General features: G+C 70.6%; 42 protein-coding genes, 2 tRNA genes and 3 pseudogenes (2 of these 47 only partly in view). 29 read left to right on the top strand and 18 right to left on the bottom strand.

Translation table 11 applies throughout. The features are described 5' to 3' along the window. On the bottom strand, window positions 1–377 hold the 5' portion of the coding sequence (locus D7318_RS11490) for a hypothetical protein (RefSeq protein WP_147437664.1). The gene continues 331 nt to the left of window position 1, outside the view; 377 of the gene's 708 nt are visible here — the first part of the coding sequence; it begins with the start codon at window positions 375–377; its stop codon lies off the left edge, out of view. Between the two features lie 174 nt (window positions 378–551). Between D7318_RS11490 and D7318_RS11485 the strand changes: the two genes are divergently transcribed. The 8 genes from D7318_RS11485 to D7318_RS32780 all read left to right on the top strand — a co-directional run bounded on the left by D7318_RS11485 (window position 552) and on the right by D7318_RS32780 (window position 9,999). Next, window positions 552–1,772 carry a DNA polymerase III subunit delta' gene (locus D7318_RS11485; protein WP_120696820.1) on the top strand — a complete coding sequence of 407 codons (1,221 nt, stop codon included), beginning with the start codon at window positions 552–554 and terminating at the stop codon, window positions 1,770–1,772. 116 nt (window positions 1,773–1,888) lie between these two features. Further along, complete coding sequence (locus D7318_RS11480; RefSeq protein ID WP_120696819.1) at window positions 1,889–3,499, top strand: alpha/beta hydrolase; 1,611 nt, start codon at window positions 1,889–1,891, stop codon at window positions 3,497–3,499. Window positions 3,500–3,535: 36 nt separating this feature from the next. Next, the gene (locus tag D7318_RS11475) at window positions 3,536–3,742 is read left to right on the top strand and encodes a zf-HC2 domain-containing protein (protein ID WP_113685496.1); all 207 of its coding nucleotides are present in this window, start codon (window positions 3,536–3,538) and stop codon (window positions 3,740–3,742) included. A gap of 39 nt (window positions 3,743–3,781) precedes the next feature. After that, window positions 3,782–3,855, top strand: a tRNA-Thr gene (locus D7318_RS11470). 318 nt (window positions 3,856–4,173) lie between these two features. Next, complete coding sequence (locus D7318_RS11465; RefSeq protein WP_120696818.1) at window positions 4,174–5,463, top strand: AAA family ATPase; 1,290 nt, start codon at window positions 4,174–4,176, stop codon at window positions 5,461–5,463. Then, a complete protein-coding gene (locus tag D7318_RS11460; RefSeq protein ID WP_120696817.1) occupies window positions 5,463–6,137 on the top strand; it encodes an RloB family protein in 675 nt (224 codons plus the stop codon). The genes D7318_RS11465 and D7318_RS11460 overlap by 1 nt, the downstream gene beginning before the upstream one ends. A gap of 78 nt (window positions 6,138–6,215) precedes the next feature. Beyond that, entirely contained in the window at window positions 6,216–8,801 is a 2,586-nt protein-coding gene (locus D7318_RS11455) for a type I restriction-modification system subunit M (protein ID WP_120696816.1), read from the top strand. Between the two features lie 478 nt (window positions 8,802–9,279). Then, entirely contained in the window at window positions 9,280–9,999 is a 720-nt protein-coding gene (locus D7318_RS32780) for a restriction endonuclease subunit S (RefSeq protein ID WP_183091370.1), read from the top strand. Between the two features lie 38 nt (window positions 10,000–10,037). On the opposite strand, the pseudogene D7318_RS11445 reads toward D7318_RS32780, so the two are convergent. Further along, a pseudogene (locus D7318_RS11445) lies at window positions 10,038–10,491 on the bottom strand (Scr1 family TA system antitoxin-like transcriptional regulator); the annotation flags it as partial. A 335-nt stretch (window positions 10,492–10,826) separates the two neighbouring features. Here D7318_RS11445 and D7318_RS11440 point away from each other — a divergent pair. The 3 genes and pseudogenes from D7318_RS11440 (at window position 10,827) to D7318_RS11425 (ending at window position 16,381) form a co-directional block, all read left to right on the top strand. Then, a pseudogene (locus D7318_RS11440) lies at window positions 10,827–11,636 on the top strand (transposase family protein). Between the two features lie 402 nt (window positions 11,637–12,038). Beyond that, window positions 12,039–15,602: a type I restriction endonuclease subunit R gene (locus D7318_RS11430; RefSeq protein ID WP_120696814.1), complete on the top strand. Its 3,564-nt coding sequence runs from the start codon at window positions 12,039–12,041 to the stop codon at window positions 15,600–15,602. 5 nt (window positions 15,603–15,607) lie between these two features. After that, the gene (locus D7318_RS11425) at window positions 15,608–16,381 is read left to right on the top strand and encodes a M48 family metallopeptidase (RefSeq protein WP_230423645.1); all 774 of its coding nucleotides are present in this window, start codon (window positions 15,608–15,610) and stop codon (window positions 16,379–16,381) included. Window positions 16,382–16,514: 133 nt separating this feature from the next. Here D7318_RS11425 and D7318_RS11420 read toward each other — a convergent pair whose 3' ends face one another. The 3 genes from D7318_RS11420 to D7318_RS11405 form a co-directional block, all read right to left on the bottom strand. Next, window positions 16,515–17,267 (bottom strand): transposase family protein, encoded by a 753-nt coding sequence (locus D7318_RS11420; RefSeq protein ID WP_120696928.1) that lies wholly within the window; start codon window positions 17,265–17,267, stop codon window positions 16,515–16,517. Between the two features lie 746 nt (window positions 17,268–18,013). After that, on the bottom strand, window positions 18,014–18,565 hold the full coding sequence (locus tag D7318_RS11410) for a class IV adenylate cyclase (RefSeq protein WP_120696811.1): 552 nt from the start codon (window positions 18,563–18,565) through the stop codon (window positions 18,014–18,016). Between the two features lie 24 nt (window positions 18,566–18,589). After that, a complete protein-coding gene (locus D7318_RS11405; protein WP_120696810.1) occupies window positions 18,590–19,699 on the bottom strand; it encodes a radical SAM protein in 1,110 nt (369 codons plus the stop codon). 757 nt (window positions 19,700–20,456) lie between these two features. Between D7318_RS11405 and D7318_RS11400 the strand changes: the two genes are divergently transcribed. The 5 genes and pseudogenes from D7318_RS11400 to D7318_RS11380 all read left to right on the top strand — a co-directional run bounded on the left by D7318_RS11400 (window position 20,457) and on the right by D7318_RS11380 (window position 25,844). Continuing rightward, window positions 20,457–21,671: a helix-turn-helix domain-containing protein gene (locus D7318_RS11400; protein ID WP_120696809.1), complete on the top strand. Its 1,215-nt coding sequence runs from the start codon at window positions 20,457–20,459 to the stop codon at window positions 21,669–21,671. A gap of 19 nt (window positions 21,672–21,690) precedes the next feature. Continuing rightward, the gene (locus D7318_RS11395; protein WP_120696927.1) at window positions 21,691–22,188 is read left to right on the top strand and encodes an NUDIX domain-containing protein; all 498 of its coding nucleotides are present in this window, start codon (window positions 21,691–21,693) and stop codon (window positions 22,186–22,188) included. Beyond that, window positions 22,184–22,641: pseudogene (locus tag D7318_RS11390) on the top strand (NUDIX hydrolase). The gene D7318_RS11395 and the pseudogene D7318_RS11390 overlap by 5 nt, the downstream one beginning before the upstream one ends. Before the next feature lie 246 nt (window positions 22,642–22,887). Then, window positions 22,888–22,961: transfer RNA gene (locus tag D7318_RS11385), tRNA-Thr, on the top strand. A gap of 699 nt (window positions 22,962–23,660) precedes the next feature. Beyond that, window positions 23,661–25,844, top strand: coding sequence for an AIPR family protein (locus D7318_RS11380; protein ID WP_120696808.1), 2,184 nt, complete (start codon window positions 23,661–23,663; stop codon window positions 25,842–25,844). A 166-nt stretch (window positions 25,845–26,010) separates the two neighbouring features. Here the strand turns inward: D7318_RS11380 and D7318_RS11375 are convergent, their stop codons facing one another. The 4 genes from D7318_RS11375 to D7318_RS11360 all read right to left on the bottom strand — a co-directional run bounded on the left by D7318_RS11375 (window position 26,011) and on the right by D7318_RS11360 (window position 34,438). Further along, window positions 26,011–27,528, bottom strand: coding sequence for an HsdM family class I SAM-dependent methyltransferase (locus D7318_RS11375; RefSeq protein ID WP_120696807.1), 1,518 nt, complete (start codon window positions 27,526–27,528; stop codon window positions 26,011–26,013). A 132-nt stretch (window positions 27,529–27,660) separates the two neighbouring features. Next, complete coding sequence (locus tag D7318_RS11370) at window positions 27,661–29,262, bottom strand: class I SAM-dependent DNA methyltransferase (RefSeq protein ID WP_230423644.1); 1,602 nt, start codon at window positions 29,260–29,262, stop codon at window positions 27,661–27,663. Further along, window positions 29,259–30,761: a restriction endonuclease subunit S gene (locus D7318_RS11365; RefSeq protein WP_120696806.1), complete on the bottom strand. Its 1,503-nt coding sequence runs from the start codon at window positions 30,759–30,761 to the stop codon at window positions 29,259–29,261. Before D7318_RS11365 ends, D7318_RS11370 begins: the two co-directional genes overlap by 4 nt. Further along, window positions 30,758–34,438: a type I restriction endonuclease subunit R gene (locus D7318_RS11360; protein ID WP_230423642.1), complete on the bottom strand. Its 3,681-nt coding sequence runs from the start codon at window positions 34,436–34,438 to the stop codon at window positions 30,758–30,760. The genes D7318_RS11365 and D7318_RS11360 overlap by 4 nt, the downstream gene beginning before the upstream one ends. A gap of 181 nt (window positions 34,439–34,619) precedes the next feature. On the opposite strand from D7318_RS11360, the gene D7318_RS11355 reads away from it, so the two are divergent. Then, window positions 34,620–34,853 (top strand): hypothetical protein, encoded by a 234-nt coding sequence (locus tag D7318_RS11355; protein ID WP_147437663.1) that lies wholly within the window; start codon window positions 34,620–34,622, stop codon window positions 34,851–34,853. 76 nt (window positions 34,854–34,929) lie between these two features. Here the strand turns inward: D7318_RS11355 and D7318_RS11350 are convergent, their stop codons facing one another. Then, window positions 34,930–35,913: a M56 family metallopeptidase gene (locus D7318_RS11350; protein WP_120696804.1), complete on the bottom strand. Its 984-nt coding sequence runs from the start codon at window positions 35,911–35,913 to the stop codon at window positions 34,930–34,932. A 1-nt stretch (window position 35,914) separates the two neighbouring features. Further along, window positions 35,915–36,295, bottom strand: coding sequence for a BlaI/MecI/CopY family transcriptional regulator (locus tag D7318_RS11345; protein ID WP_120696803.1), 381 nt, complete (start codon window positions 36,293–36,295; stop codon window positions 35,915–35,917). Between the two features lie 276 nt (window positions 36,296–36,571). Between D7318_RS11345 and D7318_RS11340 the strand changes: the two genes are divergently transcribed. Then, window positions 36,572–37,219: a GNAT family N-acetyltransferase gene (locus D7318_RS11340; protein ID WP_120696802.1), complete on the top strand. Its 648-nt coding sequence runs from the start codon at window positions 36,572–36,574 to the stop codon at window positions 37,217–37,219. Further along, entirely contained in the window at window positions 37,216–38,001 is a 786-nt protein-coding gene (locus D7318_RS11335; RefSeq protein WP_120696801.1) for a M15 family metallopeptidase, read from the top strand. Before D7318_RS11340 ends, D7318_RS11335 begins: the two co-directional genes overlap by 4 nt. A gap of 48 nt (window positions 38,002–38,049) precedes the next feature. Here D7318_RS11335 and D7318_RS11330 read toward each other — a convergent pair whose 3' ends face one another. Then, a complete protein-coding gene (locus tag D7318_RS11330) occupies window positions 38,050–38,775 on the bottom strand; it encodes a DUF1775 domain-containing protein (protein WP_120696800.1) in 726 nt (241 codons plus the stop codon). Between the two features lie 85 nt (window positions 38,776–38,860). Further along, window positions 38,861–39,511 (bottom strand): hypothetical protein, encoded by a 651-nt coding sequence (locus D7318_RS11325; RefSeq protein ID WP_230423640.1) that lies wholly within the window; start codon window positions 39,509–39,511, stop codon window positions 38,861–38,863. 109 nt (window positions 39,512–39,620) lie between these two features. On the opposite strand from D7318_RS11325, the gene D7318_RS11320 reads away from it, so the two are divergent. The 3 genes from D7318_RS11320 to D7318_RS11310 all read left to right on the top strand — a co-directional run bounded on the left by D7318_RS11320 (window position 39,621) and on the right by D7318_RS11310 (window position 43,881). Continuing rightward, window positions 39,621–40,784: a sensor histidine kinase gene (locus tag D7318_RS11320; RefSeq protein ID WP_230423639.1), complete on the top strand. Its 1,164-nt coding sequence runs from the start codon at window positions 39,621–39,623 to the stop codon at window positions 40,782–40,784. Beyond that, on the top strand, window positions 40,781–41,449 hold the full coding sequence (locus tag D7318_RS11315; protein ID WP_120696797.1) for a response regulator: 669 nt from the start codon (window positions 40,781–40,783) through the stop codon (window positions 41,447–41,449). Before D7318_RS11320 ends, D7318_RS11315 begins: the two co-directional genes overlap by 4 nt. Window positions 41,450–41,697: 248 nt before the next feature. Beyond that, entirely contained in the window at window positions 41,698–43,881 is a 2,184-nt protein-coding gene (locus D7318_RS11310; RefSeq protein ID WP_120696924.1) for an MMPL family transporter, read from the top strand. A 44-nt stretch (window positions 43,882–43,925) separates the two neighbouring features. Here D7318_RS11310 and D7318_RS11305 read toward each other — a convergent pair whose 3' ends face one another. Both D7318_RS11305 and D7318_RS11300 read right to left on the bottom strand, forming a co-directional pair. Further along, on the bottom strand, window positions 43,926–44,540 hold the full coding sequence (locus D7318_RS11305; RefSeq protein WP_120696796.1) for a TVP38/TMEM64 family protein: 615 nt from the start codon (window positions 44,538–44,540) through the stop codon (window positions 43,926–43,928). A gap of 34 nt (window positions 44,541–44,574) precedes the next feature. Continuing rightward, entirely contained in the window at window positions 44,575–46,206 is a 1,632-nt protein-coding gene (locus tag D7318_RS11300; protein WP_183091369.1) for a sialidase family protein, read from the bottom strand. A 177-nt stretch (window positions 46,207–46,383) separates the two neighbouring features. On the opposite strand from D7318_RS11300, the gene D7318_RS11295 reads away from it, so the two are divergent. Genes D7318_RS11295 through D7318_RS11275 form a run of 5 tightly spaced genes read left to right on the top strand, consistent with a single transcriptional unit; the run spans window position 46,384 to window position 50,529 of the window. Next, window positions 46,384–47,427: a serine/threonine protein phosphatase gene (locus D7318_RS11295; RefSeq protein ID WP_120696794.1), complete on the top strand. Its 1,044-nt coding sequence runs from the start codon at window positions 46,384–46,386 to the stop codon at window positions 47,425–47,427. Further along, window positions 47,424–48,566 (top strand): protein kinase domain-containing protein, encoded by a 1,143-nt coding sequence (locus tag D7318_RS11290; RefSeq protein ID WP_120696793.1) that lies wholly within the window; start codon window positions 47,424–47,426, stop codon window positions 48,564–48,566. The genes D7318_RS11295 and D7318_RS11290 overlap by 4 nt, the downstream gene beginning before the upstream one ends. Beyond that, window positions 48,550–49,260: a vWA domain-containing protein gene (locus D7318_RS11285; protein ID WP_120696792.1), complete on the top strand. Its 711-nt coding sequence runs from the start codon at window positions 48,550–48,552 to the stop codon at window positions 49,258–49,260. The genes D7318_RS11290 and D7318_RS11285 overlap by 17 nt, the downstream gene beginning before the upstream one ends. Then, window positions 49,257–49,661 carry a hypothetical protein gene (locus tag D7318_RS11280; protein ID WP_120696791.1) on the top strand — a complete coding sequence of 135 codons (405 nt, stop codon included), beginning with the start codon at window positions 49,257–49,259 and terminating at the stop codon, window positions 49,659–49,661. The genes D7318_RS11285 and D7318_RS11280 overlap by 4 nt, the downstream gene beginning before the upstream one ends. A 7-nt stretch (window positions 49,662–49,668) precedes the next feature. Continuing rightward, complete coding sequence (locus D7318_RS11275) at window positions 49,669–50,529, top strand: zinc finger protein (RefSeq protein WP_120696790.1); 861 nt, start codon at window positions 49,669–49,671, stop codon at window positions 50,527–50,529. Window positions 50,530–50,535: 6 nt separating this feature from the next. Here the strand turns inward: D7318_RS11275 and nrfD are convergent, their stop codons facing one another. From nrfD to fdh, 3 genes are read right to left on the bottom strand one after another with little or no spacing between them, the layout of a single operon-like run. Further along, window positions 50,536–51,579: an NrfD/PsrC family molybdoenzyme membrane anchor subunit gene (nrfD, locus tag D7318_RS11270; protein ID WP_120696923.1), complete on the bottom strand. Its 1,044-nt coding sequence runs from the start codon at window positions 51,577–51,579 to the stop codon at window positions 50,536–50,538. Window positions 51,580–51,590: 11 nt separating this feature from the next. Further along, the gene (locus tag D7318_RS11265) at window positions 51,591–52,547 is read right to left on the bottom strand and encodes a 4Fe-4S dicluster domain-containing protein (RefSeq protein WP_120696789.1); all 957 of its coding nucleotides are present in this window, start codon (window positions 52,545–52,547) and stop codon (window positions 51,591–51,593) included. Between the two features lie 3 nt (window positions 52,548–52,550). After that, entirely contained in the window at window positions 52,551–55,808 is a 3,258-nt protein-coding gene (fdh, locus tag D7318_RS11260) for a formate dehydrogenase (protein WP_120696788.1), read from the bottom strand. Between the two features lie 212 nt (window positions 55,809–56,020). Between fdh and D7318_RS11255 the strand changes: the two genes are divergently transcribed. Both D7318_RS11255 and D7318_RS11250 read left to right on the top strand, forming a co-directional pair. Continuing rightward, entirely contained in the window at window positions 56,021–57,091 is a 1,071-nt protein-coding gene (locus tag D7318_RS11255) for a LacI family DNA-binding transcriptional regulator (RefSeq protein ID WP_220729614.1), read from the top strand. A 131-nt stretch (window positions 57,092–57,222) separates the two neighbouring features. Beyond that, a protein-coding gene (locus D7318_RS11250; RefSeq protein WP_120696787.1) for a VOC family protein crosses the window boundary here: on the top strand, window positions 57,223–57,671 show its 5' portion. It continues 343 nt past the right edge of the window; only the first 449 of its 792 coding nucleotides appear in the window; its start codon is at window positions 57,223–57,225; its stop codon lies beyond the right edge, outside the window.

The following is a 57,671-nucleotide window of genomic DNA, read 5'->3' as shown; positions in this document are numbered from 1 at the left end:
AGGTCGAGCGCGGCGTCGCCCACCCCGGCGCGCGCCCGCACCCGGCCCGTCGCCGCGTCGCCCGAGGCGGACGCGGTGACGTCATGGGCGCTGCCCGCCTCGCCGAAGGCGACCGTGGCGAGCGACACCCGCCGTGGCCCCGCCGGATAGGTGGCCTGGCCCTCCGCGAGGGCGAGGGCGCCCGGCTCGTCGGGCCGCTGGCCGAGGCGGGCGAACGCGCCGAGGCCACCGCTCGAGCCCGGATCCGCCGGATCCGCCGCGCCCGCCCACGCCGGTGCCGCGCCCGTGACGGCGGCCAGGAGCGCGGTCGCGCACAGCGCCCCTCGGCGGGCGCCGCGCGCGCCGCGCCACCGGGCGCCGGAGAGAATGCTGATCATGCGGTCAACGTGCCACGGCCCCGCCCCGCCGCCCGCCCCGTCCGCGCCGTGGCACGGGTCCACCGCCGCAGGTTCCGCCGAACGGCCCCGGCTGTCAGTGGGGTGCCGCAGAATGAACGCGGCGGTCCCGAGGACGGGCCGACCGCGGGCCCGCGTGGGGAAGGAGGGAAGGCGTTGACCGTCTGGGACGACCTCGTCGGCCAGGACCGGGTGACCGCGCAGCTCACCGCGGCGGCGCGCGACGCGCACGCGCTGGTGGCCGCGGGGGGCGACAGGGGTGGGGAGCCGGAGCCCGGCGGCCCGGATCCCGGTGGCTCGGCGATGACACACGCCTGGCTGTTCACAGGGCCGCCTGGCTCGGGCCGGGCCACGGCGGCGCGCGCGTTCGCCGCCGCGCTCCAGTGCGTCAGCCCCGACCTCACGCTCGGCGGCGCCCCCGGCTGCGGCTTCTGCGACGGCTGCCACACGACCCTCGTCGGCACCCACGCCGACGTCGAGATCATCCGCACCGACCTGCTGACCATCGGCGTCAAGGAGACCCGCGACCTGGTGCGCCGCGCCCAGCTCTCCCCGGCGGGCGGCCGCTGGCAGGTGATCGTGGTCGAGGACGCCGACCGCCTCACCGAGGGCGCAGGGAACGTCCTGTTGAAGGCCGTCGAGGAGCCCGCCCCCCGCACCGTCTGGCTGCTGTGCGCCCCCTCGACCGAGGACGCGCTGCCCACCATCAGGTCCCGCTGCCGCCATCTCGCCCTGCGCACCCCGCCGGTCGACGCCGTCGCCGACGTGCTGATGCGGCGCGACGGGATCGAGCCCGACATCGCGCGCGCCGCGGCCCGAGCCACCCAGGGCCACTTCGAGCGCGCCCGGCGCCTGGCCACCGACGAGCGCGCCCGCGCGCGCCGGGCCGCCGTTCTCGCGATCCCCGAGCGCCTCACCGACGTCGGCGCCTGCCTGCGCGCCGCCCAGGAGCTGGTCGACGCCGCGGGCGCGGACGCCAAGCAGCTCGCCGAGGAGCGCGACGAGAAGGAGACCGAGGAGCTGCGCGCCGCGCTCGGCGGCGGCGAGGGGAAGCGGATGCCGCGCGGCACGGCGGGCGCCATGAAGGAGCTCGAGGACCGCCAGAAGCGGCGCGCCACCCGCACCCAGCGGGACGCCCTCGACCTGGCGCTCACCGACCTCACGGGGTTCTACCGGGACGTCCTGGCACGGCAGTTGGGCTCATCGGTCGCCCTCGCGGGGGGCGAGAGCGCCGCGTCCGTCGAGCGGATCGCCGCCGCGTCGAGCGCCGAGCGGACGCTGCGCCGGATGGAGGCGGTGCTCGACTGCCGCACCGCCCTCGACCGGAATGTCGCCCCCCTGCTGGCCGTCGAGGCGATGACCATGGCCCTGCGCTGAGCGGTTACGCTCACGGGACGACCAGGCACCACCCGCACCACCCGCACCACGAGACACCACAAGGCACCACCAAGCGCCACCAGGCAGAGACCGGCACCACTCAGCACGGGGGACCCATGCGCACCGCACGCCGTTTCACCGTCGCCCTCGCGGCCCTGACCACCTCGGCCCTCGTCCTGAGCGGCTGTTCCTCGGACGACCGCCCCGACGAGCGCTCGCCGAACGCCTCGGGCGACTCGGGCAGCGAGTCACCGCCCCCGCCGCCCGACGCGCCGGACGCGCCCGCGCTCGAGCCGTTGCCCGAGGAGATCCCGGCCGCGCTCCAGCCGTACTACCAACAAGAGCTGAACTGGACCTCGTGCGGCGCCTCCGGCTTCCAGTGCGCGGCTCTGACCGTTCCGCTGGACTACGACAACGCCGGGACCTCCCCCGACATCCAGCTCACCGTCACCCGCTCCCGCGCCACCGACCCCGACGAGCGCATCGGCGCCCTGCTGATGAACCCGGGGGGCCCCGGCGCCTCCGCCGTCGACTTCGCCCAGAGCTCGTCGTCGTTCCTCTTCCCGCAGGACGTCCGCGCCCGGTACGACATGGTCGGCCTCGACCCCCGCGGCACGGGCAGCAGCGAGCCCGTCGAGTGCCTCGGCGGCGAGGAGATGGACGCGTACACCCTGACCGACCGCACGCCCGACTCCGACGCGGAGATCGAGGAGTTGCTCGCGGCCATGGACGAGTTCGCGCAGGGCTGCGAGGAGCGTTCCGGCGAGCTGCTGAGCCACATCTCCACCATCGAGTCCGCGCGCGACATGGACGTCCTGCGCGCCGTCCTCGGCGACGAGCGGCTGCACTACGTCGGCTTCTCGTACGGCACCAAGCTCGGCGCGGTCTACGCGGGCCTGTTCCCGCAGCGCACCGGGCGGTTGGTGCTCGACGCCGCGATGGACCCGAGGCTCCCCACGCTCAACACCGACCGCGAGCAGGCGGGCGGCTTCGAGACGGCGTTCAGGTCGTTCGCCGAGGACTGCGCGTCGAACGACGACTGCCCGCTCGGCAGCGGCGACGCGGACTCCGCCTCGGCCGCGTTGCTCGACTTCTTCGGCGCGGTCGACGCCGAGCCTCTGCCCTCGGGCGACCCCGACCGCCCGCTCACCGAGTCCCTCGCCACCACCGGCGTCTCGTACGCGCTCTACGCCGAGGACCTCTGGCCCTCGCTGCGCGACGCCCTGACCGCGGCGATCGACGAAGGCGACGGCGCCCCGCTGCTCGACCTCGCCGACTCCTACAACGAACGTGACCCCGGCGGCACTTACGGCACCACGATGTTCGCCTTCCCGGCGATCAGCTGCCTGGACAGCCCCGCGGGCAACGCCGACCCCGACGCCGTCCGCGCCGCGCTCGCCTCGTACGAGGAGGCGTCGCCGACGTTCGGCCGCGACTTCGCCTGGGCCACCCTGCTGTGCGCCGCCTGGCCCGTCGAGCCGACCGGTCACCCGGTGAGCATCCCGGCCACCGGCGCGACGGACATCCTGGTCATCGGCACCCTTCGCGACCCGGCCACCCCGTACGCGTGGGCGCAGGGCCTGGCCGACCAGTTGGAGACGGGCATCCTGCTCACCTACGACGGCGACGGCCACGGCGCGTACGGCGGCGCGAGCGATTGCGTCGACTCCGCGGTGAACGACTACCTCCTGGACAACGTCAGCCCCGAGCAGAACACCACCTGCTGATGGCCCAACCCGCTGGTGGCCTGCGATGATAACCGCATGCCATGCATCCGCTACCGCACCGCCATATCGGCCCAGACCGAAGGCGACCCACTCCCGGCGGGAGTGACCGAGCAGGAGCTCAGCACCCACCTGACCACGTGCCTCGACTGCCATCGCTGGTCGAAACGCCTGCGCGCCCTCCGCGCGGCGACGGACGACCTGCTCCGCATAAGGCATTCGGGGGCACCCACCAAACCTGTGTAGACTGACGAGCGCTGCGGCCCCCAAGGACCGCAAGCGCCCGCCGCCTTAGCTCAGTCGGCCAGAGCGACGCACTCGTAATGCGTAGGTCAAGGGTTCGATTCCCTTAGGCGGCTCTGTAATGCCCAGGTCATCTACCCTATGACCTGGGTCTTTGCTTGCCCATGTCCTTTAGCGGCTCGCAGCTGCGACGGTACTGAACCTTGTGCGTGAGCGATGCGTGAGCGGTGGAGATGGCGCCAAGGCATAGCGGGTATCGCAGTCCGTGAGGAGCACACCAGCAGTCGGTATGCGGCCGTCCATGAGCTGTTCGACCAAGGCGTTCGCCATGTCGGCGGGCCTGTGTCTCGGGATGATGACAGCGGTGATCGCGTTGAGGGGCCCCAGCTAGGCCGGGCGGCTAGGCTGGCCCTAGTGAACGAAAGGGGGACAGTGTGCTGCTCCGCTTCCGCACCGCGAACGTGCGGTCACTGCGCGACGAGCAAGAGCTGTCCTTCGTCGCCGCCGAGGATGAGCCGGGGACCGCACAGCGTGACGTGCTGCTCGCGGGTGACCGCGCGCTGGCGGTCTTCCCACTCATCGGCATCTTCGGGGCCAACGCCTCCGGCAAGTCGAACGTGCTGGCCGCCCTCGTTGACATGCGCCGGGCCGTCCTGAACTCCTACGCCCGCTGGGCTTCGTACGAGGGCATTCCACGACGCCCCTTCGCACTGGACGCCAAGGAGCAGGCCGAGCCCAGCTTCTTCGAGGCGGACCTCGTCATCGAGGGCGTCCGATGGACCTACGGCTTCGAGCTGGGCCCGGAGCGGGTGATGGCCGAGTGGCTACATGGCTATCCGAAGGGCCGCCGCCAAGTCTGGTTCGACCGCGACGCGACCCGGGGCGAGGAGTACGAATGGCCGGGCACCCGCGTCAAGGACCGCGCCCAGATGGCCCGCCGAACCAGGCCCAACGCGCTGCTGCTGTCCACCGCCGGCACGGACAACCACCCCCAGCTCTCCCCGCTCTTCCACTGGTTCCGGCGCAACTTCTGGCTGATTAACCCCGAGCACGAGCGGGAGCAACGCGAGCAGTTCACCACACGCGAGCTCTCCGGCGGTCGAGCCCACCGCATCAACGAGATGCTGCGCGTGGCGGACTTGGGTATCACCGGCGCCGAAGTCGTCCAAGAGGCCAACGGCAGGTCCACCGTCAGGCTCAGCCACCGGTCGCCCACCGGGGAGGTGTCCTTCGACTGGCGAGACGAGTCCTTCGGCACCCGCTCCTGGTACGCCCTGCTCGGCCCGCTGGCGCTGGCGCTGGACCGGGGCGCGGTGCTGCTCGTCGACGAACTGGACGCCAGCCTGCACCCCCGCTTCGCCGCCGAGGTGATCCGGCTTTTCCACGACTCCGTCGCGAACCCCAGGGGTGCCCAGCTCGCCTTCACCTCGCACGACCCGTCGCTGCTGACAACGCCGAGCGGCGAGCGCCTGCTCGCGCCCGGCCAGGTGTGGCTGACGGAGAAGGACAAGGACGGGGCTACCGAGTTGTATCCGCTGACGGCCGCCGAGCCGGGCGACGACGAGGATCTGATGCGGTCGTACCTGGCCGGGGCCTTCGGCGCCGTTCCCTCGCTGTTGGAGGGACAGATCGCCCGTCGGCTGGGGGCTGTCGGGGACGTTGACCTTGACGAGGACGTGGCTGAGGACGAGGACGACGACGAATTCGAGAGCGAGCTGAGTTGATGGCGCGCACCAAGGGGAGGGAGTCGCCGGGCCGGGCGAAGCCAAAGCGCGACCAGCGTCGTCGGGTGGTCTACGTGTTCACCGAAGGTGAGGTCACCGAACCGGGCTACATCGAAGTCATCCGCGAGAGGGCGGTCTACGCCGACCCGGCAGTCAGGGTCGACGTGCATATCGCGAACGCGTCGGCGCCCACCTCGCAGCGCAAGCCGCTGACCCTGGTCGAGGCGGCGGCACGCCTAATGCGCAGGGAAGCTCGGGAAGCCAAGCGGATGGGTGTGAAGAAAGAGTTCTGGCCGCAGGTGTGGTGCCTGTTCGACCGGGACGAGCACCAGAGCGTCGACACCGCACTCAAGAACGCCAAGGACGCGGACGTCCGTGTCGCCTTCTCGCACCCGTGTTTCGAGGTGTGGCGGTTGCTGCACCACAAGGACGTCACCGGCACGTTCGGCGGAGTGTGCGGCGAGGCGACGAAACGGCTACCGTTCGCCAAGAGCACGGCGAAGATCAAGGCCGTGCTGCCGGAGCAGATCCCCAGGGACAGCTTCACGCATGCGAGGAAGCGGGCGTTGAAGCTGAACGCCGCGCACGGCGATCACCTGCCGAAGTCGCTGCGGGATCCGTACACGGACGTGTACGAGTTCGTTGAGGATGGGCTCGGGATCGCCTCATACTGACGCACAGGCGGGTGGCCGTCAGAAGTAGGGTTCCAGAATCACGCCGTGTTTGCAGGGTTGTAGGGAGTCGGAGTCGCCGTGGCCAAGCTCACGCTCGCGCAGTTGGAGAGGCACCTGTTCGCCGCTGCGGACATCCTCCGGGGCACGATGGACGCCTCCGAGTACAAGGACTATATCTTCGGCCTGCTCTTCCTGAAACGGGCCAACGACGAGTTCGAGGCGGCACGGGAGCGGATCCGCGAGTACGCGACGGGTGAGCTGGGCCTGGATGGGGACCTGCTGAACACCTACCTCGAAGACGTGAACGAGTACCGCAGGCGTGGCGTGCTCTTCGTCCCGAGGAACGCCCGGTGGAAGTGGATCTCGTCGGGCACGCAGAACGTCAACGAGGAGCGGCTGCGCCCCGCCCTCCAGGCGCTGGAAGGCCAGAACGACAAGCTCGACGGCCTCTTCGATCACCTGGACTTCAACCGCATCGGCGGCTCGGGCACGGCGGCCAGCGCCGCGAAGCTCGCCGACCAGCGGCTCAAGCAGCTCATCGCCCACTTCGGGCGCGTTCGCCTGCGGACCGAGGACTTCGAGTTCCCCGACCTGATCGGTGCTGCCTACGAGTACCTGATCAAACAGTTCGCCGACGACGCCGGCCGCAAGGGCGGGGAGTTCTACACCCCGCGTGCCGTGGTCCGGATGATGGTCGAGCTGCTGCGCCCCGAAGCGGGCATGCGGATCTACGACCCGTGCGTCGGCTCGGGCGGAATGCTGATTCACGCCAAGGAATACGTGGAGGAGCACGGCGGAGACACCACGGACATGTTCTTCGCGGGTCAGGACGCCAACAGCGGCTCGTGGATCATGTCCACGATGAACATGGTGCTGCACGGGGTGCACCGCTTCGATTTGAGCACCGGGGACACGCTGAGCGAGCCAGCACACGTGCCGCAAGGCGACAAGGAGCGTTACGACGGCATTCTCAGCAACCCGCCGTTCTCTATGGACTACGTGCTGAGTGACCTGGCGTACAGCGGTCAACGGGCGGCCTACGGTTCGACGAGCGAACGCGGCAAGGCCGACCTGATGTTCCTCCAGCACATGCTGTGGATGGCCAAGCGGGAGGGGCGGCGCGGGACAGTCATCACCGTCATGCCGCACGGCGTGCTGTTCCGGGGCGGAGGCGAGCAGGAGATCCGCACCAAGCTGCTGGACGAGGGAATCATCGATGCGGTCATCGGGCTCGCGCCGAATCTGTTCTACGGCACGGGCATTCCCGCGTGCATTTTGGTGCTACGCCCGCCGGAGAAGAAGGAGAGAGATCAGAAGTCGGTGTACAAGGTGCTGTTCATCAACGCCGATCGCGAGTATCACGCTGAGCGAGCGCAGAACGTGCTGCTGCCCGAACACGCCGAGAAGATTGTCAGTGCCTTCCACCGGCGCGAGGAGGTGCCGGGCTTCTCGCGGCTCGTCACCCGGGAGGAGCTGCGGGAGAACGGCGACAACCTCAACATCCGGCGGTACGTGGACAACACCCCGCCGCCCGAGCCGCAGGACGTGCGGGCGCATTTGGTGGGCGGTATGCCGCGCTCGGAGATCGAGGCGAAGAAGGAACTGCTGGACGCGTACGGGGTGCGGGTGACCGACCTGTTCGCGGAACGGGACCCCGTGGACCCGGAATACGTGGACTTCCTCCCGGAGGGGCAACGGCCGGACGCGGCGCGGCTGGCGGAGCTGGTCCGGCCGAGGGAAGAGGCGTTGCGGGCGGCGTTCGGTGCGTGGTGGGAGTCGGAGGCATGTCACTTGGAGGCGGTGGCGGCGACGCCGGAACGGCTTGAGCGGCTGACGGCCGGGGAGCGCAAGGCGGAGCTGATGGCGGTGCGCGGCGAGCTGATCCAGTCGTTCACGGAACGGCTGGGGCGAGTGGGGCTGATCGACCGCTTCGCGCTGGCGGGCGCGGTGGCCGGGTGGTGGCACGACGCGAAGTACGAGCTGCTGACGCTGTCGGAGAACGGCTTCGCGGGCGTCGTGGACGGGTGGGTCGAGAACGTGGACACGATGCTCCGGCCGGACCATGACCCGAAGACGAGGAAGACGCGGAACCGGAGCGGCGCGGAGCGGCGGCAGGCGTACGCGCACAAGGTGGTCGCGGCGATTGCCCCCGAGTTTTTGCGGGAGTTGGCGGAGACGGACGCGCGGAAGGCTGAGCTGGACGCGCGCTGGGCTGAGCTCAACACGGAGCGAGAGCCGTTCGATGACGGTGAAGAGTACGTCGAGGACGTTGCTGCACAGGCGAAGCGGCTGGCGGAACTGGCCCGAGTGAAGAAGGAACGAACGAAGGCTGCTACAGCGATCAAGCGCTTGGAAGCGGAGTTCTGGGCACCTTGCGGGCCGCGCGACCAGCAGAGGCTGGATAAGAAACCGCCAAGGCTGTTCGAGGCGCGGGCGGAGTTGAGGCAGAAGCCAGCGAAGGAGCGCCAGGTTGTGCTGAAGCTGTTGCGCGATGATTTGGCACAGAAGCTCGACGGGCATGTTGTACTGCATCTCCGGGAGTTGGTGAAGGCGTATGGGGTGTGGGAGGAGAAGTACGCAGTATCGCTGCGGGACGTCAGGCGTTGGCGTGACGAATCCGCTGCCCGCCTAGAATATTTTCTGGAGAAGCTCGGGGATGAATGAGATTCCAGTCTGGCCTCGTGTTCTCTTGGGGGATATCTTTTCATTGGGGAGAAGGACGGTCTTCCCTGCTTCTTCTCCGCAATCCTCGTTCATTCATCACAGTCTACCGAGCTTCGATCAGGTAGGCGGCCCCCGTGAACAACTCGGAGTGGAGATTCAGAGCAACAAATTCGTAATCGACAGGCCTTGTGTGCTTGTTTCTAAACTCAACCCTAGGATTCCTCGAGTAGAGGCCGTAGAAGCGCCAAGGGGTGATGGGAGCGAGGTTGCCTCTACCGAATACATGGTTTTTACCCCGAAGGGTGATTTCGGATGGAGGATTCATATCCCATTTTACGCGGCTCTTTTTATGAGCAGGTCCTTCTGTTCGCGCCTGGTGGCTGTTGCGACTGGAACGACCGGAAGTCATACTCGCGTTTCTCCTAGTGAGATTCTTGGCTGGAGGGTTATTCGGCCCCCGTTTGAAGACCAGCGAAAAATGGCCGAGATGATCAGGGTCCTCGCTAGGCAGGAGCGTTCGATCGAAGCGTCGATCGACAAGCTTCGTAAGCTGCGGCAAGGTATTTTGTTGACCGTCATGGGCTCGCTCGGTGGCGGGAAGCTCCCAGCTGGGTGGGGGCGGGTAGCTCTCAATGAAGTGGTGCCACAGGTCGAGTACGGGATTTCCGAGGCTCTAGACAATGATCCCCATGGAATTCCAGTCCTACGTATGAACAATCTCCACGATGGTAGGCCGCTGCTAGACGAGTTGAGGTACTGCTCTACGCCCGTGCCCAATCGACTTGAGATGAAGCATGGAGATGTTCTGTTTAATAGAACAAACAGCATCGACCACGTTGGAAAGGCTGGTCTGTGGCGCGGGGAAATCCCTCGGGCTACATTTGCTTCCTATCTGGTGCGCGTGAATCCCGACCCAACTCGCTTGATGCCCGAATACCTTGTTGAGTGGCTGATGCATCCGCTGATCCGTCAGCGGGTGCGATCGATTTCAACCGTTGCTGTCCAGCAGGTGAACGTCAATCCGACTCGGCTGTGTGAGCTAGAGATTGAAATGCCGCTCGATCTGGCGGGGCAGCAGCGGATTGTCGATGCGTTGCATTCGTGTGATGAGCAAATTCAGAAAGAGCGAGCAGAGTTGGACAAGCTGCGTGCAATGAAGGTGGGGCTCGTCGATGATCTTATGGGCGAGGCTGCCTGATTGCGGTAGGCGGGTGATGCAGGTGTGGACCGGCCGTTCTCCAGCAGCGCGCACACGACGGGGGTCACCGGCTCGTCGAGGATCTTCCTGCGGTCGGGGCGTGCGACGGCGAGCTTTGTCTCGCTCATTTTCGGTCTTCGGCGGGAAGGCGGAGTTGTAGACAGCGCGCATGTAGGTCTCGGTCTGGAGGATGCCGGGGAAGTACGACAGCGCGTACTCACGAATCATCGGGGCTTGCGGTTCGAGGTGGCGGGCCGCCTCGAAGTAGTCGGCGACCTCGCCCTCACGCTTCAGCAGGAAGCTGGTCAGCACGTCCCCCGTCCCCAGCGCCGCATCCAGTCGGCGGGCGTCGTCCGGTGACGGCGTACGTCATCCCGCCTCGATGTGGGAGATGTGGGAGCGGGTTATGATCGCCCGGTCGGCGAGTTCCTGCGGGGTGAGCCCGGCCGCCTCCCGCTGAGTCTTCAACCATTCCCCATAGGTGTCGCTCACTGTCCGCCTCTCCCTGCGACGAAACCCCTGTCACCTGCGACTCTCTGGCGAGCCTAGGTCCATTTGTCTCAGGCTGTGAGGTGTTCGCTACAGAGCGAGGGTTGTGAGGGAGCGCGATCCGTGCGCCCGGCGCGAAGCGCCAACCTTCGGAGCTAAACAGAGGGATGAGGAACGTGATCAATGAGATTCTCTCAGCGAAATGATCTACGCGACGCGGGGCGAACTTCACCTGGCGTGATGGATCGGGCAGGGCATCCCTGCTGTCGCGTAGACGTGAAGCCTCTGATAGGACGGCTCTCTCTCACCAGATCGTCCGCTGATTCAGAGGCTTCACGTTGGTCACCTATGTTGCCACGCTCGACGTCCCGCGCTATGTGGTGGAGTACCTGTCCCGGCTGCTGGCCGCGTACCGCCGCCGGATCGGCACACCGAAAGGCTCGCGAGTGCTGGGCCCCTTCCGTCAGGCCGTGCTGATCCTGCGCTGGTTCCGCGAGGCCGGGTGTGTGCACTGCCTGGCCCGGGACGCCGGGATCTCCCAGGCCATGGGCTACCGCTACCTGCACGAAGGAATCGACATTCTGGCCATCCAGGCCCCTAACCTGCACGAGGTGCTGGATTACTGCCGGCGGGAGGGGATGACGCACGTGATTTTGGACGGCACCCTGGTCGCCTCCGATCGCGTAGCAGGCGCCCGGGACAACGGCAATGACCTGTGGTTCAGCAAGAAGCACAAGGCGTTCGGCGGCAACGCGCAGTTCCTGTCCGCCCCGGACGACACCCCGCTGTGGGTCTCCCAGGCCGAGCCGGGCTCCACACCGGACATCACGGCCGTGCGGATCCATGCACTTCCCGCGCTGTGCCAGGCCGCGGCCAGCGGGCTGCCGACGCTGGCGGACAAGGGCTACATCGGCGCGGGCATCGGCATCCGCATCCCCATCCGCCGCCCGAAAGGCCAGTCCGAACAGGCGCTGTGCGCCGACACCCGCAGCGTCAACGCCTTGATCCGGCACGTCCGCGCCGTGGGCGAACGCACAGCCGCCGAGCTCAAGCAACGCTAGCGCACGCTGAAGCACGTCACCCTCAGCCCCAACCGCGTCGGCGACATCGCACAAGCCGCCCTCGCCCTCAACAAACAATGGAAATGACCGCCGCTGAGAAAACCTCAGTGACCACCGGGGGCCGCTGCGGCTTCTCCCGCGGAGCGACTCCTACGGCCAGGCAGTGCTTCCTCGTAGGGGACGGCACGGGACACGTCTTGCGCTCGCGGACGAGGCGGAGCGGACGCAGCTCGACATGGCGGCCAAGTTGCTCGACCGCGCCGTGGACATGATGGACGACCCCACGGTCAAACCGGAACAGCTCGGGTTCCTGATCACCTGCCTGGTCACGGCGCTGCGCGACGTGCACCGGATCGCCGCGAGCCGGGGTGAGCGTCTCGCCGCTGGCGGCGACTATGACCAACTGACGGTCTGTCGGCCGCCTAACTCCTCGCCCTGGGCGCAGAATAGATCACCTGCGCACACGCGAGCGAGAAGGGGACGCGGGGCATGGTGCTTCAGGTCGAGCGGGACGAGGTCGAGCGGCCGATCGTCGCACAGTTGGTGGCGATGGGGTGGACGCACGTCCCAGGGAAGGTTGCCGGCACGCTCGACACCGCGACACCTCTGCTCACCGACCGGCTGGACCCCGCCCTCCGCCGCATCAACCCGTGGATGGGCAACTCCGACGTACGGCGCGCCATCGCGGAGCTGGCGAACGTCCCCCTTGGGCAGGGCGTTGCCCGAGCCAACTTCGACGCCACCGACCTGCTGCTGAGCGGCTGCATCCTCCCCAACCCCTCCGCCGGGCACGGCGGGCCGTCCGCCGTCGTGCAGTACGTCAGGTGGCACGAGGAAGAGGCGACGACTGTCAACGACTTCACCGTCGTGGACCAGCTCAGGATCCGGGATCATGCGGGCAAGGTGTCCATACTCGACATCGTCCTGTTCGTCAACGGCATCCCGCTCGTCGTCGTCGAGTGCAAGAGCCCCGACCTCGCTGATCCACTCCACGACGCGGTGGTGGACCTGCGGCACTACGCCGGGGACCCGCTGCGCGACGAGGAGGCCAGCGAGCCGGCACAGGCAGCCGGCGCTCCAGAGCTGTTCCGGACCGTGCAGTTGCTGGTCGCCGCGACCGCCGAGACGGCGTACCTCGGAACGATCACCGCCACGCCCGACCACTACCACCCGTGGCGCAGCATCGAGCCCGAGACCGAGCGCGGCCTGCGCTCCGAGCTGCCGCCGCACGTCGCACGCCTCAACGAGCGGCACAAGCTCATTGGGGTGGTGCTGCGGCCCGCCGCGCTGCTGACCATCGTCCGGCACTACGTCATCCCGCTACCCATCGAGACCGAGTCCGGCGGCACCCGCACCATCATGGCCGTGGCCCGGCACCAGCAGTACCGGGCCACGGAGAAGGCGCTGCGCCGCCTCCTCACCGGTAGGCAGCGCGGCGACGCCGTGCCCGAGGACGAGCGGGGCGGCATCGTCTGGCACACGCAGGGCTCCGGCAAGAGCCTGACGATGACGTTCCTCGTCCGCCGGATTCACCTGCACCACCAGCTCAGTGAGTTCATGGTGGTCATCGTCACCGACCGCACCCAGTTGCAGAAGCAACTGGAGGCGACGCTGAAGCTCAGCGAGTCCGAAGTGGTGACGGCCAAGCGGCAGGCCCAGATGGAGGCGCTGCTGCGCGACGGTGGACGGCGGGTCGTCTTCGGGATGATCCAGAAGTACGGGGCGGGCGGCGGGGTCGCCTTCGCCGGGGAGACGGAGAGCGAGGCGGACGACCGGGACCTGGCGCGTGAGTACCGGGACGCGGTGCGGACGAGGATGCGCGGTGCCACGGAGGCCGAGGAGCAGCCGCCCGTGCCGAGGTTCCCTGAGTGCAACACCTCGCCGGACATCGTGGTGTTCGTCGACGAGGCCCACCGCTCGCACACGAACGTCCTGCACGCCGCGTTGCGCAAGGCCATGCCCAGCGCGGCAAAGATCGGGTTCACCGGCACGCCCATCATGACCGGCAAGGAGGAGGACACCCGCCGGATCTTCGGTGGCGGGCCGGACGGGGCGTTCATCGACACCTACCGGATGGCGGAGGCCGAACGCGATGGCGTCGTCGTCCGCATCCGGTACGAGGGCCGCACGGGCGAGGGCAAGGTCTTCGACAAGGACGGCCTGGACCGGCGGTTCGAGGACCTGGTCCGCGACCGCACGCGCGAGGAGCGGGCCGCCCTGCTGCGCCGCTGGCCCACCGAGCGTGACGTCGCCGAGTCCGAGCCGATGATCCGCGCCAAGGCCGAGGACATCCTGGAGCATTTCGTGACGACCGTGTTGCCGGGTGGTTACAAGGCGCAGGTGGCGGCGGTCAGCCGCAGGGCCGCCGTCGCCTACCGCCGCGCCCTGCTGCGGGCCCGGGACCAGTTGCTGGCGGAGCTGGCGGACTTCGACCCGGAGTCAGTTGCTGGAACGCCGCGGGAGCGGCTGCCCCGGCGACAGCGCTACCTGTACGAGGCGTACCTGAACCGGGCGCTGCTGCGCCGCATGGAGTTCGTGCCGGTCTTCTCCCAGACGCAGAAGGACGGTAAGGGCTCCCCGCTGCTGACGTGGACGGACGCCGGTCGGCAGGAGGCGTACATCCGGCGCTTTCACCAGCCGTTCCCGCAGCTGGACGAGGAGCACGAGTGGGTGGCGAGCAGCAGTTTCGGAGGCGATGACCCGGACGGTGCGGACGGCGAGGCCGATCATCCCTGGTCCGAGTCGCCCGAGGGGGCGGAAGAGTCTCGGGCGGACGAGGGCAGGAAGTCGCCCAGGCCCGATCCCGTCCATCCCGACAGCCCCATCGCTTTCGTGATTGTGATGTCCATGCTGCTGACGGGATTCGACGCCCCGCGCGAGCAGGTCCTCTACCTTGACCGGCCGATCCGGGACGCCGAGCTGCTACAGGCCGTCGCCCGCGTGAACCGGCCCATGCCCGGCAAGGGGGTCGGCTACGTCGTGGACTACTACGGCGTCTTCGAGAACCTGTCGGACGCGTTGGCCGACTACGCCCAGGATGATATCGACGACACAATGCGCGGCATGGCGGACGAGATCGAGGCTCTCGCGCCGGCTGCCGAGCAGGTGCGGGCGTTCCTGCGGGAGCATGGCGTGACCGACGCGGACGTGGATGACCTGTCCCGGTTGGGGAGCGCCGCGCTGGTCTTCGAGGATGATGCGGCAGCGCGGGTTGGGTTCGACGAGGTGCTGCAGCGCTTCCTCGACGCGCTGGAGCGGGTGCTGCCGCACGAGCACGGCCTGGACTTCATCGCCGACGCCCGCCGCTGGAGCCTGCTGCAGAAGCGCGTCCGGCACTTGCTGCGGGACACAGCGGGCGGTGCGTTCACGCTGCGCCGCTACGGGCGCAAGGTCAGGGAACTGATCCGGGACCACCTGGAGGCGCCGGAGATCAAACAGGTCATCGCCCCGGTGTCGCTCCTGTCGCTCGACTTCGACGACCGGGTGCGCACCATGCCGCCACGCGAGGCTGCCGCCGAGATGGAGCACGCAATCCGCTTCCACCTGGAGGAACGGGTCAGGCAGGAGGACCCGGAGCGTTACGCGCGGCTGTCGGAGCGGCTGGCGGAGATACTGCGGGAGATGCCGGGGCGCTTCGAGGATCAGGTGCGGGTGTTTGGACCGGTGATCGAGCAGTTGCGGCAGGACGAAGAGGACGAGGAGGACCCGGAGCTCGTGGGGCTCAGCCTGCTGGAGCGGCGGACGTACCGCTATCTGAGGCAGCTCCTCGACCAGGCGCCCGAGGTGACGTGGCGGGCTGACCTCGATGACCTGCCGCTGCTGGTCCCGATGGTGTGCGAGAAGGCGGCGAGGGTCATGGGCAAGGCTTCGTACCAGGGCCAGAGCCAGGATCTCAACGCCGTGGCGAGCATCATCCAGGCCGAGCTGCTCAAGGGCGGCCTCGTGCCCACCAACTCGGCCGGCTGGCCAGAATTGGGCAACATCGCGCAGTCGCTCGCCAGCTTCGCGAACAGTAGCCGAGGGCGGTTTCTCCAGTGGGCCCGGGGAGAATAGCCGGCGTGGTGACGGTGCCCGAGCTCGCGGAGGGCGATCGGCTCACGGTCGACGGGGTGGACCTGCGGGTGCGGGTCAGTGCCCGTCGCAGGCGGTTCGCGCTGACCATCGAGCCGGATGCCACGGTAACGTTGCACGTGCCCGATGGCCGTCCGGCGCCCGACGCCGAGGAGTTCGTCCGCGCACACCGGACCTGGCTGGTGACCAAGCGCGCGATACGGGAGCGGACGCGGCCGGTGAATCCGGCCAAGCGGCTGGTGGAGGGGGAAGTCTTCCGCTACCTCGGGCGTACCTACCGGCTCACCGTCGCGGACGACGTCCCGTCGGCAGGCCGGGTTCGGCTGGTCGCCGGTCGGCTGGTCATGAGCCGGAGGGCGGCGGCCGATCCGGCGCGGGGGCGCGAGGCGTTGGTCGACTGGTACAGCAGGGTGGGGTACGCGTGGTCGGTTGGGCGGCTTCAACCCTGGGCGGCACGGATGTCGGCTGCCGAGCCCGCGCTGGAGGTGCGTGACCTGGGCGGGCGTTGGGGAACGTATGAGCCTGGAACAGGGGATCGCGGGGTGGGCCTGATGTGCCTGGGGTGGCCGCTCTTCCAGCTGCCGATGCGCCTAGTCGACTACGTCATCGCCCACGAGCTCGCCCACGTGCGGATTCCTGGACACCGCGGGGACTTCTGGCGGTTGCTACGCCGGGCCTTGCCCGAGTACGTGGCATGCCGTGCAGAGCTCGATGAACTCGGTCGGCGCCTGTGGATGGGGGAGATTTGGTGGGGGGGTTGATGGGCTGTGAGTGTCGTCGCCAGCCGGGGCGCACCATGGCGTTGACCGGGAGTGCCTCGTGCTGACGCGTTGTTTAACTTTGTAGGACTCGTTGGCCGTTTTACAGGGGAGAGAGAGTGAGCTTTTTCCAACTTCACTCTGAGCTGGCCAGGTGGAGGGTGACGATGGCCTTGACCAGGTCGGTAATGCGGGTCGTGCTGCAGCGGAGTTTGCGCAGAAGCCGCCGGGTCTTGAGGGTGGCCATGGCCTGTTCGCCGAGGGCGCGGATCTGGGCGTGAGAGCGGTTGACGGCCTGCTGGCCTGCGGAGAGTTTCTCCCAGCGTCCGCGGTAGGGCACCCGTATCGTGCCGCCGGCGCCTTGGTAACCCTTGTCGGCCCAGCAGGAGATGCGGGCATCGGCCAGGGCGTCGATGATGCCGTGGGTGCAGGCCGCGCGGATGTCGTGGACCGCTCCGGGAAGTGCGGCCGAGGCCCACAGCAGTCGTCCGAAAGGGTCAGCGATGACCTGCACGTTCATCCCGTGCTTCCGGTGTTTCCCGGAGTAGTAGGGACGGTCGGCGGTAATCCGGTCGATCGGCAGCAGGGTGCCGTCAAGGATCACGAAGGCGTCGGTGGCCGCCGCGCGTGTGGCAGTGGCCAGACTGGGGGCGAGAGCTGCGAGGTCAGCGACGGCTTCGGTCACGTACCGGTAGACCGTGGCGATCCCGACGCCGAAACCGACAGCGAGCTGCGCGTAGGTGTGGCCGCACCTCAGGTGGGCCAGGACCAGCAGCACCTGTCTGCCAGGCGAAAGCCGCCGCCAGCGCGAGCCAATCGCCCTGCGGCGTGCGGCGAGGTAGCGCAGGTGCGAACTGGACAGGTCGATCGCAGCCGGGTAGACAAGCACGACGAAGCTCCTGGTCGAGCGAGTGATCTTGGTCGTGAGCTCCTCTACCAGGAGCTTCGCTACGCGCCGCCACCGGGACGGCACACGTCAACCGCCCGTGAGCATCAGCGGGTTGGAAAGGGCTCAGTGGTCGTTCCCACCTTTCAGGAACTCATGGCCCTCCCTGTGACCAAAAGATCACCACTGTCGTCAGCAGTGCGATGCCGACGATTGTTAACCGCCGGTTCCGCCTGCGTCGCCATCCATGCCGCCGCGCCATCAGCTTCATCCCCCTTCGATTTCGTCACCGGCACCAAGCGTGGACGACAAGCCACTCAGCGCGAAAGAGGCCCTGACCGCTGCACTCCCAGCTCCGTCTCAATGACACGCCGCGAGTAGCGACGTCACCTTCGCCGCCGGGTTCGCCCCCACCGCTGTTGTCTGCCCCGCCGATGCGTATTGTCCAGCGGACCAACTCCGACAACCGCCCCCGCTCAGCCAGACGCATCACCGGAACCAGACCGGCATGCACGACCAGGTTCACGTCATCAAACACTGCGGACACCGCACGCGGCGGCATGGAACATCCCGGAGATGCACCTCCGAACTGGTCGGGTCAATCCTTGAGAACTCCTATTCTCCCAGGTCAGAGCATCTCCACTTTCATGTCCAGACACTGGGCCAGCCGCCACCCGGTGAATCTCGGCTAAGCGGACGCTGCCCGCAGATGGACTGCGGGCAGCGTTCTCACTAGCTCCGAGACAGTCTCACTGCTCCGAGAAGAGCAGCGTTGGCTCGGCGAGGATGTCGCGGTTCGCCTCGCTCTTGTAGATCAGATCGATGCTGCCGAATCGCGCTTCGGTGTAGTCCAGGCCGAGGTTCGCGACGGCCGCTCGGACAGCTTCTTCGGACGGCCCTTCGACTTCCAGGAACGTAGGCAGGTCGGGCCAGGTGTCGAAGTCGTAAGTGATGCCGCCGATTTGCCATTCCTCTCGGTAGTTCTGCTGGTAGCGCACCTGCCGGAGGCCGACCGCCTTCAGGAGTTCGGCTGTCTTCTCCAGGTCGCTGACCTCGATTTCGATCTCTGTGGTCCCGCCGATGTGGGTGGCGTCGCTGACCTGCTTCAGGGTGAGTGTGGTCTTGCCGCCCTCATCCCTCAGACGCAGCCACTGTTCGCCCTGAACGGCGTCGTTCTCGAAGATCAGGCGAGTGAACATGGACTTGGGGAAGACCTGTTTCGCGCCAGCGTTGCGGATCTTGCCCCGCAGCATCTCCACGTCGATCGCAAGGAACTTGGCTTCGTACTCGTGTTCCGCCATCACTTTTCCTCGGTAGGAACGGTGTTACTCGTGCAGGTCGTAGAATTCCCGGTCCCGCAGTTTCTTGATCTCGTCGCACAGTCCGCTGCGGACGAATTCCTCCACAGGCAGACACAGGTCCATGCGCTGAATGCAGACGCCGACGTAGAAGGTTCCTGCGGGGTCGCGGTAGAGACGCACCCCGTAGTACCCCTCCTGACAGTCGGTGTCGTTGTTGAATCGGCACCCGGTGCAGGTCTCGGGCAGTCGAAGTGGGCGGATGTGCTTGACCAAGAGCGCGCGCCCGTTCGGCAGCCGGTAGGAGACGCGAAAGCCCGAGGTGCCAGCGATGAGGTGCACCTCGTAAGGCTCCGCCTCGAGTTCCGTCAGCACGGTGTCGATGGCGTCAAGCGACTCCTCGCCGTCTGCCAGCGACGACAGGACGCGGACCGACAGGTGCGGCGAGTACCGGTCCAGAAGCCGGTGAACGCGCCCGACGTGTGAACGGTCGGGAAGCACGACGTTCGCCCGCGTCCTCAGGCCCAAGTCCAGCGCCACACGGATCGATTCATCCAACGCCTTGATCTTAGCGGCAGCCAGCTTGCCCCTGCGGAACTTCTCGTTCTGCACCTCGGCCAGCTCGCCCGGATCGGTGCCGAAGATCGAGAAGTTGACGCGCTGGAGTCCGGCCTGCACACAGCCCGGGAGGATGCGGGCGCCGTTCTCCCCGTTGGACGTGACGCTGACCCGGTAGCCGCTGTTGCCGGCCAGCGCTACGACGCTGGCCAGCTTCGGGTGCATGGTGGGCTCGCCGCCCGTGAGGTGCACCTCTGTGAAGCCCATCGCTTCCTGCAGCTGTTCGAGGGCGACGCGGAAGCTCTCCGTGGCGTTGATGGGTGCCGCGATGAAGCGCGCGCCGTTCGAGGAGAGGTAGATGGACACCCGACCGGACGGGCCAGCGGTCTTGAATGCCCCGGTCGGAGCGCCCGTGGCCAGCCGCGCGCGGTTGTCCGCACTGACTGGTGTCCCCTCGTTGTGGCAGAACGTGCAGGTCATGCCGCACGCGTCGATGACCTTGACGCGTAAGGTCCGGTCCACCGTGATGCGGACCGGGACAGCACTGCCGAGGCCCTGTAAGGCTCGGTGCTGAATCACGGTGACGCTCACTCCTTCGTAAGAGGGCTGTCGAATGAGACCGCCCCTGCCGGGTGCCAGGGGAGCTCCCAGTGGCCAACTGGATGCACACCTCGGCAGGGCGGGAAGCCGACGCCAGAGCGGACTCGGGTGGTAGCCCAGCGTCTGGCGTCGGCGGCTGTAGGCCGAGCGGCTGCCCCGGCACGCTGATGCGGCGCCGCGCAGCAGCGGGTGGAAGTCCGTTCGGGGCCGGGCTGGGGCCCTATCGGCGGTGGAGCGCTTCACGGCTGCTCGTCGGCGTTGATGGGACGGAGGTCATCGATGCGCGGCGTCCACTCCCGGCCGCCACCGACAGGGCGGAGCCACGCGTGGGTGGGAGCCGCCGAGACGGGATAAGGCCAGTCCTGCACTTTGCCCCTCCGACCGGTTCGGGTATCCAGGACGAGGGCCCCAGCGCTCAGCCAGTCGGGAGCCGGTGCGGTATCGGCCGTATTGGTACCCTCGCGACATCGGTCGGCGCCCGGTGCGGTGGATACCTGGTGGTGCTGCGCGCCTCTCTCCACTATCGGAACCTCCAGCGATTGTTGGCCGTAGGTGGTGGCCCGTCCGCGCGTGCGAGAGGAACGGGCCACCTGGACCGCCCGGTAGTGGGGCCTATGCATCGCCCCGGACGGCGTTCTCGGGCTGATGCGACGGTAGGCAAGACCCTCTGCGGCACCCCGGAAAAACCTTCCGGGGTCCTTTCGGACCATGAGGTGATGCTCGGAGCATGCGAGGGATGACGGAGAACTTGACCATCGGCGAGCGCGTCGCCTGGTACCGGCGTCGACGCGGGCTGTCTCAGGAGGTACTGGCAGGCCTCGTCGGACGCACCACGGACTGGCTGAGCAAGGCGGAGAACAACCGGATCGAGCTTGACCGCCTCTCCGTCATCACGGCGCTGGCCGACGCCCTCGACGTATCTCTCGGTGACCTGCTCGCCGAGCCGACCCTCATGGAGTGGTCGAGCGACAGCGGTCACCGTACGGTTCCGGCGCTGCGTGAGGCACTTATGGACTACAGGCAGCTCACACCTCTCCTCGGGTCTCGTCCCGAGGGTGAGCCGCCCGCACTGCCGGAGCTGCGAGCGAATGTCGCCGAGGTCTTCGATGCCTACCAAGGATCGCGTTACGGCTTCGCAACACGACGTCTTCCCTTTTTGTTGGCAGACGCATCAATTGCGGCCCGCATGTATTCAGGGCGCGAGCGGGAGGAGGCTCACGCCCTGCTCGCTCTGACCTACCAGGGCGCGGCCATGGTGCTTGGGAAGGTCGGAGAGATGGAGCTGGCGTGGATCGCGGCCGACCGTGGGCTGGCGGCGGCGCAGCAGAGCGGACGGAGTGTGGTCACGGGCTCGCTTTTCCGCTCGGTGACGCACTGCCTGCTCTCCACCGGACGGTTTCCGGCAGCGGTGCAGCTGGTGAACGATGCGGCGGGCGTCATGCAAGAGGAGTTGGGCGATGCTTCCGCCCAATACCTCTCGGTGTACGGGATGCTCTTCCTCGCCGGGGCCATGGCCGCGGCACGAGCGGAGGACCGGGTGACGACGCGGACCTTCCTCCAGGAGGCGGACGAGGCCGCCCGGCGGCTCGGGGCCGACGCCAACCACATGTGGACCGCCTTTGGACCGACCAACGTGGCCATCCACCGTGTTGCGACGGCTGGGGAACTCGGCGACATACAGGTCGCTATCGATCTCGGGCTGCGGATCGATACCCACGCACTGCCGGTGGAACGTCGCGTACGGCACAGCATCGAAGTCGCTCGCGCACTGAGCGCCTGGAACCGTACCGATGAAGCCTTGGCGAAGCTGCTGGAAGCTGAGAGGGACGCCCCCGAGCAGGTCCGTCACCATTACGTGAGCCGCGAGCTGGTCATCGGTTGGGTCCGCGGCACTCGGGGACGGCCATCACAATCTGTTGCGGGTCTGGCCCGGAGGCTTCGCGTCGTCTGAAGTGGCTAGAGTCCACGGTGTGAGCGATAACGAGCATGAAGCCAAGATGGCGCATCCACGCATGGCGGCGGGCTCGCTCTTCTTTGACGACGCCGACCGGGTTCTGCTCGTCGAGCCGTGGTACAAGGACTATCTCGACATCCCCGGCGGGTATGTCGAGCGTGGCGAGTCGCCACTGCAGGCATGCGTGCGCGAGGTTCACGAGGAACTGGGCATCACGCCCCTCATTGGCCGGCTGCTGGTCGTGGACTGGGCACCGAACCCGGGAGAGGGCGACAAGGTCCTCTACCTCTTCGACGGCGGGGTCCTGAGCGCCAGAGACCGCGAGCGGATCGAGCTCCAGGCGGAAGAGCTTCAGGGCTACCGCTTCCACGACACAGAACGGGTACCAGAGCTCACCATCCCGCGCCTCGCTCGCCGGATCACCGCTGGCATCGAGGCTCGGGCGAGCGGACGGGTCGCCTACTTGGAACATGGCAACTCGCCAGAACAGGTGACCGCACGCGGGCAGGATTGAGTACTACAACGACCCCAATGCACCACAGGCGAACACGCTCATTCCGGCCAGCAATCTGCTCTCGTCGACGCAGGCGGGGCCATCTTGCTTCAGCGTCGACGCGACACGGGCCAGTGGGCCCTGCCTGGCGGCGCCCAGGACATCGGGGAGACGGCCGTACAGTGCGCGGTGCGCGAGTGCCTGGAGGAGACCGGCATCGTCGCCGAGATCACCGGCTTCCTGGGCGTCTACACCAACCCTCACCACATCGTTGCTTACACGGACGGCGAGATCCGCCAGCAGTATGAGACCACCTACATCGGCCGCCCGGTCGGGGGCGAGCCCACCGTCAACGACGAGGCTGACGACGTCCGCTTCGTCCAGCCGGCTGACCTCGACCAGTACGACATCCACCCCAGCATGCGCCAGCAGATCGGCGACTACCTCGTTGGCAGCTACCCCCACCTGGACTGAGCGGCCAGCGCGCCTTCCCCCTCGCTCCTCCGAAGGGAGAGTCCCCGACCAGGGCTGGCGGGTGAACAGCCAAACGAGCGAGAAGGCCGCCGGTCAAAACCCTTCTGGCGTGAGCGTGGCGTGAGCGGACGCCTCTGGATGAACCTCTCCGAAGCTCACTGAGCTGGATGAACCGAGACTGCCTACTGGGCGCGCCCGAGGCTGTATTCCCTGGTCAGGGGGCGTTCTTGCTGGTAGACGCATTGTGCCGCCTTAGCTCAGTCGGCCAGAGCGACGCACTCGTAATGCGTAGGTCAAGGGTTCGATTCCCTTAGGCGGCTCTGCGAACCCCAGGTCAGATCTCTCTGGCCTGGGGTTTTGTGTATCTGTGGCATGCAGGCTTAGCGGGTGCGACGCGGCGAAGCCATGCGCGTGAGCGAGGCGTGAGCGGAGGTGCTGTTGATCTTGCCTCTCGTCTGCGCGGAGCGTCTTCCCGTGCGTCGCCCAGGACGCCGCCGAGCCTGCCCCAAGCCAAGCTGAGGCCCGTTGTGCCCGAGGCGGTCGGGGACGGCAGGGCGGCGGTCGTCTCGTCGTCCAGCGCAACGACACAGAAGCCGCTGAGTCCGTGGTTCCGGCGGTCAGGGTGATGGCGCGGTGGGGTTTGCGGGGGTCTCGCCGGGGGCGAGGGCGAGGACGTCGCCCTCGTACTGGGTATGGGTGCCCGGGGCGGGCACTTGGTGGAGCCGGTGTGTCCCATGGGCAGGTGCGGCAGGTCAAGGCGGTACAGGCGCGGGCGAGGTCCTCCAAGTGCGGGCCGAGTGAGGTCGGGATATCGCCAGGGATGCGGCTGCGGGTGCCTCTTGGTGGCGGCGGGACGACGTTGGCCGACAGAGGTGTTCTGGCACATTGTCCAGGCAACCGCTGACCAGAACCATGTGGAAAGCTTCATGGGCCGCATATGCTGACACGAGGCTGGCACGCTCTGTGTTCCGCTTCGATAGTCTGAACAGTTCTGTCGGGAGCGGTCGTTGGGAGCATGGATGGGTAAGGGCGCACCGGGGATGCCCCTTGAGGTGCAGCACATCAGGAGGGCGCTGCTGCGCGAGTTCGAAGGCCGGATCTCCATGGACGACTTCGAGAAGAAGGACCCCAAGGAGCGTGAGACGGCCTTGTTGTCGAGGGCCGTGTCCGCGAAGGCGGCCCGTATCCTCGCTGACTGCACCTCGGACGAAGCGGCGGCGTGGGTGATCGACGGCCGGGACGACTTCGGTATCGACTGCGTCGCGTTCTCCCCCTCGGGGTCCGAACTCTGGCTGATCCAGGCCAAGTGGAAGGACAGGGGGACGGCCGGATTCGACACGGAGGCGGCACTCAAGCTGGTCCACGGGCTGAAGAAGCTCGACAACCGTGATCTTGACCACTTCAACGAGCGGTTGCAGCTGCTGGCGGATCGTGTGCACGGCGTCCTCAGGTTGCCCACGTGCAAGGTGAATCTGGTCGTCGCCCTCATGGGAGACGGCCGTCTCTCCCCGGAGACCCGCAACATCCTGGAAGAGGCGGCCAACGAGTTCGGCGGACGCGGACGGACCGTGGAGTACCGGGTACTGGACCAGGGGGACTTCCACCGGGCGATCCGGGAGGACCTGGAGCCGCAGCCCATCACTCTCAAGGCGACCATGGACCGTGAGTGGTACAGCCGCGAGACCCCGTACAAGGCGGTGATCGGTGAGATCAGCGCCGATCAGCTCGCGCGCTGGTACGGCGGCAAGGGCGATGACCAGGATCGCGACAAGGGGCACGGCGAACGCCTCTACGACCGCAACGTCCGAAAGTCGCTGGGGCTTACCGGAGTCAACCAGACCATGGTGGAGTCGATGCTGGAGGACCCGGAAGGATTCCTCTACCGTCACAACGGCATCACGGTGCAGTGCGACAGGGTCGAGCAGGAGTACCACGCCAAGAGAGCGGTCGGCCAGCCCACCACCCTCACCCTGCACAACGCCAGCGTGGTCAACGGTGCTCAGACGGTGTCCTCGGCCTTCCGGGCGTATGAGAGGGATCCGGAGGCCGTCGCGGAGGCGTATGTCCTGGTACGGATCATCTCCCTGGAGGGAGCAGCGGAGGGCTTCGGACGTTCCATCACCAAGGCCACCAACACGCAGAATCACATGGAGCGTCGGGACTTCATCGCCATCGACGCCGTCCAGAGCGAGATCCAGAAGGACTTCCGTCTGTCGCTCGACAAGGAGTACGTCTTCCGGCGGGGTGAACTGGACCCGGCCCCCGAGTCGGGCTGCTCGGTGACAGAAGCGGCCACGGCCCTGGCCTGCATGCACCGGGACTCATCGCTCGCCGTGCGGGTCAAGGGCTCCACGAACGCGCTCTGGGAGGAAGGCCCGGGAGGCGCCTACACCAGGCTCTTCGGCCAGCAGCCGACCGCCCAGCAGATCTGGCGCGCGGTGCAGGTCTTCAGGTTGGTGCGAGACCAACTGACGGAGCTGAGGGCAAAGTTCACCGGACGTCCGGCCGCCGTCGTGGACAGTGGGGGACTGCTGGTGGCCCATCTTGTTTTCCAGCGGATCGGCAGGGAACGGTTCGATGAGCCGGACGACGAGTGGGGCGCAGTGCTCGCCGACGTGCCCGGTCAGGTCAGCGCCGTACTTCTCTGCCTCATCACCATGGTCGACACCCTCTTCACGCACAAGAGTTACGTCACGAGCACCTTCGCCAACGAGGAGCGCTGCGCGCGACTGGTCGCCGCGGTCCTTGGAGTTCTCGAACGCGGCACCGGCCCGGACTCCCCCATGAATCTGAAAGCCCTCATGGAGGACGCGGGGCCGAAGCGGCAGCGGCGGCCCCACACGGTCCGGCTGCTCGTCGACCACGACGCCATCAAGGATGGCACGCCCCTCGTCTACGCCCCCAGCACCGTGGAGGAACTGGCCATCGGCGCATGGCTCGACGAGGACCCCCGCCGTCGCCGGGCGAGCTGGGTGAACGACCGAAAGAACCCCATTCTCTGGGAGGCCGACGGCAAGCGGTACTCCCCGACCGGACTCGTCTCCCAGATGTGGAACGCGGCCGACTGGAAGGAGCAGTGGAGCGCGGTCCAGGGCCCCAAGCAGTGGAGAGTGCCGGGCGAGGGAACGCTGGTGGAGATCGCCGAGCGGCTCTGGCAGCGGATCGCGGAAGAGGGGCAGTCGGGGGAAGAATACTCGGCGTAACGCGGGGCCACCGCTCCGAGTGCCGAGAGACCCGACTGCTCTAGGTCGGCAGTGGCCCCCGGCACCCGGACGCTCAGGGGGAAACGGAGCCGACCCGGTATGCAAGGGGTGGCAACGACCGGGCACCGCCGGTTGGGCTTGCCCCGGAGGCGCCCGGTCGTTACGTTCACTGCCCCGGCAGCGCCTCCGCGACCTGGCGGAAGTGGGCGGCTGCCTCGTCGAGTCGGTCCGCCACCTCGAAGGCGATCTCCTTGGGGGAGCCGAAGTCGCCCAGTTCCTTGGTGAGATGGGCCTTGAGGAGGAGGCTCGTCTTCGGGCTGGCGAGGATCTCAGCCACCGAGTAGCGGCGGAAACGTTTCGACTCGGTCCGTGCGGCGAAGCCCTCCTCCGGGAGGCAGGAGGCGACGAAGTCGTCGAAGTCGGCCTCGGTGACCGGGTTGCCGGTGTCCGTGTGGTGGTTGCCCGTGCGGGCGTCGTACACCCACAGGTGCCGGGTGGCGGGCTCGCCGCTCGGCTTGGGCGTGGACTTTGTGAAGAAGAGGACGTTCGACTTCACGCCCTTGCGGTGGAACAGCCCGGTCGGGAGCCGCAGAAGGGTGTGCACATCGCAGTTCCTCAGCAGGTTCTGACGTACGGTGGCCGCCGCGCCGCCGCCGGAGAGGACCCCGTCCGGGACGAACACGGCCGCCCGCGCGCCCTGCGGCAGGGTGATCGCCAGGTGCTGGAGGAAGTTGGTGGGGAAGTCCCCGTATGCCCAGAAGTCGTCGCGCATGGTGGCGTCGGGCTGTACGCCGTTGCTCTTGAACGGCGGGTTGCAGATGGCCACGGTGGGCACGGCACCGGACCCGGAGCGGACCACCGGAGTCTTGCGCTTGAGTGTGTCAGCGAGCCGGACAGGAGCGGGGTCGGCGAACGGACGGCCGGTGTGCAGGAGAATGTTCAGCATGGCGAGTCGGCACATCTGCGCGTCGAGGTCGGCGCCCGCGAGGGCGGCCGGTGGCAACTGACGGTTCGCGGCGAGCATGGCGTGGTAGGCGGCGATGAGCGTCGTGCCCGTGCCGCACGCCGGATCGATCACGATGTCCTCGGGGCCCACGCCGAGTACCTTGGTGATGGCGTTCAGGACGGGGAGAGGCGTGAGGGTCTGGCCGGTCTCGATCTTGCTGTCGATCTCCTTGCGACAGTCGCGCAGCATCCGTGAGAAGGCACGGCCCAACTCGGCCTGGGGGACCGCCAGCCATCGGTAGGGGTCGATCTGCTCGACGATCAGCTTGTTGAGCTCGGCCATGCGGTCGAGGTCCCAGGGCTGGGCGTCGCGGAAGACGACGCTCGCGGTCTGGCGGTCGGGGCGGTCGGAGAGCTGCTGGTCACCGAGTTCGTCGAAGAGTGTGGTGAGGCCGGTGTGCAGGGCGTCACCGCTGAGCAGGGCCAAGTTCGGCCAGGCGTCGACGGGCGCGACGGGCTGCTGTGCGAAGCGGCCCGCTCGCTGGGCGCGCTCGTGGTCCAGCTTGAGGAACAGCAGATAGCCGACGTGCTCCAGGAACTGGAGGCGGGTGATGGCTCGGGTGCTCGTCTCCTCGCCGTAGAACTTCCAGAAGCGGTCCGCTATCGCGTCGCCGGTCCAGAGCCCTAGTTGTACGCTTGCCGCCGCCGCGCCGTTGCCTCGGCCGAGCCCGCTGGCCATGTGTCACCCAGTCCTTGGTCAGTCCCCGGCGGGCCGCCCGTGTCCGTACTGCCTGGACGGACACGGGACCGCGCCTGCCGTTCCCGGAGCGGCCCCGGCGGACCCTCGCCCACGGGGGACGGAGGGCCTGGGCTACCGCTCCTGGGATGTGTTGTTGTCTTGTGAAGCGCTGGTGGTGCCAGCGGCGCCATCGATTGCCCTGGTGCTCGCGGCCTTCTTCAACGCCTGTGCCACGGCGGTGAACTCGGCCAGGGCCGTCTCCAGGTCCTCCACGATCTCCTGCGCGATCACATCCGGTGGCGCGAGCGTGGCAGAGGAGGCGGAGGCGGACTGAAGCACCGTCAGGTCGAGATTGACCTTGTCACGGGCGATCAGTTCATCGTACTCGTACGATCGGAAGCGCTCACTTGGCTTTCGGGCCGAGTGGTCCGTGCCTCCGGAGTGGAAGGCGGCGACGAACTCGTCGAGGTGCTCGCGGCGCAGGGCGCGCTGCTTGAGCGTGAAGCGCTGGTCGGTACGGAAGTCGTAGACCCAGAGCCGTTTGGTCGCGGGCTTGCCGCCGGGGCGGGGCGGACGCTTGTCGAAGAACAGGACGTTCGCCTTGACGCCGTTGGCGTAGAAGATGCCGGTGGGCAGGCGCAGCAGGGTGTGGACGTCGGTGAGGTCCAGGAGGCGGCGGCGGATCTCGGCGCCCGCGCCGCCCTCGAACAGCACGTTGTCGGGCAGGACCAGGGCTGCCCGGCCGTTCGTCTTCAGCAGGGTGTAGATGTGCTGGACGAAGTTGAGCTGCTTGTTCGTGGTCTGCGTCCAGAAGTCCTTGCGGGAGGTGTATGCCTCGCCGGTGACCGAGCCCACGCCGAAGGGCGGGTTGGCGAGCACGATGTCGTAGAACTTGTGCGGCGACTTCGCCAGGGAGTCCTGGATGGTGATCAGCGGGCGGGCCTCGGATGTGCCGATGCCGTGCAGCAGCATGTTCATCAGGGCCAGCCGGGCCGTCTCCCGGACCAGTTCGTAGCCGGTGATGGCGCCCGTCTGGAGCTTGCGCGCCTCGTCGCCGTACAGCTGCTCCTCGTAGCGCTCGACGATGTGGGCGTGCGCGGCGATGAGGAAGCCGCCGGTGCCGCAGGCGGGGTCGGTGATCGACTCGCCGGGGCGCGGCTGCACGCAGTCGACCATGGCGTCGATGAGCGGGCGCGGTGTGAAGTACTGGCCGGCGCCCGTCTTGCGGTCCTCGGCACCACGCTGGAGCAGACCCTCGTAGGCGTCGCCCTTGAGGTCCAGGTTCTCGCGGGTCCAGGTGTAGGGGTCGATCAGGTCCTTGATCAGGCGTTCCAGGACGGCGGGTTCGTGGACCTTGTTCTGTGCCTTGGTGAACACCTCACCGAGCATCGTGCCGCCGCGGCGGCCCAACTGCCGCAGGACGTGCTCGTAGTGGTCCACCAGGTCCTCGGCCGACCGGCTGGTGAGACTCGGCCAGTCCAGGCCCGGCGGGACGAGCGGCTCTTCCGGAAGATTCCGGCGGAACTTGGCCGGTCGGTTGGCGCGCTCGTCCGCCATCTTCAGGAAGAGGAGGTACGTCAGCTGCTCGACGTAGTCGAGGGTGGAGACGCCGGAGTGGCGGAGCAACTCGCAGTACGACCAGAGCCGGTTGACGAGCGTCGAGGTCGTCTCCCCGGCGGGGCGGCGTGGGCCTGGGGTGGTGGCGCTGTTCATGAGGGCGGGGGCGATGCTCACTGAGGCAGTTCTTCCTGGCCGGGCGGGGCCGAGCGTGGCTTGCGCGGGGCGCGCTTGCGGGGTGCCTTCTTCGCGGTCGCGCGTGTGGCGCGGATCCGGTCGAGCAGGACCGACGCGGGCTCGTCGGCGGGGTCCTGGGGGACGAGGGTGCCGGTAAAGGCGGCCTGGAGAAGGGCGGCGCGGAGTTCTTGGGCATGAGCCAACGCGCCTTCGGCGGTGGAGCGTGCGGTTGCCACGCTCTCCAGATGCAGCTCGATTATCTTCACGAGCTGTTCCTGAATTTCCGGCGGGGGAATCGGTACAGGAAGGAGCTTGATCTTACGAAGGCTGATCGACGCCAGGTTGACGGATTGGGTCCCATTACGGTCACACCATGCTTTGCCGAAACCGTTTGCGTGCCAGGCGAGAAGTTTGGGGTGGATCTTCCGCTCGATTACTCGTGCGCGGAAAACGTGGTTTTGGTGGATGCAGTTTTCGATTTGCCCTTCCCATACCCAACCGCGCCCGAGCTTGTCTCTGTCGCCGCCTTCGTTGAGGAGTATGTCGCCGGGTTCCAGTCGAAGGGACTCTGCTTTTTCGGGAGGAACGCGAATGGTCGTCACTTTGCCCAGAATGAGTTTCCCACGCTGGACGTTGGCGACACGCAGGTAAGGAACCTCGACGTAGTCCGGGTCGCTCTGGCGCTTGCTGTCCTTGGTTACGCCGCCGACCACCACGGCGATCTCGCCGAGGCGGGCCCAATTCCACCCTGCGGGAAGATCGGGGATTATGCCATCATCGATGTCGGCTTTTTCCAGAGGTGCTGGGGAAAGGTCGACATCCTCCAAGCAGCCGCGTGCGCCGCGAGTGGTGATCTGCTCTGCGAGGCTTGCGGCGCTTGACAACGCGGCATGCGCTGCTGCTTCACCAGTTCCAATGTGGCTGATCTGTTGCTCGATCTCGGCGACGATGCGGTGCTGCTCCGCGAGCGGTGGGACCAGAACCTCGGTATCCATTAGCCAAGGTACCTCAAGCGAAGCCACTGTCGTGCCCTGCTTACGGCAGTTTGCCAGGATGTACCGTTCCTGTGCGCGAATCGCCCAAGCCAGCCAACGGCCGTCGATTCCCTCGTAGGGCGCGACTGCCTTCATGTCCTGATTCAGCGTTACCTCAAAGGGCACGTACGTGACAGGAACTTTCCGCTCCAGGATTCCGGAGCGGACGACGACGGCCACGGATCCGGCGGGCACCAGTTTCACAGGTGAGTCGTCGAGGGCGGACTCGTGGATGAGGTCCTGCGTTGCCACGAGAACGTCCGGCCCCATATCCTTCGGGGACAACCACGGAATGGTGCCGTCGGTCCAGAACTCGGGCCTCTTCTTCGACGGGGTGCCACCGCCATACCATTCGCCGAGTTCGCCGAGCGTCGCCCGAGCCCACCCCGGAGGCAGCTCCCCGGCGCCACCGCCCGGAAGATCCTCCCGGCCGTCACCGGAATCCGCACTCAGCCTCAGCGTCACGCGCCCAGCTCCCTGTCCAGTTCGTCGAGGATCTCTTCCGCCCGCGTCTCACCGAATTCGGCGAGGAATCCGTCCGTACCGTTCATCTTCGTGAACGGAGCGTAGTCGAGGTCGGCGGGGTCGAAGCGTACACGCTCGACTGTCGCACCGGCGATGTGGTCGAGCCACCAGCGTTCCGTGTCGGTGAAGGTCACGCCCGCCTGCCCCTGCCGGGCCAGCCAGTTCGCGTACCGCTCACGCACCGCCTCCTCGTGTGGGCGCGGCGGGGTGGCGCCCTCGTCCGCGCCGCCCGCCAGCTCGTAGCGCATCAGGGCCAGCAGGTCGGCCGCCGTACGGGCCGCCGACCGTTTCGAGGCCACGGCCTCGCCCACCTGCTCGTAGCAGCGCCACAGCCTCTCTGCTGTCCAGGCGCGCGGCGGGCGCGCCACGGCCCGCGCCAGGTCCTTCAGGCGTCGCAGGGCCTCTCGGGGCGGTACCGGCGACTCGGGCGAGAAGGCGACGGTGAGCGCCGCGATCTCGTCGCGGTGCTCCTTCACGTATGCCCGCCAGTCGCGGACGGTCTCCCGTGCCGTCGACTCATCCTCCGGGACGGCGCCCGCCGACACGAGGGCGTCGCGGCTCGTCTCGTCGTAGAGGATGTCCTTCGCACGGCGCATCTCGAGCAGTCGGGTGCGCAGTTCGGGGTTGGAGGCGAGCGGGCGCAGCGCTCGTTCCGTCGCGTCCCTAACGGCCCGGTCGGGGTCGAGGCCGAGGCGTTCGGCGGCTTCGCGGGACTTGGCCTGCTCGTCGATCGAGACGGCGTCGACCATCCTGTGCACGATGTGCTTCAGCGGTACGCCGCCGGTGAGGCCCTCGATCTCGGCGCGCTCCTCGTCGGTCATCTGGAGGTCGAGCTTGGCCAGACGCGAGGCCAGAGTCGAGATGTGGGTGTCCTCCGCGACGCCCCGGGCGGTGAGGCGGAGGAGTTTCTCCAGGCTGAGGTCCTTCTCCGTGTGCTGCTCCAGCGGACCGGCGTCCACCTTCGGCTTCCGGGTCACGCCCACCGCGTCGACGATCACGAAGTGCGTCTTGGGGCCGACACCCGGGGTGACGCGCTCGAACTCGGTCAGCGAGAGGGTACGGGCGCCGCGGCCCTTCATCTGCTCGAAGTAGGCCCAGCTCTTGACGTCCCGCAGGAAGAGCAGGCACTCGAGGGGCTTGACGTCGGTGCCGGTGGCGATCATGTCCACGGTGACGGCGATGCGCAGCTGTGGAAGGTTGCGGAAGTCGGAGAGCCGCTCTGCCGGTTTCTTCGCCGCGTGTGTGATCTTCGCGCAGAAGTCGTTGCCCTTGCCGAAGACGTCACGGACGACCTCGACGATCTCCTCGGCGTGGTTGTCGTTCTTGGCGAAGATGAGGGTCTTGGGGATGTACATCTCGTCCCACAGCAGCTCACCGGTCTCCTTGTCGCGCTTGGCGCGCTCAGGGAAGATCTCGGTGAACAGGCGCTCGCGGAAGGTGCGGATGACCGTGCGCAGCTGGTCCTTGCTGATGACGCCGACGCCGACTTCCGTCGCGCCGTAGGAGACGTCCTCGTCGAAGTCCTCGTAGCGCTGGCGGCGGGTGCGGCGGTCACGGACGGGGATCGTGCCCTGCGCGATGACGCCGCCCTGGCCCGTTATGCGCGTCAGGATCTCGTACACCTGGAAGTCGACGTTGACGCCGTCGGCGACCGCCTCCGGGTAGGTGTACTCGCTGACCAGGTTGCCGTTGAAGTAGCCGAACGTCTGGGCGACGGGTGTCGCGGTGAGGCCGACGACGGGCGCGTCGAAGTATTCCAGTACGGAACGCCACTTGCCGTAGATGGAGCGGTGGCACTCGTCGACGACGATCAGGTCGAAGGACTCGGGCGGGATGCCGGGGTTGTAGCCGACGCGGATGTCACCCGCCACGTCGTACGCGTACTCCTCCTCGCCGTCCTCACCCCGCGTGGCGGGTACGGTCGCGCCCGTCAGCTCCATGTACAGGCGCTGCACTGTGGAGACGACGACCTTCGCGGACGGGTTCATGCCCTCGGCGCCCAGGCGCTGCACGTTGAAGAGGTCGGCGAAGGTGCGGTTGGTGTCGGGTGTCGTGAAGTTCTCGAACTCGTTCTGCGCCTGGGCGCCCAGGTTGTTCCGGTCCACCAGGAACAAGACGCGCTCGGCCTGCGCGTACTTGAGCATTCGGTACGCGAACGTGACCGCCGTGTAGGTCTTGCCGGCGCCGGTCGCCATCTGGACGAGGGAGCGGGACTGGCCCGTGCCCTGCTGGCCCTTGCCCAGGGCCACGGACTCCTCCACGCCGCGCACGGCCTTGATCTGGGCGGGGCGCAGGGGGCGCTCGTCCAGGTCGGGCATGCGCAGGCGCAGCCTGGCGCGGTAGGAGGGCGCCTGGGGGTCCTGCTCCGCCTGACGGATCCAGCGGGACAGGGTGCGGGGTTGGTGGAAGGAGAAGATCCGCCTGCTGCGTGAGTCGGGGTCGAGGGTGTTGCGGAAGCGGGTCTCGCCGCCGTCCGACACATAGCGGAATGGCAGTGGGGTGCGCCAGGCGATCAGGCGCTGCTGTGCCTCGGTGGGGTGATCGGCGTACCGGTCGGCCTGGGCCTCGGCGGCCGTCAGATCGGCGCCCTCCCGTTTGGCCTCGATCACGCCGACGAGCTTGCGCTCCACGTACAGGGCGTAGTCGGCGCGGCCCGTGGCGGTGGTTGTCTCGCGGACGGCGACACCGCTGCCACGGCGGTCGCCCTGCACGTACAGGTTGAGGCTGCCGTCCGCGTCCTGAACGCTCCAGCCCGCCTCGGTGAGCATCTCGTCGAGATGGGTGCGCACTTGCGCCTCGGTGAGGGGCTCGCGGGCCGCCTGCTCGGCGTTCTCCAGGAGACGGGCACGCTCGGCCACCGCCTCGGACGCGGCGGCGGGGCTCGTGACCTGCTCGCGCAGCAGCCTGGCGTCGGCCGCGTACTGGGCCTGCTGGAGCGCCGCGAGCTGATCGTGCATGGCGGCCACTTGACGGGCCAACTCCTCGCGCCCCGCCGCAGCGTCGGCGAGTTCCTTCTCCGCCGCGAGGCGGGCGGCCTGCTCGGCCTGCGCCTGGGAGGCCTGGCCCTCGTAGGTGAGACGGGCCTCCTCCAGCGCCCGCCGGGTCTCCTCCACCTGTGCGCGCAGGGCCGTGTTCTGAGCGGCCGGCGTGCGTGCCGGGTCCGGTGGCACGAACGTGTGCTGTTCGCGCGAGCCGGTGATCAGGCGGTGGTACCAGACACCGAGCCGGTGACAGGCCCGCAGGGCCCGGAAGGCGTCGTCCACGTCGTCGTGGTCGTCGTGGTTGGCCTTGTTGCCGAGGACGCGGACCTCGTGGAAGGCGGGCCCCACGTTGCCGTGCAGATAACCTTCCTTGTCGAGGGCTGCCAGGCGCTCGACCTGCTTGCTCCCGGTGAACTGGAGACGCCCCCGGCGCACCAGATCGGAAGCGAGGGCCTCACCGAACTGCCGGGACTTGATGAGCGAGGTGTTCGGGTCGGTGAAGACGTTGGCCTCGGCGCCCGAGCCGTAAGCGACGAGCAGGGGCAGATGGTCGTACAGGAAACCGAAGTTGCGTGACGTCCGGGCGAGCTCGGCGAGTCTGGTGTCCGGTGTCTGTGCCGCGCCACCTGCGCTCATCAGAGGGGTACCGCTCTTCCTGGGATGCTGTATGTCGTGGCGTGCCTGGGCTGTTTCGGGTGTGGTGAAGGGATCATCGAGCCTAGCGCCGGGGGTGTACTGGCGCCAGGAGTTTCGCTGTCGCCAGCCACGGCCTGCCCGGCTCCGTCGCCCAGCGGGGCGGAGCCGTACGTTATCGGCCGTGCCCGCAGACCGGATGAGCGCGGAGGCGTTCTTCGCCCAGCTCGCGGGGATGGAGGTGGAGCACCTCAGGAAAGCGCTGTGGAACCTGTACCGGCGCGGCTCCGCGCCCGTCCGCGGACGCGTCGAGGCTGAGATCGCCCGGGTTCCCGCGCCGCGGGCACGTGCGACGGAGAAGACCCCGGATTCGCGGCGGGCACTCGACGAGGTCGGCGCGTTCACCGCACTGGCGTAGGGCGGTTCCCACTCCTGGTCGCGGTGTTCCTTGACGGTTGCTCGATTCCGTGCCTTCTTCGACGCGTTCGGTGGTCTCAGCCGCCTCGTGGGTCTCCTTCGCCGTGTGCGGTGCCGGCGATCGCCGCGGCGGGGGCGAGGGATACGGCCGCGGGGAGGGCGAGGAGGGCCGCGCCCGCGCACAGGGCCAGGGCCGGGAGGGCGCGGCGTCGGGGGGTGGGTGAGGGGGGTTCGAGCAGGCGCCGGATGCGTTCGGCCGGGTCGGGTCCCGTCATCGACACGGTGCCGACGGCCTGGTCCTCGGGGTCTTGGGAGCACATGTCGAGCAGGGCGCTGGCGACGGTGCGGCGCCCGTGTCGTTGGGCGGCCTGGTCGTCCGCGGCCATCTCGACCAGGCGCCTGACCTGGGCGGCGTAGTCGCGCAGGAGGCCGGTCCAGCCGACGGCGGCGGTGATCACGTCGGCGAGCAGGATCGCCCGGTGGTGGCGAAGTCGCAGGTGGGCCCGTTCGTGCTCGACGGTCGCCGCGAGCTGGTCGGGGCCGAGGAGGCGCAACGCGCCGGTGGTCAGGACGATGCGGGCGCGGCCGCCCTGGCCCGGGATGCAGAAGGCCGCCGGGGCGTCGTGGTCGAGGACCCGCAGGTTTCCCCGGCGCGCGCCGTCGCGTTCGGCGAGGGCGTCGGTGGCCAGCCGGTGCCTGGCCCGTTGCCCGCGGACGCGCAGGGAGCGTCGGGCGGCGAGTGCCGAGATGGCGCCCGCGCAGGTCAGCAGGGCGACCAGGGCGACATCGGCGATGCCTTCGACGGGCAGGGAGCCGGTGTAGGCGGCGTGCACCTGGGGCTTGTCGGCGTGGAAGAGCCACACCACGGCGTGCTCCCAGGCGTCGTGCGCGGCCAGGAGCAGCACCGCGCAGCAGGAGGCGAGGAAGCCGAGCGCGTTGGTGTGCCACAGGCGCAGGGCGATCCGCGGTGAACGCCGGGTCCACGCCGCGTGGGAGAGGAGGCGGGCCACCGGTCCGCCGAGGACCAGGGCGTGGGTGAGCAGGGCCAGGATGACGAGCACGTCAGTCGCCGTCCGCCCGCCCGGGCTCGGGCGTGGACCGCCCCAGCGCCTCGCGCAGGGCCTCCGCCTCCGCGGGGTCGAGGCGGTCGGCGAACCGGATGAGGGCGCCGGCGCGGTCGGCGGTGGTGTCCAGGGCCTGTTCGAGCAGCAGCGCCGTGTAGTCCTCGGCCGACCTGGAGGCGGAGTAGCGGTAGGCGCGGCTGACCTTCGTCCTGGTCAGCCAGCCCTTCTGGCGCAGCCGGTCCACCACGGTCATCACCGTGGTGTAGGCCAGCGGGCGCTGTTCGTTGAGGGTGTCCGTGAGGGCCTGGATGGTCAGCGGCTCCGTGCCGCGCCACACCACGCGCATGATCTCGGCTTCCAGCTCGCCCAGTGGGCGCATCTCCCGGGCTCCTCACCCTCGTTCCTTCGTGGCGGCCGACCGATCCGCCGCAGGCCAGTGTGCCCGTTCGGCGGCGGACGTGCCGCGCGTGGGGCGGGCGGCGTCACGTTCGTTAACTCCTACGCAGTGTAGTAGTTTGCGGGTGTGGACGCCGACCCCCGCGCCTCGACGCGACCGAACTCCGTCCCGGCCCCGCCGGGCACCCCGCACACCGGCCCGCGCATCCCCCCGATGCGGGGCCGACGACAGGATCCCCACGGATTCGTCCTTCGGCCGATGTCCCGCTCCGACCTCGACTTCGTGGTGGCCGCGCACCGGGAGTTCTTCCCCGACGGGTTCTTCGCGCGCCTCGGCCCCGGCTTCCTCACGGCCTACTCGAGGACGTATCTGACCAGCGCCCACGCCCGCGCCTACGTGGCCGACGTGGACGGCCGCCCCGCGGGCTTCCTCGTCGGCGTGCTCGACCCGGCGGCCCACCGTCGGCACGTGGTCCGCTCGCACGGTGTGCGCCTGCTCGCGCGCGCCGTGGCGGGCATGGTGGTGCGCCCGCGCGTGGCGTCGCACTTCGTGCGCACACGGCTGTTCCGCTACCTGCGGAAGCTGGCGCCGAAACGGCGGGGCGCGGCCGCGTCGCCGTCCGCGGGCTCCGGCGTCACCGCCGTGCTCTCCCATGTCGCGGTGGTCGGGTCGGCGCGTTCGCTGGGCCTCGGGGGCGCCCTCATCCGGGTGTTCGCCGGTGACGCCGCCCACCGCGGATGCGCGCGGATCAGCCTCGTCACGCTCGCCGGGCCCGGCGGCGCGGGACCGTACTACGAGCGCCTGGGCTGGCTTCCCCGCGGCGAGACGCGCACCGCCGAAGGGCGACAGCTCGCCACCTACGACCTGCCCCTGACCTCACGCCCTACTCAAGGACCCGCACAGTGATCACCCACCGACCCCTGGTCGGCGCCCTGGCCGCCCTGCTGTTCGCCGCCGTCGCCTGCTCGGGGGACACGGACACCGGCGACGGTGCCGCCCCCGCCGATCCCCCGGAGTCCTCTCCTTCGGAGTCCTCGGGCGGCGCGACGCCCCCCGCCCGGGCGGAGACGCCGGGGGCCGACCCTGAGATACGCGAGGTCTCGGCCGAGCAGTGGGCGGACATGGTGGCGGCCGGGATGTGGCGCGAGGGCTGCCCCGTCACCCGCGAGCAGCTGCGCCGGGTCGAGATCAACCACATCGACTTCGACGGCGAGGTGGCCAGGGGCGCGCTCGTCGTCAACGCCGATGTCGCCGACAGCGTGGTGCGGATCTTCACGCGCCTGTACGAGGAGGAGTTCCCGATCCGCCGCATGCGCCCGGTGGAGCACTACGACGGGGACAACAACGCCAGCCTCGCCGACGACAACACGGCCGCCTACAACTGCCGCCACCCCGACCAGATCAACGCGCCGCCCATGGAGTCGCCGCACGCCAACGGCCGGGCCGTCGACATCAATCCGCTCGAGAACCCGTGGATGGACCTGCGCTGCGAGTGCTGGTCGCCCAGCGGTGAGCACCGGGAGCGGGTGGAGGGGCCGGGCAAGATCGTGGAGGGTGGCCTCGTCTGGCGGCTGTTCACCGAGGAGGGCTGGATCTGGGAGAACATCGACGTGCCGGACTACATGCACTTCGACACCGGTTACCCCTCCGAGCCCTTCGCCCCCGACCGGGCCGCGGACGCGCCGTAGCGGCCATGTCGTCGCCCGGCTCCGGGAGACGACATGGCCGGGCAGTGGTCAGGCCTTGGCGCGGCGGCGGGCCAGATGGCCACCGGCCGCGGCCAGTGCCAGCACGAGCGCGACGACGGCGATCCACGCGGCGGCCGGGAAGCCACCGTCGTCCTCGTCCTCCGCCGCGGTCTCCTCGGCGTCGTCCGCCGGTGCCGATGCCTCGGGCTCGGTCTCCGGCTCCGGCTCCGGTGAGGGGCTGGCCTCCTCGGTGGCGTCGACGGGCTCCGCTCCGGGGGCGGCCGGTTCGAGGGCGAGGACCGGCGCCGCGCTGCCGTGGCCGCCGCCGTCGGCCTCCGCCAGCTCGATCCAGCGGTCGATCCGGCCGTCCTCGTACGTCTGGAGCGTCTTGAACGCCAACTCCTCGGCGTCCGGCAGCTGATGGACCACCACGGCGTACTCGGCGTCCTCACCGGCGGGTACGGCGGGGCCCGCCACGGTGTAGCCGTCCTCGGTGGGCGCGAACTCCCAGCCCTCGGGGCCGCTTTCGTAGACGACGTGCTCGGGACCGAGGCCCTCGGGCAGCACGACGCGCAGTTCGGTGATGCCCGCGCTGCTCGACTCCGACTGGGCGAGGAAGCTCAGCGTCACGTTCTCGGCGAGGGCCCGCGGCGTGTCGGCCGCCACCTCGACGTGGGCGGCTGCGGGAGCCGCGGAGAGGACGACCGCGACGGCCGCCGCGGCCGTGACGATGCCCAGGCGGCGGAGCGCGCGCGAGGGGTTGGGACGGGACATGACGTCTCCTGGGGGTGGGGCGGGGACCGCGCGCGGCGGCCCCCGGGGAACGAGATCTCGACGGGGCGGGACGACCTCGTTCGCCTCAGGGCCCTCGCCGCACCACCACGTTCGCCAGCACGACGCGTTGCGGCGGCGGACGCACCACGCGCCTGACGCCGGGGGAGGGCTGGCGGGGGAGCACCGTCGAGGCGCGCTCGCCGACCGCGGCCCACAGGGCCCGAACGCGGTCGATGGCCGCCCTGACCAGGCCCAACAGCCCCGATGGGCCGCTCACCACCCCGGCGCGGACGGCGTCGGCGCGATGCAGCAGAACGGCGATGAGCACCGCCGCCCCGGCATGAACGGCCGTGGCGGTCAGCGAGTCGTGCGTCCGGACGTGCCACGCGTCGTGCGCGGCCCCCGCGGGAACGCCGTCACCGGCGCCGTGTCCCCCGTGCCCGCCGTGGACCTGAAGGGGATCCGTTGTCCCGCCGCCGCCCGCCATGCCGAGCCACACGTGCAGGGCCGCCTGCGCGCCAAGCGTCGCCCCGAGCACCGTGGGCAGCGCGTGCGCGCGCCCGGCGAACGGCAGCACGGCGGCGAACAGCACCGCGCCCGCGCCGACCACGGGCCCCCACGCCACGGGCCCTTCGGACACCACGTGGTGCGCGGCCACGCCGAGCACCGTGACGACCAGGGCGAAGACGGCTGCCCTGGCGGCACGTGACGACGAGAGGGGCACGCGTGGGGACATCGCGCGCTCATCATGGCGCCTGCGCGGCGGCAGCGGAAGCGGGCCCCACCTTGCCGGGCAGCTCGGCCGCGGTTCCTCCTTCGGACCGAGGCGTGGGCAGAATGGGTGGGTGCCGCCCTTCGACCAGACGCGTTTCCGGTGGCCCCGTGGTGCCCGTGGTGACGCTGTGCTGGCCGGTGGGGTGTTCGTGGTGGTGGCGCTCGGGGCCGAGGGGCAGCGGCTGACCCGCGGTGGGGACTCGGTGCCCCTGCTGATCGCGTCCTGGCTGTTGATCACGGCGGTGTGCGGGGCGCTGCTGTTCCGGCGCCGGTGGCCCGTGGCGGTGGGCTGGTTCACGGTGCTGGCCACGGGCGCGTACTACCTCGTGAGCGACATCGACGGCCCGTTGGTCATCGTTCCGATCGTGGCGTTGTACGCCATCGCGGCGCGGGGGCGGCTGCGGGTGGCCGTCGCCATGGTGGCGGCCATGGTGATCGCCGTGGCCGCGGGCGCCCTCGCGGGCACGGGTGATGTCACCGGCACGGCGGTGTTCATGCTGGCCGGCTGGCTGGTCGCCGTCGTGGCGCTCGGCAGGGTGTGGCACGGCCGGGTGGCCTACGCCGAGGAGGAGGCGCGGCTGAGGGCCACCGAGGAGCGGCTGCGCATCGCCCGGGAGCTGCACGACGTGATCGGGCACAGCGTTTCGATGATCAACGTGCAGGCGGGCGCGGCACTGCACCGGCTGGAGAAGGAGCCCGACCTGGCCGAGGCGGCGCTCGGCGCGATCAAGACGAGCAGCCGGGAGATCCTGCGGGAGCTGCGGGCCACGCTCGAGGTGCTCCGCCGGGTCGACGAGGACGCGCCCACGGCGCCCGCGCCGGGGCTGGCAAGGGCGGACGAGCTGGTGGCCTCGGCGAAGCTGGCGGGGCTCCCGGTGGCGATCGAGCGGAGCGGGCCCGAGCGCGCGCTGCCCGCCCCGGTCGACCTGGCCGCGTACCGGATCGTGCAGGAGTCGTTGACCAACGCCGCACGGCACGGCCGCGCCGGGCGCGTCACGGTCCGGCTCGCCTACGGGGACCGGGAGTTGAGGGTGGCGGTCGAGGACGACGGCCGGGGCGCGGCGGCCCGCCGGGGCGGGGCGGGCGGCGGCAGCGGGATCGCGGGGATGACGGAGCGGGCGCGGGCCCTGGGTGGCGAGCTGACCGCGGGCCCGCGCCCCGAGGGCGGATTCGCGGTGCGGGCCCGGCTGCCTTACGGGTTCACGGGAAGTGCCGACGGAGTGGGTGACCGATGATCAGGGTCCTGCTTGCGGATGACCACTGGCTGGTTCGGGCCGGGTTCCGTTCGGTCATCGAGGGCGAGGACGACCTCGAGGTGGTGGGGGAGGCCGGGGACGGGCACGCCGCGGTCTCGGCGTGCCGCGAGCTGCGCCCCGACGTGGTCCTGATGGACATCAGGATGCCGGGGATGGACGGTCTCGAAGCCGCGAGGGCGATCGCCGGGGACGAGCGGCTGGCGTCGGTGAAGGTGGTCATCCTCACGACCTTCGACCTGGACGACTACGTGTACGGGGCGCTGCGCGCCGGGGCCACGGGCTTTCTGGTGAAGGACTCGGAGCCCGAGGAGCTGCTGCGCGCGGTGCGGGTCGCCGCCGCGGGCGACGCGTTGATCAGCCCGTCGGTCACCCGGCGGCTCATCGCGGAGTTCGCGATCCGCGGGAAGGGCCCCGAGCCCGACGGTCGGCTCGACGCGCTCACCGACCGGGAGCGGGAGGTCATGCGGCTGGTGGCCGCGGGGCTCACGAACGACGAGATCGCGGCGCGTCTCGTGCTGTCGCGCTCGACGGCGAAGACGCATGTCAGCCGGGTCATGACGAAGCTGGGGGCGCGGGACAGGTCGCAGGTCGTGGTGGTGGCGTACGAGTCGGGGCTGGTCAGCCCGGGCTGGCTGGCGGAGTAGGCCGACGGCGGGGGCGGCCGGGCCGCTCCCGCGGACCGTCGGGCGTAGGCCCCGTGGCACCCAGGGGGTACGGCGCGGCGGCGGCGTGGGCCCGTCGGGGTAGGTGAGGTGTCGGCCGTGGGCTGACGACCCCGACCCGGTCGCGCCCGCACGATCAGGGGCATGAACGCCCCCGCCTCCCGCCGTGCGGCGCCGGGGTGGGCGCGTTTCTCACGCCGGTACCTTCGCTCGATTCCGAGGTCGTCACGATGTCTCCCACCCGCGGCTCGGCCGCGTCCGTCGCCCCGCCCGCGCCGCGCGGGCCCGATCGGCCGCGCGGCGGCAGGCTCGGCGCCCTGGCGGGCTGGGCACAGCGTCACCGCTGGCTCGCCGTACTGCTCTGGGCGGCGGTCCTGGCCGCCGTCACGGTGGGCTCGCAGGCCGCGGGCTCCGCGTACAAGAACGACTTCTCCCTGCCGGGCACCGACTCCCAGGCCGCCACCGACCTGTTGAACGAGCACGGCTCCGCCCAGGCGGGCGACAGCGTCGAGATCGTGCTGAACGACAGCCAGGGCATCGAACGCCGCAGGGACGCGGTCGAGGAGATGCTGGCCGAGGTGGCGGGGCTGCCGAGCGTCGTCGAGGTGCGCGCCCCGTACGCCGATGCCTCCGCCGTGTCCGATGACGGCACGATCGGCTACGCCACCGTCGTCCTCGACGGCAAAGCCGAGGCGGTGCCCAAGGAGGACGTCACCGCGATCATCGACGCCGCCAAGGCGGCCGAGGCCGACGGGCTCAGGGTCGAGCTCGGCGGCGATGCCGTGCGCGGCGCCGAGGAGAAGGGGAGCCCGACCGCGGAGCTCGCGGGCATCCTGGCCGCCCTGGTCATCCTCGGGCTGCTCTTCGGCTCCCTGGTGGCGGCCGCCGTGCCGCTGATCACCGCCCTCTTCGCGGTCGGCGGCGCCATCGGCCTGATCGTTCTCGCCTCGCACCTCTTCACGATCGCCGACTTCACGCCGCCCATCACGATGCTCGTCGGGCTCGGCGTCGGCGTCGACTACGCCCTGCTGATCTTCTACCGCTACCGGCACGAGCTCACCGCGGGCGCCGAGCCAGCCGAGGCCACCCGCAGGGCCCTCGACACCGCGGGGCGCACGGTCTTCTTCGCGGGCTGCACGGTGATCATCGCGCTGCTCGGCCTGGTCGCCCTCGGCCTCGGGTCGTTGCAGGGCGTGGCCCTCGCGCTGGCGCTGACCGTGCTGACCACGATGGCCGCCTCGCTCGTCCTGCTGCCCGCGCTGCTCGCGCTCCTCGGCACGCGCATCAGGCGCCATGTGCTCGCGCACGCGGGCAAGGCCGAGGCCAAGGGGCGTGCGGAGGGCCGACGTTGGCGGGCCATGGCCGCGGCCGTGCAACGCCGTCCGCTTCCCACGCTGCTGGTCGCCGTCCTCGCCATGCTGGCCCTGTCCGCACCGGCGCTCGGCATGCGCCTCGGGTTCGCCGACGCGGGCAACGACCCGGAGAGCTCGACCTCCAAGCAGGCGTACGACCTGCTCGCCGAGGGCTTCGGCCCTGGCTTCAACGGCCCGCTCGTCGTCCTGGCCCAGGGCGACGAGGCCGTCGGCGAGGCCGTCAGGTCCGCGCTGACCACGACCGAGGGCGTGGCCGCGGCCAGCCCCGCGATGCCGTCGGACGACGGCGGTCTCGCCACCGTGATCGTCTTCCCCGAGACGGCGCCGCAGGACGAGGGCACCACCGACCTCCTGCACCACCTGCGCGACGACGTGGCCCCAGGGCTCGAGCGTGACACCGGCGCGGAGATCCTGGTCGGCGGCTCCACCGCGGCGTCCCAGGACTTCGCGGACACGGTCGCGCAGCGGCTGCCGCTCTTCGTCGCCGTCGTCGTCGGGCTGTCCTCGCTGCTGCTGATGCTGGTCTTCCGGTCGCTGCTGATCCCCGTCAAGGCGGCCCTGCTGAACCTCCTCTCGATCACCGCCGCGCTCGGCGCGATGACCCTGGTGTTCCAGGAGGGCTGGTTCGGGGTGCGTCCCGGGCCGATCGAGGCGTTCCTCCCCGTGCTGATCTTCGCGATCGTGTTCGGTCTTTCCATGGACTACGAGGTGTTCCTGATCTCGCGGATCCACGAGGAGTGGGAGCGCACGGGGGACCACTCCCTGGCGGTCAGGGAGGGGCTGGCCGCCACCGGCAAGGTGATCACGGCGGCCGGGGCGATCATGATCGTGGTGTTCGGGGCCTTCGTGCTGAGCCCCGACCGGATGCTCCAGCAGTTCGGCCTCGGCCTCGCCGTGGCGATCCTGATGGACGCGGTGGTCATCCGCTGCCTGATCGTTCCGGCCGTCATGCACCTGCTCGGCGGGTGGGCCTGGTGGCTGCCCGCTCCCCTCGCCCGGCGGCTGCCCGAGGTGGCGCTCGAGCGGCCCGCGGGCAGCTGAACGGCAGCGACCACCTGCCCGTCGCCGCCGGGATCACCCTCGGGCTATGACTCCGCCGTGGCGTCGGGCACGCGGCGGCGGATCAGGGCGGCCGCGCCCAGGAGCAGCAGCAGCGCCGCCGCGGGGGCCCACAGCATCGGGGACGTCGGGTTCGTCGCCGTCGCGCCGGCGAGGGTGTAGGCGACGTTGGCCGGGAGGGTGCCGACGAGGGTGGCCGCCGTGTAGGGGAGCCAGGGGGTGCCGGAGAACGCCGCGGTCAGGTTGACCGCGGTGAACGGCATGATCGGCAGCACCCGCAGGGTCAGGACGCTGACGAAGGGGCGCCCCGTCAGGCGCCGGTCAAGGGTGGCGAGCGGTCGGTACCGGCGCAGCAGTGGCCGGAGCGCGTCGCGGCCGAGCAAGCGCCCCGCGGCGAACGCGAGCAGCGCGCCGAGCAGGGTGCCGGTCACCGCGACCGCCAGCCCGAGGCCCGCGCCGAACAGGGCGCCCGCGGCGGCGGTCAGGGCGGGCTTGGGGACGAACACCAGGGTGCACAGGGCGTACAGGGCGATGAAGTACGGCGCCGCGCCCGTCGGCCGCCCCAGGGCGATGACGGCGCCCGCGGCGGCCGCGAGCAGCAGGGCCAGGAGGGCGAGGCGGGCCCGGGGGGAGGTGCGCACCCCGCCATCCCACCATCCGGCGCGGCGGCGTGTGTCACCCCAGGGGCACGAGCGTCAGGAGGTCGGGGCTGATCGTCAGGCCCGTCGCGTCGGTGTGCTTGTCGGTCACCGTGAAACGCACCCGGTGGCGGCCCATGCCGAGGTCGGCGCGGCCCAGGAGCCTGGTGGTGAACGAACGGACGCCGCGCGTCGCGGTGTCGACCGGGCCGCCGATGGGGTCGCCGTCGATCGTGACCGTGACCGTGCCGCCGTCCGGCAGGTGCCGAAACCGCGCGTACACGTCGTGCGGGCCGCCGCGTTCCACCGCGACGACCGCTTCGACGAACGCGCCGTAGTCGGTCGCGGCCAGCTCGGGGCGGCGGCCGCCCGCGGCGTTGGCGTCGGCGACGATCCGGAGCGCGCCGTCGCCGCCCGCGCGCAGCGGCATCGCGTCCAGGTCGAACCCGGACGGCTCGGCGGCGTCGAGCCAGTCGAGGTCGAGGGCGGCGAAGGCGACCCTGCCGGAGAAGCTGGTCGAGACGCCTTCGGCGTGGTCCCGGCCGAAGAGGACGCCGACGCGCCCGTCGGGCAGCGCGACCGCGTCGGAGTAGGAGGCCGGGCCCTCGGTGATCACGCGGCTGTGCGGCCAGGTCATGCCGTCGTCGTAGGAGAGGGAGATCGTGAGGTTGCGCCGCTGGGTCGAGTCGGGGCGTGTGAGGACGACGCGGCTGGCGCGTTGGCTGCCGGGCCCTCCGGTGATGCGCGCGACGCCGGTGTCCACGGCGTTGACCGGGCGAACGGCGGCGTCGAGCACGGGCCTCGACCACGTGGCGCCCCGGTCGCCGCTCACCGAGACGATCCGTGGGTGGGTGCCGCCCGAGGCGTAGCGGCCGAGCAGCGCGAGCGAGCCGTCGGGGCGCTGGAGCAGCCGCGACTCGTTGACCGGGTAGGCGCCGTCGAGCGGGACCGCGCCGCCGTGCCGCCAGGTGCGGCCGCGGTCGTCGCTGTGCACGACGGAGACGCCGTAGCGCCGCTCGGCGACGGGAAAGGCTATGGCCCTGCGGTGCCACGTCTGGAGCATGAGGCGCCCGTCGGCCAGCCCGATGCCATGGCCAGGGCCCGGCATGTGGAGGGTCCAGCCGTGGGGGTTGCCGTCGAACAGGCCGGTCAGCTCGGTCGGTTCGGACCATGTGCGCCCGTCGTCGTCGCTCTCGATGACCTGGAGGCGGGAGCGGTCGGGCGAGCCGCCGGTGTTGCCTTCGTTCCTGAAGCACTCGGCGTAGAAGAGGAAGAGCCGCCCCGCGCCGTCGGGGAGCGGGGTGGGGTTGACGAACGAGCGGGTGCCGTCGGAGCGGACGACGTACTCGAGCGCGCCCCAGCTTCTGCCCCCGTCCCGGCTGCGGCGGCAGACCAGGTGGTGGGGGTCGGCGTCGTGCTGCGTGACGCGGCCCTCGGCGAAGGCGAGCACGGTGCCGCGCGCCGTGACGGCCAGGCCGAAGACGTGGAACACCGCGAGGCCGTCCTCGCCCGCCGTGAACACGGTCGACTCGTGGACGCGGCCCCTGGCGGGGCGCGCGGCGGCGGGTGCGGCCGAGGCGGGCCCGCCCGTCAGGACGGTGGCGCCCGCCGCGCTCGCGGCGCTCGCGGCGCCGAGGACCAGGGCCCTTCGACCGAGGGGGAGGGGCACGGCGTCAACTCCGTCCAAAGCGCATGAGTTGGGGCAAAAAACGCTATCGACTCCCCGTCGGGGCCGTCAACGGGCGTGACACCGCGGGAAGGGGCTGGGGGAGGGGCCCGTTCTCGACAGCCGTCGAGGGCGGGGGGAATACTTTCGCGAGGGGCCGCGATCTGAGGGGGAGTCGGGATGCTTTCCGCCGCCGAGCGGGCCGGGGCGCCGCCTCCCGGCGTGTGGGTGTCAGGGGGTGGCGCGGACGTCGCGGGGCTCACGGTGTGGACCGAGCGGGTCGCGGGGCGCGGCGAGGACGCGGAGGCGCTGGCCGCGCACCACAGGGGGAGCCGCAGGGGCGTGATCGCGGTGTTCGACGGCGCGGGTGGCGCGGGCGCGGCGCCCGCCTGGCGGGGGCCCGGCGGCGAGTCGTACACCGGCGCCTGGGTGGGCGCGCGGGTGGCGCGTCTCGCGACCGAGTGCTGGTTCCGCGAGGCGGTCGAACGCGCGGGCCCCGACGGGCCCTTGCACGAGGGCGCGCCCGAGGCGCTCGCGGAGGAGCTACGGCGCCAGCTCGATGCCGCGCGCCCGCGCACGCGCGGCAGGATCACCGGCTCGATGCGCCGTGTGCTGCCCACCACCCTGGCGGGCCTGGCCTACCGGCTGACCGGGGACGCGGTCGCGGGGCATGCGCTGTGGGCGGGCGACTCGCGCGCGTACGCCCTGCTGCCCGGCGGCGGGCTGCACGCGCTGACGCGCGATCACACGCACCTGGACGACGCGTTGGAGCAGCTGCGCGCCGACCCCGCGATGACCAACGTCGTCTGCGCCGACCGCCCGTTCACCGTGGACGCGCACGCGTGGGCGTTCCCGCTGCCGTGTGTCCTGCTGTGCGCCACGGACGGCTTCTTCGGCTACGTGGAGACGCCCGCGCGGTTCGAGTGGGTGCTGCTGCGGACGCTGGCCGCCGCGGGCGACCTGGCCGGGTGGGCACGGCTGTTGCGCGACGAGGTCGGCGCGTACACGGCGGACGACGCGACGCTCGCGCTCGTGGCGCCGGGGTTCGGGGACTTCGCCGCGCTGCGCCGCGCGTTCGGGCCGCGCCATGACGCGGTGCGGGCGCGTTACGGCGGCGAGGGGCCCGAGGTGGCCTCGCGCGGCTGGCAGGACGCGGCGTGGCGGTCCTACCGCGCGGGGTACGAGCGGCACATGCCGCCGGTGCGGGAGGCGGGGGCGCGGTGAGGCGGGGCGATGTCATCAACGGGTACCGGCTGGTCAGCGAGCCGACCAACGCCGGGGGCGGCAAGTGCGTGTGGGCGTTCGCCGAGAAGGGCGGCAGGGAGTTCTTCCTCAAGCGCTTCCTCGAGCCGAAGCTGCCGCGCGCCGGCGCGTCCCCCGATACGCCGAGCGTGCGGATCCGCCTGGCGGCGTGCAGGGACTTCGAGGAGCGCCACCGCGGCATCATGCGCCGGTTGCGCCCCGACGCGCGCGGGGCCGGGAACCTTGTGCTGGCGACCGACTTCTTCCACGAGCGCAGCAGCTACTACAAGGTGACCGAGCGGATCGACACCGACAGCCTCGCCGAGCCGCACACGCTCGAGCCCGCGCACCGGGCCGTGCTGCTGCGGACGTTGGGCAGCAGTCTCAAGCTGCTGCACGACATCGACGTCGTGCACGGCGACCTCAAGCCCGCCAACGTGCTGGTGCAGCGCCGCCAGGGCGCGACGTACCACACGGCCAAGTTGATCGACTTCGACGACTCCTATCTGTCCGGCAGGCCGCCGGGCCGGGACGCGATCGCCGGTGACTCGCTGTACGGGGCGCCGGAGTGGCGGCGTTACGTCCAGGGCGACGAGCTGGTCGACGAGCCCGATCTGACCACCGCCGTCGACCTGTTCGCGCTGGGGCTGATGGCCCATCTGATGGTGACGGGCGCGCTCCCCGGCCACGACGAGCGGTACGGGTCGCCCGCGGACGCGGTCAACGCGGGGGAGGCGCTGGCGTGGGACCCGCGGCTCTCCGACGAGATGACGGCGCTCGTGCGGGACCTGACGGCGTGGGATCCGGGCGCGCGCCCCTCGGTCGAGCGGTTTCTCGCGGTGCTGCGCGACCCCGAGGTGTGCGCCCTCGGCGCGCCCCGCGCGAGCGCGCCCCCCGTCGCGCCGTCCCGGACCAGCCGGGTGCGTTTCTCGGGAAGCTCAGGGGGCTCAGGGGGCTCGGAGGGCTCCGGGAGCGCCGGGGGCTCAGGGGCCGGGACCCCTCCCCGGTCCGCGCGCGAGGATGCCGACGAGGCGCCGAGGCGGTCCAGGGTGCGCTTCACGCCGAGGGGCGGCGGGGCCGCCCATGACTCGAGAGGAGGGCGCGATGAGCGCCGAGCTTGAGAGGTACCGGGGCAATCTGCGGTACGCCGTGGACATCGTCCTGTGCGTCGATGCGACCGGCAGCATGTACCCGGTGATCGACGCGGTGAAGCGCAGCGCGCTCCAGTTCCACCAGCGCCTCGCCGGGGTGATGGGGCGGAAGGGCAAGGAGATCAGCCAGCTGCGGCTGCGGGTGATCGCGTTCAGGGACTTCGGCGACGACCCCGACAGCGCGATCGAGCAGACGCCGTTCCTCCGTCTGCCCGAGCAGGCCGAGGAGTTCGCGGCCTTTGTGAGCGGGATCGAGGCGGGCGGCGGCGGGGACGTCCCCGAGTCGGGACTCGAGGCGCTGGCGCTCGCCGTGAACTCGCCATGGGAGAAGGGCCTCGACCGGCGGCGCCATGTGATCGTGCTGTTCACGGACGCGCCCGCGCACCCGCTCGGCACGGTGGGCGTGGCGGCGCAGAGCTATCCGCGGGGCATCCCGCGCACGATGGACGAGCTGTTCGAGCAGTGGGGGTACGCGCGCAGCCAGACGGCGGTGATGGAGCAGTCGGCCAAGCGCCTTGTGCTGTTCGCGCCCGAGGAGGAGCCCTGGGTCGAGACCATCGGCGAGGAGTGGGACCTCACGCTGCACTTCCCTTCGCGGGCGGGCGAGGGCCTCGAGGAGTTCGAGATGGACGAGATCATCGAGACGATCGCGAACAGCCTGTGATCCTGGAGGGCGACGGCGTCTCGCTGACCGTCGACGAGGAGGGGCTGCGGTTCGCGTGGCCCGGGTCGGGGGAGGGCTTCACGGGGCGCTGCGCCGCGATCCTGGTCAGGCCGCACCCGGAGGACGGGCGGCTGCACATGGTGTTCCGCTGCGTGCCCCGGGGCGCCCCTGACGACGGGCATGTGCTGATCCGGGTCGTGGTCGGGGCCGAACGCTCCTCGCGCGTCCGGGAGTTCGTGGAGCTGTGCGCGCGGCGGCACGGCGTCGGCGCGGTCGATGTGCTGCTGCCGGGGGCGCGGATCCCCGGGGACGACCCCGAGTGGGCCCTCTCGCCCGTGGCGCCGCTGACCGAGGCGCTGTACGCGTCGGTGCTCGCGCGTTCGGCGCGGCGGGTGGGCTGAGCGCGCGGTGCCGGGGGCGACATGGCGGTGCGGGGAGTGCGACACGTACAACGGCGTCGAGGTGGACGTCTGCGACATCTGCGCGGCGCGGCGGCCGCCCGAGCCCGCGCCTCCGCCGCCGTCCCCGGCTGAGCCGGAGCGGTTCGAGCCGGAGTCGTTCGAGCCCGTGCCGTTCGAGCCCGTGCCCGTGTGGACCGCGCCGGTCGAGGCGGCGCCCGACGCCCGGGACTTCGAGCCGGGGCCCTCGCCCGCCTGGATCTGCGAGCTGTGCGGCACCCACAACGGCCTCGGCGAGCACACCTGTGTCCGCTGCGGGGCGCCCGACGATCTGCGCTTCGCGCCCGATGACCTCTTCGCGCGGGCGCCCACGCCCCCCGCCCCGCGCCGGGCGTACGACCGGCGGCCGCCGGAGCGTTCGCAGTGGTGGGGCTGTCTGGTGGCGCTGCTCCTGGTCGCCGGGTTCGTCATGGGCGGGGCGCTGACCCTTGACCTGTTCGGGAACGAGGACGGCCAGGGCGGGGACGGCGAGCCGCCCTCCGGCGCGTCCGCGACGCCCTCGGGGCCCTGCCCCGACGCGGTGGCGGAGCGGCTCGCGGATCCCGAGCGGGCTCGACTCGTCGCGTCCTACGGCGTGGTGTCGGGGTCGGTCGTGCTCTGCCGGGACGCCGACGGCGCGCTGTGGTACGTCGAGACGCCCGACGGCGGGGAGCCGGGGATGCCCCTGGCCGCGCGGGAGACGGAGTTCGGCTTCGTCGCCGACGACCCGCCGACGACGCGCTACGAGATCAGGGACGACGTGCTCGTGGTCATCGAGGACGGCGAGACCGTCGGCGAGGTCCCGCTGACGCCGGAAGCTCCCACGGGGTGAACGGCGTCACCCCGCGCCCCCCGAGAGCCGTTCGCGCTGGGGCGCGATCGTGTACCGCGGGTCGCGCGCCGAGGCGATGCCCGCCGTGAACACCCCGAAGCGCGTGCACGCCGACGCGGCGAGCAACGCGGCGCCGCTGAGCGCCGCGGGCGCCCTGTGGCGCCCGAGCAGCGCCGCGCCCGCCGCGCCAGCCCAGCCCAACGCCTTGGCCGCGCCCAGGAGTCGGCCCGCCGCGCCCCGCCCGTACGTCTCCCCGGCCAGCCCGGCGCCGCGGTGCAGGGCGCGGGTGAGGGCGAGCTCGGCCGCGGCGCCCAGCACGGCGGCGCGGCGGGCCGGGCCGTTCTCGGCGACGGGCCCGGTGGCCAGCGCCATGCCCGAAGCGGCGGCCGCCGCGGAGGCGGCGAAGAGGAACGGCATGGTGCGGTGGGCCTCGTGCCACGCGGGCACGGCGGTGTCGGCGAGCAGCACGCCCGTGTACGTGGCGACCCCGGGGCCGAGCAGCGCGGCGCCCCGGGTGGCGGCGCTCCCGGCGCGGGGCAGCAGTCCGGTCAGGTCGGACACGGCGGCGGCCCCGGCCAGCGGGCCATAGGCGGCGAGCAGCCAGGAGCCCACGCTCATGGGCGAGGTGGGCTTGATGACGCGCAGCATGTGCGCGAACCGGCCCGGCCTGCCCAGGTCGTGGACGAGCGCCGCGGTGGAGAGGGTGAGCGCGCCGAGCGAGCTCACCTTCATCGCCCGGGCGGTGGCGGGCCGCCCGGTGGCCGCGGCGCCCGCCGCGAGCACCGAGCCCGCGCCCGCGAGGCCGCCGAGGAAGAGATAGCCCGCGATGTCGGCGGGCGCCCACGCGGGGGCCTTGATCACCGGGCGCCCGTAGTAGGAGGTGAAGTCGGCGGGCGGCACGGCCAGCTCCTCGCCGCGCCGCCGCCGCTTCCCTCGCCCGCCGTCGCGGCGCGGGGAGCCGTCGACCCCTGCCATGCCGTTGCCGAACGTCGCGTCGCGCCCGGGGCGTTCGCCCCGCAGCCCGTCGCGGGTCACCCTGTTCTCGCTCATGTCGTTCTCGCTCATGTCGCGCTCCCGTTCCGTCCCCGTGGCGTTCGCCCGTTCCGTCCCGCGCCCGCGAACACCGCCGCCAGGCCGCCGAGCAGCGCGAGCGCCGCGACCCCGGCCGCGCGCCACATCGCGGGCAGGTCGCGCGTGGTGACCACGGGGTCGGGGGGCAGCCCGTACACCTCGGGCTCGTCGAGCAGCAGGAAGAACGCGCCCGCGCCGCCGATCCCGTCCCCCGGGTCCTCGCCGTAGAGGCGCGCGTCGGGCACGCCCGTCCCGTGCAGCCGCTCGACGCGCGCGGCGGCGCGTTCCCGCAGCTCGTCGAGCGGGCCGAACTGGATCGAGTCGGTCGGGCACGCCTTCGCGCACGCGGGCTCCTGGCCCGCGCCGAGCCGGTCGTAGCACAGGGTGCACTTCCAGGCGCGGCCGTCGCCCTCGCGCTGCTCGATCACCCCGAACGGGCAGGCGGGCACGCAGTATCCGCAGCCGTTGCAGATGTCCTCCTGCACCACGACCGTGCCGAACTCGGTGCGGAAGAGCGAGCCGGTCGGGCAGACGTCGAGGCACGCGGCGTGCGTGCAGTGCTTGCACACGTCGGAGGCCATCAGCCAGCGCAGGTCGGACGGCGCGCCTGGCGCCTCGCCCAGGTGCGCCTCCTGGCCGCCGAGCGGCTTGGGCTGCTCGATGAACGCGACGTGCCGCCAGGTCGAGGCGCCGAGCGCCGCGGTGTTGTCGTAGCTCATGCCGGTGAGGTCGAGGCCGTCCTCGGGGATGGCGTTCCACTCCTTGCAGGCCACCTCGCACGCCTTGCAGCCGATGCACACGGACGTGTCGGTGAAGAAGCCCATGCGCGGCGGGGGGTTGTCGTGCCCGGCGTCGGCGGCCACGGCGGGCTCTGGCCCGTGCAGCAGGTGGGGCCCGGAGGACGGCGACAGGGGCAGCGGTTCGCTCGTCGGCTCGTGCGTGGCCATGGCTCAGACCTCCTGGCCCGTGCGCTCGGTGGATCCGGCGCGCCTCCGGTAGTCCGCGACCAGCGCGCGCAGCGCGGGGCCGCGCGGGCGGCGGCCTGGGCGGATGTCCGCGGAGAGCGCCTTGACCTCCTGGATGTGGACGTTGGGGTCGAGGACGATCGCGGCGAGCTCGTTGGCGGCGTCCCCCGTGGTGCAGCCGTTGGGGCCCCAGTGGAACGGCAGCCCGATCTGGTGCACCGTGCGCCCCCCGGCGCGCAGCGGCGGAACGCGCCGGGTGACGAGCACGCGCGCCTCGATGGCGTTGCGCGCGGTGATGACGGTGGCCCAGCCGGTGTGCTCGAGGCCGCGCTCGGCGGCGAGCTCGGGGGAGACCTCGCAGAAGAACTCGGGTTGCAGCTCGGCGAGATACGGCTGCCAGCGGCTCATGCCACCGGCCGTGAAGTGTTCGGTGAGGCGGTAGGTGGTGACGACATAGGGGTAGACGGAGCTGCCGCGCGCGCCGCCCGCCGGGTGGTACTCGTTGCCCGCCCTCGGGAACATCAGCCGAACGGGCGACCTCGGGTGCTCGGGGTGGAGGGCGTTGGGGAACGGCGAGTCCTGCGGCTCGTAGTGCGTCGGCATGGGCCCGTCGACCAGTCCGGCGGGGGCGTAGAGCCAGCCCTTCCCGTCGCCCTGCATGATGAACGCGTCGTCGCCGCGCAGCGCCGCCACGCCCTTCGCCCGGCGGCCCGGCACATGGTCGGGCGCGAGCCCCGGCGGGAAGTCGGGCACGTCGTGGCCGGTCCAGCGCCGCTTCGCCGCGTCCCACCACACATACGCCTTGCGTTCGCTCCACGGGGTGCCGTCGGGCGCGGCGGAGGCGCGGTTGTAGAGGACGCGGCGGTTGGCGGGCCAGGCCCAGGCCCACTCGGCGGCGACCCAGTCCTGTTCGGTGTGGGGCCTGCGGCGGGCGGCCTGGTTGACGCCGTCGGCGAAGACGCCGCAGTAGATCCAGCAGCCGCAGCTCGTCGAGCCGTCGTCCCGCAGCTGCGTGTACGCCGACAGCGGAGCGCCTTCGGGGCCTCGCCCGTTGATCTCGGCGAGCACGGCGGCGGCGATCGGCTCGTCGAGCGGCCCCTCCACCGGGTGGTCCCAGGCGAGGTCGAGGAAGAGGCGGTCGGCCGGGTCGTCGGAGCCCGCCAGCTTCTCCCTGACGCGGCGGCCGAGGTGGTGGGCGAACCACAGCTCGCTGCGCGCGTCGCCCTCGGGCTCGACGGCGGCGTGGTGCCACTGGAGCCAGCGGTTGGTGTTGGTGAACGACCCCGACTTCTCGGTGTGCGCGGCGGCGGGGAAGAAGAACACCTCGGTCGCGATGTCCTCGGTGACCATCTCGCCCGTCTCGATCTCGGGCCCGTCGCGCCACCATGTCGCGGACTCGATGAGCGAGAAGTCGCGCACCACGAGCCAGTCGAGGTGGGCCATCCCGAGGCGCTGGAGGCGGGCGTTGGCGGAGCCGACCGCGGGGTTCTCGCCCAGCAGGAAGTAGCCCTTGCACACGCCGTCGAGCTGGGCCATCACGGTGTCGTAGGTGCTGTGCGAGCCGGTGAGGCGGGGGAGGTGGTCGAAGCAGTAGTCGTTCTCCGCGGTGGCCGCGTCGCCGTAGTACGCCTTGAGGAGGCTCACCATGTAGGCGCGCATGTCGGCCCAGTAGCCCTTGCGGGTGCGGACGGCGTCGACGAACGCGTCCAGGGTCCCGTGCGCGCCGGCGTGCGGCATGGGGAGGTAGCCGGGCAGCAGGTTGAAGAGCGTGGGGATGTCGCTCGACCCCTGGATGCTCGCGTGGCCGCGCAGCGCCTGGATGCCGCCGCCGGGGCGGCCGATGTTGCCGAGCAGCAGCTGGAGGACGCACGCGGCGCGGATGTACTGGGCGCCGACGGTGTGCTGGGTCCAGCCGACGGCGTAGGCGAACGCGCTGGTGCGGTCGGGGCCCGAGTTGGCGGTCAGCGCGTCGCAGACCTGGGCGAACGTCTCGCGCGGGACGCCGCACACCTCCTCGACCAGCTCGGGGGTGTACCGGGCGTAGTGCCGCTTGACGAGCTGGAAGACGCAGCGCGGGTGCCTGAGCGTCTCGTCGCGCTTGGTGCGCGGGGGCACGTCCTGGCCGCCCGCGCCGTGGGACTCCGAGCCCGCGGCGCCGTGTTCGACGGCGATGCGGTCGAGCGCCTCGTTCCGCGCGGCGTCGGGGCTGCCCGCGAGCGAGCGGATCGCGGCGCCCCTGTACTGCCAGCTCGTCGGGTCGTAGTGGCCCTTCTCGGGGTCGAGCCCGGAGAAGACGCCCGCGAGGTCCTCGGTGTCGCGGAAGTCGTCGTTCACGATCGTGGCCGCGTTGGTGTACGCGACGACGTACTCGCGGAACTCCTTGCCCTCCGTCAGCACATGGTTGATCAGCCCGCCGAGGAACGCGATGTCGCTGCCCGCCCGGATCGGGACGTGCAGGTCGGCCAGGGCGCTGGTGCGGGTGAAGCGCGGGTCGACGTGCACGATCGTCGCGCCGCGGGCCTTGGCCTCCATGACCCACTGGAAGCCGACGGGGTGCGCCTCGGCGAAGTTGGAGCCCTGGATGACGACGCAGTCGGCGTTCTGGAGGTCCTGCATGAACGTCGTGGCGCCGCCGCGCCCGAACGACGTGCCGAGCCCGGCGACCGTGGAGCTGTGGCACACCCGGGCCTGGTTCTCGACCTGGACGATGCCGAGGCCCGTGAACAGCTTCTTGAGCAGGTAGTTCTCCTCGTTGTCGAGGACCGCGCCGCCCAGGCTCGCGATGCCGAGCGTGCGGGCCACGCGCGCGCCGTTCACCTCCCACTCCCATGTCGCGCGGCGCGTGGCGATGACCCGGTCGGCGACCATGTCCATGGCGGTGTCCAGGTCGAGCGGCTCCCACTCGGTGCCGTGCGGGCGGCGGTACAGGACCTGGTGGGCGCGGGCGTCGCCCGTGGTCATCTGGAGCGTCGCCGAGCCCTTGGGGCAGAGCCTGCCGCGGCTGACGGGGGAGTCGGGGTCGCCCTCGATCTGCACGACCCGCTCGTCCTTGACATAGACCAGCTGGCCGCAGCCCACCGCGCAGTAGGGGCAGATCGAGCCCACCACCCGGTCGGCGGTGTCGGTGCGGGGGCGCAGCGCGGCGGTGCGCCGCGACTCGGCGGCCGCGCCCCGGCCCAACGGGTCGTTGCCCGTCAGCTGCCGGTAGACGGGCCAGTCCTGGATCCAGGTGCGCACGCCCATGCCCGTTTCCTCCCGCTCACTCCCGAGTCGTTCGGTTCTCCCGATGATGGGGCGGGGCGCGCGGGGGCGCATGCGGGGCGGGCCCGTTCAGCCGTCGGCCGGGGCGCCGCGGGGGTCCTCGGGGCGGGGGCCTCGGGTCGGGGTCCTCGGGGCGGGGGGCCGCCGGTCTCGGGGCGGGCGGGGCGCGGGCGTCCTGGCGTTAGGCTGCGGCCGTGACGTCGGGAGATGCGCTGCCCGTGGGAGACGCCCCACCGCGCGCCGCGGGGCGGCGCGCCGGGATCCGCCAGGTCGCCGAGCTGGCCGGGGTGTCCATGTCCACGGTCAGCAACGTGCTCAACAACCCCCAGCTCGTCGCCTCCGCCACCCGGGGCCGGGTCAGGGACGCCATGGAACGCGTCGGCTATGTGCGCAACGGCGCCGCCCGCCGCCTGCGCGGCGCGCCGAGCCCGGTGGTCGGCTGCGTCCTGCTCGACGCCGCCAACGCCTACTTCGCCACGGTCGCCCGCGGCATCGAGGACCGGCTCGCCGAGGACGGCTGCCTCCTCGTGCAGTGCAGCACGGACATGCGCGGCGAGCGCGAGGCCCGCTATCTGCGGCTCCTGGAGGAGCAGGGCGTGCGCGGGGTGATCATCAGCCCGGTGGCGGCCCCGCTGCCCGAGCTGGTCCGCCTGGGGCAACGCGGCACCCCCGTCGTCCTGCTCGATCACCCGTGCGACGGCGCGGAGTTGTGCGCGGTCACGGTGGATGACGCGGCGGGGGGCGCGCTGGCCGCCCGCCATCTGCTGGCCGCCGGGCAGCGCGAGGTGGCGTTCGTGCGCTGCGGCCCGCCGCTGCGCTCCCTCGCCGAGCGCCTCGCGGGCGTGCGGGCGGCGTTCGCCGACGCCGGGCTCGACCCCGACGCGCGGGTCACCGAGATCGCGGTGCGGGCCACGACCGCCGCGGGCGTCGCCGAGGAGGCCATCCCCAGGATCCTGGCACTGTCCCCCCGCCCCGACGCGGTGATCTGCGGCAACGACGCGGCCGCGCTCGGCGTGTACCGGGGGCTGCGCGAGCACGGCGTCGCCGTCCCCGACGACATCGGCGTGGTCGGCTACGACGACGTCGACTTCGCCGCCGAGCTGTCGCCCGCGCTGACCACGGTGCGTCAGCCCGCGTACGACGTCGGCCGCGCGGCGGCCGACCTGCTGCTGCGCTCGCCGGGCGCCGGGCACCGTCATGAACAGGTCACCTTCGCCCCGGCGTTGATCGAACGCGGTTCCACGCGGCGGGGCGCGCGCGGCTGACGGGGGCTCGCGAGGGGTTCGGGCGCGCGCCCGGCGGTGGCCGGGACCGGCCGCGCTCGCCGCGCCGAACCTGCGCGTTCTGGCTAGCGTGGAAGGGCATACCTGTGTCTTTCGGGTGAAAGGGGCCTCTCGTGTCCGACTTCTCAGAGGGCGAGCCCTGTTGGGTCGACGCCACCGTGCTCGACGTGGCCGACGGGAAGCGCTTCTACGGCCAGCTGTTCGGCTGGGACTTCGGGGAGGCCGCGCCCGAGTACGGGGGCTACGCGGAGGCGATGCTCGACGGGAAGACCGTCGCCGCGCTGGCCCCCCAGATGGCGGGGCAGGAGGCGCCGCCCGCCTGGACGCTGTACCTCTCCTCGCCCTCCGTCGTGACGACGGCGGGCCGGGTGCGGGAGCACGGCGGAACGGTCCTGATGGAGCCGATGGAGATCGGCGACCTGGGCAGGATGGCGCTGGCCTCGGACCCGGGCGGGGTGCTGTTCGGGGTGTGGGAGGCCGGGCGGCACAAGGGATTCGGGGAGCGCGGCCGACCGGGGACGTTCTGCTGGGCCGAGGTCGCCACGCGCGATCCGGCGGCGGC

This window comes from Streptomyces radicis (assembly GCF_003626575.1).
GTDB lineage: Bacteria > Actinomycetota > Actinomycetes > Streptomycetales > Streptomycetaceae > Streptomyces > Streptomyces radicis.
The sequence above is the reverse complement of the archived record's forward strand: the minus strand, read 5'-3'. Positions and strand labels throughout refer to the sequence as shown.

Coding starts and splice junctions, on each gene's coding strand:
- D7318_RS11430 (WP_120696814.1), top strand. CDS start 12,039: ATGGTGCTTCAGGTCGAGCGGGACGAGGTCGAGCGGCCGATCGTCGCA.
- D7318_RS11400 (WP_120696809.1), top strand. CDS start 20,457: ATGACGGAGAACTTGACCATCGGCGAGCGCGTCGCCTGGTACCGGCGT.
- D7318_RS11480 (WP_120696819.1), top strand. CDS start 1,889: ATGCGCACCGCACGCCGTTTCACCGTCGCCCTCGCGGCCCTGACCACC.
- fdh (WP_120696788.1), bottom strand. CDS start 55,808: ATGGGCGTGCGCACCTGGATCCAGGACTGGCCCGTCTACCGGCAGCTG.
- D7318_RS11460 (WP_120696817.1), top strand. CDS start 5,463: ATGGCGCGCACCAAGGGGAGGGAGTCGCCGGGCCGGGCGAAGCCAAAG.
- D7318_RS11345 (WP_120696803.1), bottom strand. CDS start 36,295: ATGCGCCCACTGGGCGAGCTGGAAGCCGAGATCATGCGCGTGGTGTGG.
- D7318_RS11310 (WP_120696924.1), top strand. CDS start 41,698: ATGTCTCCCACCCGCGGCTCGGCCGCGTCCGTCGCCCCGCCCGCGCCG.
- D7318_RS11285 (WP_120696792.1), top strand. CDS start 48,550: ATGAGCGCCGAGCTTGAGAGGTACCGGGGCAATCTGCGGTACGCCGTG.
- nrfD (WP_120696923.1), bottom strand. CDS start 51,579: ATGAGCGAGAACAGGGTGACCCGCGACGGGCTGCGGGGCGAACGCCCC.
- D7318_RS11265 (WP_120696789.1), bottom strand. CDS start 52,547: ATGGCCACGCACGAGCCGACGAGCGAACCGCTGCCCCTGTCGCCGTCC.
- D7318_RS11325 (WP_230423640.1), bottom strand. CDS start 39,511: ATGTCCCCACGCGTGCCCCTCTCGTCGTCACGTGCCGCCAGGGCAGCC.
- D7318_RS11475 (WP_113685496.1), top strand. CDS start 3,536: ATGCCATGCATCCGCTACCGCACCGCCATATCGGCCCAGACCGAAGGC.
- D7318_RS11410 (WP_120696811.1), bottom strand. CDS start 18,565: ATGGCGGAACACGAGTACGAAGCCAAGTTCCTTGCGATCGACGTGGAG.
- D7318_RS11340 (WP_120696802.1), top strand. CDS start 36,572: ATGTCCCGCTCCGACCTCGACTTCGTGGTGGCCGCGCACCGGGAGTTC.
- D7318_RS11295 (WP_120696794.1), top strand. CDS start 46,384: ATGCTTTCCGCCGCCGAGCGGGCCGGGGCGCCGCCTCCCGGCGTGTGG.
- D7318_RS32780 (WP_183091370.1), top strand. CDS start 9,280: ATGGCCGAGATGATCAGGGTCCTCGCTAGGCAGGAGCGTTCGATCGAA.
- D7318_RS11330 (WP_120696800.1), bottom strand. CDS start 38,775: ATGTCCCGTCCCAACCCCTCGCGCGCGCTCCGCCGCCTGGGCATCGTC.
- D7318_RS11375 (WP_120696807.1), bottom strand. CDS start 27,528: ATGGCCAGCGGGCTCGGCCGAGGCAACGGCGCGGCGGCGGCAAGCGTA.
- D7318_RS11315 (WP_120696797.1), top strand. CDS start 40,781: ATGATCAGGGTCCTGCTTGCGGATGACCACTGGCTGGTTCGGGCCGGG.
- D7318_RS11360 (WP_230423642.1), bottom strand. CDS start 34,438: ATGAGCGCAGGTGGCGCGGCACAGACACCGGACACCAGACTCGCCGAG.
- D7318_RS11380 (WP_120696808.1), top strand. CDS start 23,661: ATGGGTAAGGGCGCACCGGGGATGCCCCTTGAGGTGCAGCACATCAGG.